The organism is Micromonospora sp. NPDC049275 (genome assembly GCF_043197115.1).
Classification (GTDB): domain Bacteria; phylum Actinomycetota; class Actinomycetes; order Mycobacteriales; family Micromonosporaceae; genus Micromonospora.
In genome coordinates this window covers 1-56,516 of the sequence record NZ_JBICSN010000019.1, presented here as the reverse complement: position 1 = coordinate 56,516, position 56,516 = coordinate 1, and the positions used below count along the sequence as shown (strand labels likewise).

Annotated in this window: 57 protein-coding genes (1 of these 57 running past the window's edge); 34 read left to right on the top strand and 23 right to left on the bottom strand. The window is 70.5% G+C overall.

The genetic code is table 11. The features are described from left to right. Positions 1-1,750: the 3' portion of a prolyl oligopeptidase family serine peptidase gene (locus ACGFIE_RS31410; RefSeq protein WP_393301588.1), read on the top strand. Its footprint begins 395 nt before the window's first position; 1,750 of the gene's 2,145 nt are visible here — the last part of the coding sequence; its start codon lies off the left edge, out of view; its stop codon occupies positions 1,748-1,750. A 36-nt stretch (positions 1,751-1,786) separates the two neighbouring features. Beyond that, positions 1,787-2,758 (top strand): alpha/beta fold hydrolase, encoded by a 972-nt coding sequence (locus tag ACGFIE_RS31405; protein ID WP_393301586.1) that lies wholly within the window; start codon positions 1,787-1,789, stop codon positions 2,756-2,758. Between the two features lie 88 nt (positions 2,759-2,846). On the opposite strand, the gene ACGFIE_RS31400 is transcribed toward ACGFIE_RS31405, so the two are convergent. After that, a complete protein-coding gene (locus ACGFIE_RS31400; RefSeq protein ID WP_393301687.1) occupies positions 2,847-3,215 on the bottom strand; it encodes a nuclear transport factor 2 family protein in 369 nt (122 codons plus the stop codon). A 104-nt stretch (positions 3,216-3,319) separates the two neighbouring features. On the opposite strand from ACGFIE_RS31400, the gene ACGFIE_RS31395 reads away from it, so the two are divergent. Further along, entirely contained in the window at positions 3,320-3,676 is a 357-nt protein-coding gene (locus tag ACGFIE_RS31395) for a nitroreductase family deazaflavin-dependent oxidoreductase (RefSeq protein WP_393301583.1), read from the top strand. A gap of 69 nt (positions 3,677-3,745) precedes the next feature. Here ACGFIE_RS31395 and ACGFIE_RS31390 read toward each other — a convergent pair whose 3' ends face one another. The 8 genes from ACGFIE_RS31390 to ACGFIE_RS31355 form a co-directional block, all read right to left on the bottom strand. After that, the gene (locus tag ACGFIE_RS31390) at positions 3,746-4,384 is read right to left on the bottom strand and encodes an ATP-binding protein (protein ID WP_393301581.1); all 639 of its coding nucleotides are present in this window, start codon (positions 4,382-4,384) and stop codon (positions 3,746-3,748) included. Between the two features lie 130 nt (positions 4,385-4,514). Then, positions 4,515-4,889 (bottom strand): DUF805 domain-containing protein, encoded by a 375-nt coding sequence (locus tag ACGFIE_RS31385; RefSeq protein ID WP_393301578.1) that lies wholly within the window; start codon positions 4,887-4,889, stop codon positions 4,515-4,517. A 633-nt stretch (positions 4,890-5,522) separates the two neighbouring features. Further along, positions 5,523-5,981 carry a hypothetical protein gene (locus ACGFIE_RS31380; protein ID WP_393301575.1) on the bottom strand — a complete coding sequence of 153 codons (459 nt, stop codon included), beginning with the start codon at positions 5,979-5,981 and terminating at the stop codon, positions 5,523-5,525. A 1,203-nt stretch (positions 5,982-7,184) separates the two neighbouring features. Beyond that, positions 7,185-8,927 carry an ABC transporter substrate-binding protein gene (locus tag ACGFIE_RS31375; RefSeq protein ID WP_393301572.1) on the bottom strand — a complete coding sequence of 581 codons (1,743 nt, stop codon included), beginning with the start codon at positions 8,925-8,927 and terminating at the stop codon, positions 7,185-7,187. Between the two features lie 146 nt (positions 8,928-9,073). Further along, a complete protein-coding gene (locus tag ACGFIE_RS31370; RefSeq protein ID WP_393301569.1) occupies positions 9,074-10,060 on the bottom strand; it encodes an ABC transporter permease in 987 nt (328 codons plus the stop codon). 10 nt (positions 10,061-10,070) lie between these two features. Next, positions 10,071-11,078 (bottom strand): ABC transporter permease, encoded by a 1,008-nt coding sequence (locus ACGFIE_RS31365; protein ID WP_393301566.1) that lies wholly within the window; start codon positions 11,076-11,078, stop codon positions 10,071-10,073. Then, positions 11,078-12,139 (bottom strand): ABC transporter ATP-binding protein, encoded by a 1,062-nt coding sequence (locus ACGFIE_RS31360; RefSeq protein WP_393301564.1) that lies wholly within the window; start codon positions 12,137-12,139, stop codon positions 11,078-11,080. Before ACGFIE_RS31360 ends, ACGFIE_RS31365 begins: the two co-directional genes overlap by 1 nt. After that, positions 12,136-13,179: an ABC transporter ATP-binding protein gene (locus ACGFIE_RS31355; protein ID WP_393301561.1), complete on the bottom strand. Its 1,044-nt coding sequence runs from the start codon at positions 13,177-13,179 to the stop codon at positions 12,136-12,138. Before ACGFIE_RS31355 ends, ACGFIE_RS31360 begins: the two co-directional genes overlap by 4 nt. A gap of 301 nt (positions 13,180-13,480) precedes the next feature. Between ACGFIE_RS31355 and ACGFIE_RS31350 the strand changes: the two genes are divergently transcribed. The 6 genes from ACGFIE_RS31350 to ACGFIE_RS31325 all read left to right on the top strand — a co-directional run bounded on the left by ACGFIE_RS31350 (position 13,481) and on the right by ACGFIE_RS31325 (position 20,606). Next, entirely contained in the window at positions 13,481-13,669 is a 189-nt protein-coding gene (locus ACGFIE_RS31350; RefSeq protein ID WP_393301558.1) for a hypothetical protein, read from the top strand. A gap of 32 nt (positions 13,670-13,701) precedes the next feature. After that, entirely contained in the window at positions 13,702-15,138 is a 1,437-nt protein-coding gene (locus ACGFIE_RS31345; RefSeq protein WP_393301555.1) for a TldD/PmbA family protein, read from the top strand. An 11-nt stretch (positions 15,139-15,149) separates the two neighbouring features. Then, a complete protein-coding gene (locus ACGFIE_RS31340; protein WP_393301684.1) occupies positions 15,150-16,547 on the top strand; it encodes a TldD/PmbA family protein in 1,398 nt (465 codons plus the stop codon). A 247-nt stretch (positions 16,548-16,794) separates the two neighbouring features. Further along, positions 16,795-17,601, top strand: coding sequence for a hypothetical protein (locus ACGFIE_RS31335; RefSeq protein ID WP_363680200.1), 807 nt, complete (start codon positions 16,795-16,797; stop codon positions 17,599-17,601). 12 nt (positions 17,602-17,613) lie between these two features. After that, positions 17,614-19,542: a fumarate reductase/succinate dehydrogenase flavoprotein subunit gene (locus ACGFIE_RS31330; RefSeq protein WP_363680202.1), complete on the top strand. Its 1,929-nt coding sequence runs from the start codon at positions 17,614-17,616 to the stop codon at positions 19,540-19,542. Then, entirely contained in the window at positions 19,539-20,606 is a 1,068-nt protein-coding gene (locus ACGFIE_RS31325) for a succinate dehydrogenase/fumarate reductase iron-sulfur subunit (protein ID WP_393301552.1), read from the top strand. Before ACGFIE_RS31330 ends, ACGFIE_RS31325 begins: the two co-directional genes overlap by 4 nt. Before the next feature lie 191 nt (positions 20,607-20,797). On the opposite strand, the gene ACGFIE_RS31320 is transcribed toward ACGFIE_RS31325, so the two are convergent. Next, positions 20,798-21,241 carry a (deoxy)nucleoside triphosphate pyrophosphohydrolase gene (locus tag ACGFIE_RS31320; protein ID WP_393301549.1) on the bottom strand — a complete coding sequence of 148 codons (444 nt, stop codon included), beginning with the start codon at positions 21,239-21,241 and terminating at the stop codon, positions 20,798-20,800. A gap of 183 nt (positions 21,242-21,424) precedes the next feature. Between ACGFIE_RS31320 and ACGFIE_RS31315 the strand changes: the two genes are divergently transcribed. The 4 genes from ACGFIE_RS31315 to ACGFIE_RS31300 all read left to right on the top strand — a co-directional run bounded on the left by ACGFIE_RS31315 (position 21,425) and on the right by ACGFIE_RS31300 (position 24,570). Beyond that, a complete protein-coding gene (locus ACGFIE_RS31315) occupies positions 21,425-21,733 on the top strand; it encodes a 4a-hydroxytetrahydrobiopterin dehydratase (protein WP_393301546.1) in 309 nt (102 codons plus the stop codon). A 45-nt stretch (positions 21,734-21,778) separates the two neighbouring features. Further along, on the top strand, positions 21,779-22,141 hold the full coding sequence (locus ACGFIE_RS31310) for a PH domain-containing protein (protein ID WP_007464929.1): 363 nt from the start codon (positions 21,779-21,781) through the stop codon (positions 22,139-22,141). A 236-nt stretch (positions 22,142-22,377) separates the two neighbouring features. Further along, complete coding sequence (locus tag ACGFIE_RS31305) at positions 22,378-23,109, top strand: class I SAM-dependent methyltransferase (protein WP_393301543.1); 732 nt, start codon at positions 22,378-22,380, stop codon at positions 23,107-23,109. A 189-nt stretch (positions 23,110-23,298) separates the two neighbouring features. Then, a complete protein-coding gene (locus ACGFIE_RS31300) occupies positions 23,299-24,570 on the top strand; it encodes an MFS transporter (RefSeq protein ID WP_393301540.1) in 1,272 nt (423 codons plus the stop codon). Here the strand turns inward: ACGFIE_RS31300 and ACGFIE_RS31295 are convergent. Then, a complete protein-coding gene (locus ACGFIE_RS31295) occupies positions 24,554-24,994 on the bottom strand; it encodes an SRPBCC domain-containing protein (protein WP_393301537.1) in 441 nt (146 codons plus the stop codon). The two genes, ACGFIE_RS31300 and ACGFIE_RS31295, sit on opposite strands and share 17 nt — an antisense overlap. 132 nt (positions 24,995-25,126) lie before the next feature. Here ACGFIE_RS31295 and ACGFIE_RS31290 point away from each other — a divergent pair, with 132 nt between their 5' ends. Then, positions 25,127-25,501 (top strand): VOC family protein, encoded by a 375-nt coding sequence (locus ACGFIE_RS31290; RefSeq protein ID WP_393301534.1) that lies wholly within the window; start codon positions 25,127-25,129, stop codon positions 25,499-25,501. 6 nt (positions 25,502-25,507) lie between these two features. Further along, a complete protein-coding gene (locus ACGFIE_RS31285; protein WP_393301531.1) occupies positions 25,508-25,912 on the top strand; it encodes a hypothetical protein in 405 nt (134 codons plus the stop codon). Positions 25,913-25,937: 25 nt separating this feature from the next. On the opposite strand, the gene ACGFIE_RS31280 is transcribed toward ACGFIE_RS31285, so the two are convergent. After that, entirely contained in the window at positions 25,938-26,414 is a 477-nt protein-coding gene (locus ACGFIE_RS31280) for an SRPBCC family protein (RefSeq protein WP_393301528.1), read from the bottom strand. 49 nt (positions 26,415-26,463) lie between these two features. Continuing rightward, positions 26,464-27,099 (bottom strand): hypothetical protein, encoded by a 636-nt coding sequence (locus ACGFIE_RS31275; protein ID WP_393301525.1) that lies wholly within the window; start codon positions 27,097-27,099, stop codon positions 26,464-26,466. A gap of 182 nt (positions 27,100-27,281) precedes the next feature. Here ACGFIE_RS31275 and ACGFIE_RS31270 point away from each other — a divergent pair, with 182 nt between their 5' ends. Beyond that, positions 27,282-27,908, top strand: coding sequence for a hypothetical protein (locus tag ACGFIE_RS31270; protein WP_393301522.1), 627 nt, complete (start codon positions 27,282-27,284; stop codon positions 27,906-27,908). A gap of 160 nt (positions 27,909-28,068) precedes the next feature. Here ACGFIE_RS31270 and ACGFIE_RS31265 read toward each other — a convergent pair whose 3' ends face one another. Next, positions 28,069-28,827, bottom strand: coding sequence for a class I SAM-dependent methyltransferase (locus ACGFIE_RS31265; protein ID WP_393301519.1), 759 nt, complete (start codon positions 28,825-28,827; stop codon positions 28,069-28,071). Between the two features lie 285 nt (positions 28,828-29,112). Here ACGFIE_RS31265 and ACGFIE_RS31260 point away from each other — a divergent pair, with 285 nt between their 5' ends. Beyond that, positions 29,113-29,778: a GAD-like domain-containing protein gene (locus tag ACGFIE_RS31260; protein ID WP_393301516.1), complete on the top strand. Its 666-nt coding sequence runs from the start codon at positions 29,113-29,115 to the stop codon at positions 29,776-29,778. Beyond that, positions 29,775-30,116, top strand: coding sequence for a hypothetical protein (locus ACGFIE_RS31255; RefSeq protein ID WP_393301513.1), 342 nt, complete (start codon positions 29,775-29,777; stop codon positions 30,114-30,116). The genes ACGFIE_RS31260 and ACGFIE_RS31255 overlap by 4 nt, the downstream gene beginning before the upstream one ends. A 204-nt stretch (positions 30,117-30,320) precedes the next feature. On the opposite strand, the gene ychF is transcribed toward ACGFIE_RS31255, so the two are convergent. Continuing rightward, complete coding sequence (gene ychF / locus ACGFIE_RS31250) at positions 30,321-31,406, bottom strand: redox-regulated ATPase YchF (RefSeq protein ID WP_393301510.1); 1,086 nt, start codon at positions 31,404-31,406, stop codon at positions 30,321-30,323. Positions 31,407-31,567: 161 nt separating this feature from the next. Here ychF and ACGFIE_RS31245 point away from each other — a divergent pair, with 161 nt between their 5' ends. From ACGFIE_RS31245 to ACGFIE_RS31220, 6 genes are read left to right on the top strand one after another with little or no spacing between them, the layout of a single operon-like run. Next, positions 31,568-31,981 (top strand): YbaB/EbfC family nucleoid-associated protein, encoded by a 414-nt coding sequence (locus tag ACGFIE_RS31245; protein ID WP_393301507.1) that lies wholly within the window; start codon positions 31,568-31,570, stop codon positions 31,979-31,981. 4 nt (positions 31,982-31,985) lie between these two features. Continuing rightward, positions 31,986-32,303, top strand: coding sequence for a hypothetical protein (locus tag ACGFIE_RS31240; protein WP_393301504.1), 318 nt, complete (start codon positions 31,986-31,988; stop codon positions 32,301-32,303). A gap of 8 nt (positions 32,304-32,311) precedes the next feature. Beyond that, positions 32,312-32,803 carry a hypothetical protein gene (locus ACGFIE_RS31235; protein ID WP_393301501.1) on the top strand — a complete coding sequence of 164 codons (492 nt, stop codon included), beginning with the start codon at positions 32,312-32,314 and terminating at the stop codon, positions 32,801-32,803. Continuing rightward, positions 32,800-33,369, top strand: a complete 570-nt coding sequence (locus ACGFIE_RS31230; RefSeq protein ID WP_393301498.1) for an exonuclease — start codon at positions 32,800-32,802, stop codon at positions 33,367-33,369. The genes ACGFIE_RS31235 and ACGFIE_RS31230 overlap by 4 nt, the downstream gene beginning before the upstream one ends. After that, on the top strand, positions 33,366-33,920 hold the full coding sequence (locus tag ACGFIE_RS31225; protein ID WP_393301495.1) for a nucleotidyltransferase domain-containing protein: 555 nt from the start codon (positions 33,366-33,368) through the stop codon (positions 33,918-33,920). Before ACGFIE_RS31230 ends, ACGFIE_RS31225 begins: the two co-directional genes overlap by 4 nt. A gap of 29 nt (positions 33,921-33,949) precedes the next feature. Beyond that, positions 33,950-34,297 carry a hypothetical protein gene (locus tag ACGFIE_RS31220; RefSeq protein ID WP_007464962.1) on the top strand — a complete coding sequence of 116 codons (348 nt, stop codon included), beginning with the start codon at positions 33,950-33,952 and terminating at the stop codon, positions 34,295-34,297. A 7-nt stretch (positions 34,298-34,304) separates the two neighbouring features. On the opposite strand, the gene ACGFIE_RS31215 is transcribed toward ACGFIE_RS31220, so the two are convergent. Together ACGFIE_RS31215 and ACGFIE_RS31210 are read right to left on the bottom strand one after the other, a co-directional pair. After that, the gene (locus tag ACGFIE_RS31215; RefSeq protein WP_393301492.1) at positions 34,305-35,039 is read right to left on the bottom strand and encodes a Type 1 glutamine amidotransferase-like domain-containing protein; all 735 of its coding nucleotides are present in this window, start codon (positions 35,037-35,039) and stop codon (positions 34,305-34,307) included. 131 nt (positions 35,040-35,170) lie between these two features. Beyond that, positions 35,171-35,674, bottom strand: a complete 504-nt coding sequence (locus ACGFIE_RS31210) for a hypothetical protein (RefSeq protein ID WP_393301489.1) — start codon at positions 35,672-35,674, stop codon at positions 35,171-35,173. 190 nt (positions 35,675-35,864) lie between these two features. Here ACGFIE_RS31210 and ACGFIE_RS31205 point away from each other — a divergent pair, with 190 nt between their 5' ends. The 6 genes from ACGFIE_RS31205 (at position 35,865) to valS (ending at position 45,811) form a co-directional block, all read left to right on the top strand. Next, positions 35,865-37,298, top strand: coding sequence for an FAD-dependent oxidoreductase (locus ACGFIE_RS31205; RefSeq protein WP_393301487.1), 1,434 nt, complete (start codon positions 35,865-35,867; stop codon positions 37,296-37,298). A 98-nt stretch (positions 37,299-37,396) separates the two neighbouring features. Beyond that, positions 37,397-38,869: a DNA-3-methyladenine glycosylase 2 family protein gene (locus ACGFIE_RS31200; protein WP_393301484.1), complete on the top strand. Its 1,473-nt coding sequence runs from the start codon at positions 37,397-37,399 to the stop codon at positions 38,867-38,869. Beyond that, complete coding sequence (locus ACGFIE_RS31195) at positions 38,866-39,375, top strand: methylated-DNA--[protein]-cysteine S-methyltransferase (protein WP_393301481.1); 510 nt, start codon at positions 38,866-38,868, stop codon at positions 39,373-39,375. Before ACGFIE_RS31200 ends, ACGFIE_RS31195 begins: the two co-directional genes overlap by 4 nt. 37 nt (positions 39,376-39,412) lie before the next feature. Next, complete coding sequence (locus ACGFIE_RS31190; RefSeq protein WP_393301478.1) at positions 39,413-41,314, top strand: ABC transporter ATP-binding protein; 1,902 nt, start codon at positions 39,413-39,415, stop codon at positions 41,312-41,314. Further along, positions 41,311-43,191, top strand: a complete 1,881-nt coding sequence (locus ACGFIE_RS31185) for an ABC transporter ATP-binding protein (protein ID WP_393301475.1) — start codon at positions 41,311-41,313, stop codon at positions 43,189-43,191. Before ACGFIE_RS31190 ends, ACGFIE_RS31185 begins: the two co-directional genes overlap by 4 nt. Positions 43,192-43,246: 55 nt before the next feature. Then, complete coding sequence (gene valS, locus ACGFIE_RS31180) at positions 43,247-45,811, top strand: valine--tRNA ligase (protein ID WP_393301472.1); 2,565 nt, start codon at positions 43,247-43,249, stop codon at positions 45,809-45,811. A 74-nt stretch (positions 45,812-45,885) separates the two neighbouring features. Here valS and ACGFIE_RS31175 read toward each other — a convergent pair whose 3' ends face one another. From ACGFIE_RS31175 to ACGFIE_RS31155, 5 genes are all read right to left on the bottom strand, one after another. After that, positions 45,886-46,530 carry a hypothetical protein gene (locus tag ACGFIE_RS31175; protein WP_393301470.1) on the bottom strand — a complete coding sequence of 215 codons (645 nt, stop codon included), beginning with the start codon at positions 46,528-46,530 and terminating at the stop codon, positions 45,886-45,888. 93 nt (positions 46,531-46,623) lie between these two features. Next, positions 46,624-47,334 (bottom strand): ABC transporter permease subunit, encoded by a 711-nt coding sequence (locus ACGFIE_RS31170; protein ID WP_393301467.1) that lies wholly within the window; start codon positions 47,332-47,334, stop codon positions 46,624-46,626. A 1-nt stretch (position 47,335) separates the two neighbouring features. After that, positions 47,336-48,247 carry an ABC transporter ATP-binding protein gene (locus ACGFIE_RS31165; RefSeq protein WP_393301464.1) on the bottom strand — a complete coding sequence of 304 codons (912 nt, stop codon included), beginning with the start codon at positions 48,245-48,247 and terminating at the stop codon, positions 47,336-47,338. Then, positions 48,247-49,152: an ABC transporter permease gene (locus ACGFIE_RS31160; RefSeq protein ID WP_393301461.1), complete on the bottom strand. Its 906-nt coding sequence runs from the start codon at positions 49,150-49,152 to the stop codon at positions 48,247-48,249. Before ACGFIE_RS31160 ends, ACGFIE_RS31165 begins: the two co-directional genes overlap by 1 nt. Then, positions 49,145-50,059 (bottom strand): ABC transporter ATP-binding protein, encoded by a 915-nt coding sequence (locus ACGFIE_RS31155; protein ID WP_393301458.1) that lies wholly within the window; start codon positions 50,057-50,059, stop codon positions 49,145-49,147. The genes ACGFIE_RS31160 and ACGFIE_RS31155 overlap by 8 nt, the downstream gene beginning before the upstream one ends. Before the next feature lie 248 nt (positions 50,060-50,307). On the opposite strand from ACGFIE_RS31155, the gene cysC reads away from it, so the two are divergent. From cysC to galT, 3 genes are all read left to right on the top strand, one after another. Then, the gene (gene cysC, locus ACGFIE_RS31150) at positions 50,308-51,837 is read left to right on the top strand and encodes an adenylyl-sulfate kinase (protein ID WP_393301455.1); all 1,530 of its coding nucleotides are present in this window, start codon (positions 50,308-50,310) and stop codon (positions 51,835-51,837) included. Between the two features lie 112 nt (positions 51,838-51,949). Beyond that, positions 51,950-52,774, top strand: a complete 825-nt coding sequence (locus ACGFIE_RS31145; protein ID WP_393301452.1) for a DeoR/GlpR family DNA-binding transcription regulator — start codon at positions 51,950-51,952, stop codon at positions 52,772-52,774. After that, on the top strand, positions 52,771-53,847 hold the full coding sequence (gene galT, locus ACGFIE_RS31140; RefSeq protein ID WP_393301449.1) for a galactose-1-phosphate uridylyltransferase: 1,077 nt from the start codon (positions 52,771-52,773) through the stop codon (positions 53,845-53,847). The genes ACGFIE_RS31145 and galT overlap by 4 nt, the downstream gene beginning before the upstream one ends. 305 nt (positions 53,848-54,152) lie before the next feature. On the opposite strand, the gene ACGFIE_RS31135 is transcribed toward galT, so the two are convergent. Further along, entirely contained in the window at positions 54,153-55,370 is a 1,218-nt protein-coding gene (locus tag ACGFIE_RS31135; protein WP_363680267.1) for an NADP-dependent isocitrate dehydrogenase, read from the bottom strand. A 171-nt stretch (positions 55,371-55,541) separates the two neighbouring features. Here ACGFIE_RS31135 and ACGFIE_RS31130 point away from each other — a divergent pair, with 171 nt between their 5' ends. Further along, entirely contained in the window at positions 55,542-56,315 is a 774-nt protein-coding gene (locus tag ACGFIE_RS31130; RefSeq protein WP_393301446.1) for an MBL fold metallo-hydrolase, read from the top strand. The last annotated feature ends 201 nt before the right edge of the window (positions 56,316-56,516 follow it).

Sequence of the window (56,516 nt, the reverse complement as noted above, 5' to 3'; positions counted from 1 at the left end):
GGATCCTCGACCGGATCCGACCGGGGAACGCCTGGCCTACGTGACCGACGCGGCCGGTGGTGTACGCCGGGGTGAACTGCGGATCATCGAGGCGGATGGCACGGACACCCTGCTGGCCGGCGAGGACGCCGGGGTGAGCTGGGGGTTGGCCGAGCACATCGCGGCCGAGGAGTTCGGCCGGTTCCGGGGCTACTGGTGGGCGCCGGACGGGCGGATGGTGCTCGCCGCCCGGGTGGACGAGTCCCGGCTGGACCGCTGGCACCTGCACGACCCGGCAGAGCCGGCCAGCCCTCCGACGGCCGTCGCGTACCCCCGGGCCGGCGGCCCGAACGCCGAGGTCAGCCTCCACCTGCTGGACCTGGACGACGGCTGGGTCGACGTGCACTGGGACCGGGAGACCTACCCGTACCTGACCGCGGTGAGCTGGGGCGAGGGCAGCCCGCTGATCACCGTGCTACGCCGCTCACAGCAGCACGGGCTGGTGCTCGCGGTGGACCCGCGAACCGGTGAGACGCAGGTGCACGCCGAGCTGGCCGACCCGCGGTGGGTGGAGCCGATCGCCGGCACCCCGGCGCACCTGCCCGACGGCCGCGTGCTGGTCGGCGGCGAACTGGCCCACGACGGGTACGACGCGCGGTGCTTGTTCGCCGACGGCACCCTGCTCACTCCCCCGTCGCTGTACGTGCGGCGGGTCGTGGGTCGGCTGCCGGCCGTCAGTGGCCCGGCCGACCTGCTCGTGGAGGCCAGCGACGGAGAGCCGAGCGAACGGCACCTGTTCCGGGTCCGTACGACAATCGGGGGCGGGGTGGACGCCCGGCGGCTCACCACCGACTCGGGCTGGCACACGGCGGCCGTCGGCGGGGATGTGCTGGTGGTCGGTACGGCGTCGCTGGACCACGCGGGCGTGCGGTGGACGGTGTCGCGCGGTGGCCAGGAGCTGGCCGAGCTGCGGTCGTTGGCCGCGAACCCGCCGTACTCTCCGCTGCCCCTGCTGGAGCGGGTGACCGACCGGCGGCTGCCGGCGGCGGTGCTCTACCCCGACAACCACGTGACGGGCCGGCGGCTGCCGGTGCTGCTGGACATCTACGGCGGCCCGGGGCACCAGGAGGTGGTGGCGGCCCGGGCCGCGTGGTTGGAGCGGCAGTGGTGGGCCGACGCCGGGTTCGCGGTGGTCACCATCGACAATCGGGGTACGCCGGGAGTCGCGCCGTCGTTCGAGAAGGCGATCCACCGGCGGTTGGCCGACGTGATCCTGACCGATCAGATCGACGCGCTCACCGCGCTGGCCGGAAAGCATCCGGACCTGGATCTGGAACGGGTGGCCGTGCGCGGCTGGTCGTTCGGTGGGTGGCTGGCCGGTCTGGCGGTGTTGCGCCATCCGGAGCTGTTCAAGTGCGGCATCGCCGGCGCCCCGGTGACCGACTGGGCGCTGTACGACACCGCGTACACCGAGCGTTATCTCGGCCTGCCGGAGGACGGCATGGACGTGTACGCGCACCACTCGCTCATCGAGCTGGCCGCGGAGCCGGTCATCGGCCCGGGCCAGGCCCGCCCGTTGCTGCTGGTGCACGGCCTGGCCGACGACAACGTGGTGGCGGCGCACACCCTGCGACTCTCGGCGGCGCTGCTGAGCACGGGCCGCCCGCACGCCGTGCTCCCGCTGACCGGTGCCACGCACATGGCCGCGAACGGCACCGCCGAGCGCCTGCTCCCGCTGGAACTGGATTTCCTCCGTACGCATTTGCGCTGAGCGGCATTCGGCGGACCGGGCCCTTCGCCGCGTGCCATGCTGACGGAAGCGGGACCCGGATTTTCCTTGTGCCGAAAGGATTCCAGCATGGTGGGCATTGCGCAAAAACCGTCGGTCGCCGCCGTTCAGGAAGGCGAGTTCCCGGTCACGCACTTTCGCACCGCGACGGTGAACGGGATCGACATCTTCTATCGCGAGGCGGGCCCGGCCGACGGCCCCGCCGTTCTGCTGCTACACGGATTTCCCACGGCGTCCTCGCAGTTCCGCCATCTGATTCCCCTGCTCGCGGACCGGTACCGGGTGATCGCGCCGGACTTCCCGGGTTTCGGCCACAGCGCCAGCCCGGACCGGTCGACGTTCGACTACACCTTCGCCAATTTCGCCGACCTCATGGACGGCCTGCTCGGCCAGCTCGGCGTGGATCGTTACGCGCTCTACTGCTTCGACTACGGGGCGCCGACCGCCTACCGGCTGGCCCTCAAGGCACCCGAGCGGGTCAGCGCGCTCATCGTGCAGAACGGCAACGCGTACGAGGAGGGCCTGAGCGAGTTCTGGGATCCGATCAAGGCGTACTGGGCCGAGAAGACCGACGAGCGCCGTCAGGCCATCGCGTTCATCCTCAGCTCGGACACGGTCAAGCAGCAGTACACGGCGGGTGTGCAGGACCTCAGTCGGCTCGATCCGGACAGGTGGCTCCACGATGACACGCAGCTCGCTCGGCCCGGCAACGCGGACATCCAACTGGATCTGTTCTACGACTACGGCAGCAACGTCACGCTGTACCCGGAATTCCATGCCTTCTTCCGCGACCACCAGCCACCGACGTTGATCGTCTGGGGCCAGAACGACCCGGTCTTCCCCGCCGCCGGCGCGCACCCCTATCGGCAGGACCTGCCGTCGGCCGAGTTCCATCTGCTCGACACCGGCCACTTCCTGCTGGAGGACAAGCTCGACGTCGCCGCGCCGATGATCCACGATTTCCTGGACCGCTCCATCGGTCGCTCCTGAGCGGCCACCCAGGTAGTGGTCGCTCCGGGCGTGAGGGATCACCAGGGGAGCGCCAGACAGAGACCACGCCGCTGGTGCCGAGGCCCGATCACCAACGCTCCACAAGGTGTTCCCGGCCCTGTGGTGGATCGTACGGCTCGGGCCAGTAGTCGATGATCTTGCTGATCAGGCCATGGTCGGACGTCTCGAGCCAGACGCACGCGTCCTGCTGCTCGTCGCCCACACGAACGTCGAGCAACAGTGCAGCGATGCGGCCGTCGGCGATCACCCGTCGCGGGCGCAGGTGCCAGTCGCCGGGATATTCGGTGTTGAACCGCAAGAACGCGTCCCTGCCGCGAATGCGCTCCCGAGTCTGCGGCATCTCGTAGACCACGTCATCGGTGAGCAGGGCGGCCAGTCTGGGCCAGTCGCGGCGCTCCAGAACGTCAACGTAGGCATGGGCGGTCTGCCGGACCATCGAGGTGTCGTCCACGACGCTGGACCCTAGCCTCCGCCACCGCCGCTCGACACCATCCGCCTCTGCCTTGACCTGAAGCTCACTTGAGGCCGGAGCATGAGTGCATGACGGCGACGGACGAGACGCGGCAGTTGCTGGATCGGCAGCGAACGATTGAGATCACCACGACCGGACGACGGAGCGGTCAGCCGAGGAGGACCGAGACGTGGCGCTATCGAGCCGGTGGCCGCTACTGGCTCACGGGACGCCCCGGCTCGCGTGACTGGTACGCCAACGTGCTCGCTCATCCCGAGTTCACGCTGCATCTGGCCGACCGGGATCTTCAGGCGCGGGCCCGTCCCGTAACCGATCCCGACGAGCGGGCACTCGTGTTCGGCGAGATCGTCCCCACGCTGGACTGGGCCGAAAGCCTGGAAAGCTGGATTGCCGCAAGCCCGCTGGTGGAGATCGAGCTGAGCTGACGGCCTCGGAAGTCGCGCTGACGGCCTCTGGGCTTGCCGTCCCCGATGTGCACGGCCACCGAGCAGAGGTCAGAAGACCGACGGGGGCCAGCGGTGGGTGCGCCACTCGTCCCATGTCGCGAATCCGGCCGGTGGGTGGTCAATGGGTTCGGTGCCGTCCAGTTCGCCCGACGTGGGGATTTCGAAGCTGGCAACCCACTCGGCGAGCTCCTCGTCGGACATGGGCCACGTCGTGTGCGGCGCTTCGGCCTGACGTCGATCGACTCGTTCGCGCTGGTCGGCCGGGGTGAGTTCGAAGTAGTGCATCTCCACCGTCGCGCCGACGTCCGCTGCCGCCTGCCGTAGCGCCGAGCGCTCGTCCCGGCTCCAGAGGCCGAAGTCGATCACGACGTTGTTGCCGAGTTCGAGGGCGCGCAGCCCGATCTGGATGAGCCGGCCCTCGATCACGTCCGTGGCCGAGGTCGGATTCTCGTGCCCATAGAGAGCCTTCACCCACTCGTCCTTGGTGAGACGAAGGGCTTTCTCCTCGCTCTCGATGCGCCGAGCAGCGGTGGTCTTCCCCGTGCAGGGGAGCCCCACAGTCAGGAACAGCTTTGGCTGCCTCATCATCACCCGCCTCCGGCCGAACGCTTCATCATCGCTGACATCCGCCCGGGCCGCCGGTGGCAGAACACTCACCCCGGCGAAGGTCAGCGGTCTGCGCTCCAAGGTGAGAAACCGTGAGCGGGAGGGTCCCCTCCCATCAGGAATGTCGGGAAGGGACCCCTGCCTGCGATCGAACTACCGCCACACGTACGCGTTCGGAATGTGCACGCGATGCTGGGCGCGCGGCCGGCGGTCAGCCCTTGGGGTTGGGGCCGAACCGGTTCGCTCCAGGCGTGCTGTCCGACACGTAGAACACGAGCAGGACGATGCCACCCACGATCGGCACCAGGCCGATCAGCAACCACCACCCTGCCCGGTCGGTGTCGTGCAGACGTCGCACCGCGACCGCCAGCGTCGGCAGCAGCAGCGCCAGGTAGGCGACGAGAGTGATGTAACCGGTCGACGAGTCCTCCCCGACGGTCAGCCCCAGCACGTTGTCCAGGATGGCAGCGGCAAGAATGACGAGGAAAGTGAACAGGACGAACCACCAGTACTCAGACCGGCGAGCCCGACCCTTGAAGCCGACATACTGACTAAAAGCCGACTTGATTGCATCACCGAAGGACACAGCTATCTCCCGTTATTTGAGGGGTTCTCAAGGTCATCGCGAAGGCAGCCAAACAGATCGATGTCACGGGGTCAACGGCTAATTGGCCCGATCTTCTCCGCACACATCTGCCGCTGTCCGCGGCTTGTCCGGAGCGGCAAGGCGGCTGTCGCGTCGATGTGTGCTCTGGCCATTGCCCGGCTACGGACTGCACGACGGGACCGACGAGGTTTCGCGCCGCGCGCCGGTGGCGAATCTCAGCGGGCGCGATGCTATCGGCCCGCAAACGGACCCGGGCCGCACTGATGGGGTCGCTCGTCCGAAGGTAGGCGCGCGCCGCGTCGATCAGATGCGTGGCGCGGTGCTCAACCGGCAGCCACCGCCAGCCGTCGCGCCCGATCGCCTTCTCGCGCCGGGCGACCGCCTGCGGCCCGTCGCCCAGCTCCACCGCAGCAACGACCCGCGCCAACTCGACGGCCGTCGGACCCGAATGCCGTCCGGTGATAATCCTGTCCGTCGTCAAGGTGACACGAGAGAAGGGTCAGCACACGTTTCGTGGCCAATAAATTGCCTCGATGATCGGCGTTGGCGGGGAGGGTATCAGCAGGACGTGGCGTGCAACGCGGCATTCCAGCCCACCGGATTTGGCAGGCTTCAATCTCGGTCGAGAGTGGACATCAGCCCCGGCCAAGCCCAGATCCGGAACGGCCACGCTTGGTGAATTCCGAGCAGAGCCAAGAACCAAACCCCGTGCCATGATCTGAACATCGTCAACCATGCACTACCGGCCACGAGCGGGACGAACAAGACGAAGAAGATGACCGACCTTATCGCAATCTGCCTCGCAGCTCGCTTCTTCAACTTCACCGCAAGCTTCGGGCCACCTCTCCAGGTCAGAACACCGGTATAGAACGGCAGGAGCTGCTCGCCTCCACCACGGGAAGCGTACGCCAGCACCGACACCTTGTTGCCGGTGCAGGAGAGCAGCGTGTCGCCTGGAATCCCGCGAAGCGCGATGTTCAGTTTACGCAGGAACAGCAAGGTCCTGATATTGCCGAACTTCAGCAGGAGAAGGACCGCATTGAGTACGAGCGCGACAACACCGAGCAGCACTGCCGCTATAATCCATCCAAGAATTCCGTGCAACACGGGACACCCATTCCATTCATGAGAAAAGGTCGTCGACAATTCCTAGAAGACCCGCAGAATGATGTGCGCCTCCTGACCCAGGCCCGAATGGATCGCTGTCGCTTCCGCTCGAGCCGGAGGACGTGCCCGGTGAACCACCACCACCAGAAGCGTTTTCCTCAATCCAGTTCCAGACGTCTACTGCCATCGCGTCGGTCCGATTTCCTACAACGCCGGCGGCCGCACCACCGAGCAGCCAGGTAACAAATAACAGACCCCCGCGCCTATCTGGTGGAGCGCCCAGCGAACTCGCTACGGCGACGGCCGTAAGCGCGGCGCCACCCCGTCTTGGATCAGACAAATCGGCGATCAGGTTTCGAACACCGAACGCGTATGAGGTCTGCGCGAGAGCCGCAGCGAACCCTTGCAAATCTGGACCGCCTGCGTCCGCCCCGGACAACCTTGCATGCGCGACGAGCCGGGCAATTCGCGGCGAAGTTATTTCTTGGAGATCATCGAACCATGAATCGGGAAGACGGGGAGCCAACACTACTGGCCACAACGCGAATGTTGCGATTTCCAGCGTCATTCGTGGCGGCGGCGGCTCCGTCTGCAAGGTTGCGAGCCCCGCACCGCACCTGACCACTCCGGCAGCGATCAGGCTGCGTAAGCGCTCCTTACCTCCGCTGGTTGAGGTCGCCGCGAGCGCAGCCTGCACTTCCGTGAGGCGTTTCCGATGGCGTCGAGAGGTTCGCTTCGGGGAGGAACGAGAGGTATCTGCGATCTGTTCATCGAGCGAGACCGCCAGCTCGTCGATCCACTGCCGAAGTCGAACCAGGTCAGGATGACTCACCGGCGGCGTCGAGTTGCTGCGACGAAATAGCACGCGCGCTACGTTGCTCGCGTGTGGCGCCACGCTGCAAGCGAGTGTCTAGTACCAGACACTCGACTTCACCCCAATAGATAGTCACCCCTTGAGAAAGGCGCGATTTATCAATGATTCGCTCCTCGCGATCATTTGCTCATCTGCCGCAATCCGCGCCGCATCGTGCTCGACCGCGTTGGCCTGCTCACGGCTGGACTATCGAGATCAAAATTGGCTCGCATCAGTGACGCCTCCTACAGAAACAGCAGGGTCCCCTCCCGACGACGCTGTCGGGAGGGGACCCTGCTGGCCTGCGGTACTACCTACTGCTTGACGTACGCGTTCACGAACGACGGGTAGCCGAAGACGCTGGAGATGAAGACTCCGCCGGCCTTGGACCCGTGCACGTTGTAGGCCACGTCCACGAAGAGCGGCACCACGGGCGCGTGCTCCTTCATGATCCGCTCGTCGAGCTTGGCCCACTCCGGTCCCTGGTCGGCGGCGGGCATGGCCTGGATGCGGTCCATCTCGGCGTTGATCGCCGGGTCGTTGAAGTAGGACTGGTTGCTGTTGCCCTCGGCCTTGATGGTCCGGCCGTCGTAGAGCACCGGCAGGATCGACGCCCCGCTCGGCCAGTCCGCCGCCCAGTTACCGATGTACAGGTCCCAGGGGTTGTTCTTCTTCTTGATCTCGTCGAGCTTCGCGTCGTCGGAGATGTTCCGCAGCGTGATCTTGAAGCCGGCCCGCTCCAGGTTGGCCTTGAGCTGGGCGCCCTGCTGCTGCTCGGTCGAGTTGTCGGCGACACCGAGGACCAGCTCCGGCGTCTTGCCGCCGAGCAGTTCCTTGGCCTTGTCGACGTTGCCGTTGGCGCCCGCCGGGTACGCGTCGTACGCCTTGTAGCCGATGGTGGCCGACGGCATCAGCGTGGTCAGCGGCGCGGCGACGGTCTGACCGCCCATCGCCTTGATGAAGCCCTCGCGGTCGATGGCGTAGTTCAGCGCCTGACGCACCTTCAGGTCGGTGACCCGCTGGTTGTTGATGACGAGCTGGTTGGCGCTCGGGGTCGGCGAGAGGATCGTCCGGGACTTGAGGGCGGCGTCCCCGGCGACCTTGGCGACCAGCGAGGCGGGCACGGTGTTGAAGGCGAGCGCGCTCTGGTCGGCGCCGTTGTCGGCGATCACCCGGTTGTTGGCGGCGTCCGCGGTCGGGCCGAAGCTCCACACGAACTGGTCCGGGTACTGGTGCCGGACCGGGTCGGTCTTCGGGTCCCAGTTGGGGTTGCGGTCCAGCGTGATCTGCACGCCGACCTGGTTCTTGGCGACCTTGTACGGTCCGGACGAGAAGGGCTGCTTGTCCATGTTGACGCCGGTGTCCTTGTCGGCCGGCAGCGGCGCGGTGGTCGGCAGCGAGACCGCGAACGGCAGGTCACAGCGCGGCTTGGCGAACTCGAAGCGCAGCGTCTTGGCGTCCGGCGTGGTCAGGCCGGGCGGCAGCGACGTCTTGTTCTTCTTGAAGTCCCACTTGGTGTCGAACTGCGGGGTGTCGGCCAGCCACTCCTGGAGGTAGGTCGGGCCGCCGGAGAGGTCCGGGTCGAAGGAGCGGGCGATGCCGTAAGCGATCTCCTTGGAGGTGATCGGCCGGCCGTCCTCGAACTTCACCCCGTCCTTGACGGTGAATTCCCAGACCTTGCAGTCGTTGTTGACGTTCTTGCCCGGCGTCTCGGCCAGGTCGCCGACGAGGACCAGGCCGCCCTTGCCGTCGTCCTTCCAGGTGGTCAGGTAGCGCGACCAGAGGGGGTTCGCCATCAGGCCGGCGAAGGAGTACGTCCGCTGCGGGTCGAGGTGGGAGATCGGCGACTCTCGGATGACGCTGAAGATGCCGCCCTTCGCGGCGCCGCTCACCTCGGCCGCCGGCCCCTGCGAGTCCTTCGGATCAGTAGCGATGACCCCGGTCTGCTGCCGTTCGCTTTCCACGGTGGTGCCCTCGCCCGTGTTCTTCGAGCACGCACCCAATGTCACCGCCAGAGCGATCGCGCTGCCTGCGGCAGCCGCCACGCGTAGTCGCATGAAGTACCCCCTTCACCCATGTGCCGTGCGGTTCGCCGGGGCGAGAACCGCCGACGTCCCGAGGATCGTAAGGAAGAAAACCTACGAGTTGTGTAACAGTTGTCGATAAATTTCGCCACCGGTCGGCGTGGCGGACACCGAAGCGCTCAGCGCAGCCGGACCCGCGGGTCGATGGCCGCGTAGAGCAGGTCCACCAGGACGTTCGCCAGCACCACGAAGACGGCCGCGATCAGCACGGTCGCCATGATGGTGGGCAGGTCACCCGAGCGCACAGCGTCCACCGCCGTACGCCCCAACCCCTGGATGCCGAACGTCGTCTCGGTGATCACCGTGCCGCCCAGCGCCCCGCCCACGTCCAGGCCGGCGATTGTCACCACCGGAGTGATCGCCGCGCGCAGCGCGTGCCGCCCGTACACCATGGGTTTGGCCAGGCCCTTCGCCCGCGCGGTCCGGACGAAGTCCTCGGAGAGCGTCTCCAGCATCTGCGCCCGCGACAGCCGGGCGTAGATGGCCGAGAACAGGAAGGCAAGCGCCACCCAGGCGAGCACCAGGCCACTTGCCCACTTCGCCGGATTGTCGAAGAGGGACGTGTAGCTGGGCACCGGCAGCAGCCGCAGGTTGTAGACGAACACCAGCAGCAGCACCGCGCCCACGAAGTAGAGCTGCAACGACGCGCCGGTCAGCGAGAAGCCGATGGCCAGGCGGTCCAGCCAGGTGCCCCGGCGCAGCGCCGAAACCATGCCCAGCCCCACCCCGAGCAGCAGCCAGAGGACCGCCGCCGGGATCACGATGCTCAGCGTCACCGGCAGCACCCGGCCGATGGTGTCCGAGACCGCCTCGTTGGAGACGTACGACCAGCCCAGGCAGGGCGCGTCACACCTGCCGCCCTGCGCGCTGCCCAGGTCCCGGCCGGTGACGATGCCCTTCATGTAACCGGCGTACTGGCTGACCAGCGGGTCGTTCAGGCCCAGGTCGTCGCGGACCCGCTCCAGGCGCTCCGGGTTGCAGTTCTTCGAGCAGATGCTGGTGACCGGGTCACGCGGCAGGGCGAAGAACATCAGGAAGGTCAGCACGCTCACTGCGAACAGGGTCAGCGTGGCGGAGAACAGCCGCTTGATCAGGAACCGGAACATGAGTCCACCCCTACCGGGACGACTTCGGGTCGAGCGCGTCCCGCAACGCGTCGCCGAAGAGGTTGAAGGCGAACACCAGCGCGAAGATCGTGATGCCCGGGAAGAAGACGTACGCCGGGTCGGTCTGGAGGAAGTCCAGACTGTCGTAGATCATCCGGCCGAAGCTCGGCGTCTCGTCGCTGAGCCCGACGCCGATGAACGACAGCGCGGCCTCGCTGGTGATGAACTGCGGCACGGCCAGCGAGAACGACACCAGGATCGGCGCCCAGATGTTCGGCAGCAGTTGCCGGAAGATGATGTGCCCCAACCCGGCCCCGCTGGCCTTGGCCGCCTCCACGAACTCCCGCTCGCGCAGCGCGATCACCTGCCCGCGGACCAGCCGTGCCGTGCTGGTCCAGCCGAAGATCGCGAACACGGCGATCAGCACGCCCACCCCGAAGGCGGACGACACCTGCCCCCGCTCCCCGTAGAAGCGCAGCGTGATCGTGGGGGTGAGCGCCAGCGCGATGATCAGGAACGGCATCGCCAGCGTCAGGTCGGTGATCCAGTTGACCACCGCGTCGAGCCAGCCGCCGAGGTAGCCGGCGAGCGCGCCGAGCACGATGCCGATCGTGGCGGTGATCAGCGCGGCGGCGAACGCGATGAACAGCGACGTCCGCAGTCCGTAGATCAACCGGATGAAGATGTCCCGACCCAGGTTCGGCTCCAGGCCGAACCAGTGGTCGCCGGCGACACCCCCGGCGTAACCCAGCGGCATACCGAAGCCGTCCAGCAAATTCTGGAACTGCTCGCGCGGCCCGATCCCGTAGACCATCTCGATCAGCGGGGCGGAGAGCCCCAACAGCAGGAAGAACACCAGGAGTACGCCGCTGACCACTGCCGTCCGGTCACGACGCAGCCGCAGCCAGGCGAGCTGACCGGGCGAACGGCCGACGACACCCTTCGCCGCGGGCGCGATCGCATCCGGGTCGGACTCGATCTCGGCCAGCGCCACGCCCTCCACAGGGGACAGGCTCACTACGACACCTCCTCGACGGTCTGGGTGATCGACCCCGCGACCTCCGGGCTCGTGCTGGTCGCTTCCCCTTCGGGGCTCGAGCTGGCCGCTTCCCTTTCCGGGAAGTGACACGCGGTGGCCTGGTTGCCGCCGTCGCGGGGGATCAGCGCCGGTTCCTCGGTGGCGCAGATGTCCTGCGCCTTCCAGCACCGGGTGCGGAACCGGCAGCCCGACGGCGGGTCCAGCGGAGTGGGCACGTCGCCGGTCAGCCGGATCCGGCCCGCCGGGCCGAGCTGCGTCACGTCCGGAATCGCCGAGAGCAGAGCCCGGGTGTACGGGTGCTGCGGGCGCTCGTAGATGTCGGCCCGATCGCCGATCTCCACGATCCGGCCCAGGTACATGACCGCGACCCGCTGGCAGAAGTGCCGGACCACCGCCAGGTCGTGCGCGATGAACACGAACGCCAGGCCCAACTCCCGTTGCAGGTCGCGCAGCAGGTTGACGACCTGCGCCTGGATCGAGACGTCCAGCGCGGACACCGGTTCGTCCGCGACGATCAGCTTCGGCCGTAGGGCCAGCGCGCGGGCGATGCCGATGCGCTGGCGCTGACCGCCGGAGAACTCGTGCGGATACCTGTTGTAGTGCTCCGGGTTCAGCCCGACCAGCTCCAGCAGCTCCTGCACCCGCGCCTTGATCCCGCCCGGCGGTTTGATCCCGTTGACCTGCAACGGCATCGCCACGATCCGACCCACTGTGTGCCGGGGGTTCAACGACGCGTACGGGTCCTGGAAGATGATCTGGAGTTCCTGCCGCAGCGGGCGCAGCTCCCGTCGACCGGCGTGGGTGATGTCCCGCCCGTCGAACTCGATGCTGCCGCTCGTCGGCTCCAACAGCCGCACCAGCATCCGGCCGGTGGTGGTCTTGCCGCAGCCCGACTCCCCCACCAGGCCGAGCGTCTCGCCGGGGCGCACGTCGAAGTCGAGCCCGTCGACCGCCCGCACCAGGCCGGTGCCGCGCAGGCCCTGGCGGACCGGGAAGTGCTTGGTCAGCCCGCGTACGCGCAGCAGTGGTTCGTCGCTCATCGGGCCACCCCCACGGATGCCACGTTCTCGGCATAGATCGACGCGCGCTCCTCGGCGCTCAGGTGGCAGGCCACCAGGTGGCCGTCCGCCCCGGCCGCGCGCAGCTCGGGCACCTCCGTGCGGGACCGGTCGCCGACGCGGTCGTCGTAGCGGCAGCGCGGGTGGAAGGCGCAGCCGGACGGCAGGTTGATCAGGCTGGGCGGGTTGCCGGGAATGGGCACCAGGTCCGCGTCCGCGTCGCCGTGCAACGACGGCACGCTGGAGAGCAACCCCCAGGTGTACGGATGCTGCGGCGAGCGGAGCACCTGCTCGACGCTGCCCTGCTCGACGGCCCGCCCGCCGTACATCACCAGCACCTCGTCGGCGACCTGGCCGACCACACCGAGGTCGTGGGTGATCAGAATGATCGCGGAGTGGAACTCGGCCTGCAGGTCGGCGAGCAGGTCCAGGATCTGCGCCTGCACGGTGACGTCCAGCGCGGTGGTCGGCTCGTCGGCGATCAGCAGCGCGGGGTCGTTGACCAGGGACATCGCGATCATCGCCCGTTGGCGCATGCCACCGGAGAACTCGTGCGGGTACTGGTCGAAGCGGCGGGCGGGCTGCGGAATGCCGACCCGATCCAGCATGTCCACAGCCCGTTGGCGAGCCTCGCGCCGATTGGCCTTCGGGTGGTGCACCCGGTACGCCTCGGCGATCTGCCGACCGACGCTGTAGTAGGGGTGCAGCGCGGACAGTGGGTCCTGGAAGATCATCGCCATGTCCCGGCCGCGCAGCCGGCGTACCTCCTCGTCGGGCAGGCCGACCAGCTGCCGACCGCCGACGGAGATCTCCCCGGTGATCGTGGCCCGCTTCGCGTCGTGCAGCCCGAGGATGGCCAGTGAGGTGACGCTCTTGCCGGAGCCGGACTCGCCGACGATCCCGAGGGTGCGGCCCCGCTCGACGGCGAACGACACCCCGTCGACCGCGCGCACCACGCCGTCCGAGGTGTCGAACCGGACCCGCAGGTCGCGCACCCGCAGGTAGGCATCCGAACTGTCCACGGCCGCCTCCCTCAGTGACGAAGAGAACTTACATCAAACTTTCGAGGGTGAAAATAAGCTACAAAGTCGGCACGTGTCAGCGGGCCCGAGCGTAACGAGTCGGCATCGACCCCGCACCCCCGTCACCTCGCCATCCACACCCGTTCATGGCCCGCGCCCCGCGCCCCGCGTCAAGATCTACGCTCGAGCGCGATCTTGGTGACTCAACCTCGGCGATCACCGCGCCCAGAGCGGGCGTTTCATCTCGTGCTCGCACGTCGGGTGCGACCGCAGCGACTCACCGCCAGTTGCAATGGGACGCGTGATTACCCCTGGCCTTCACAGCCGCGCGCTGCCGTGGACCGAGTCGGACTACCTCGCCCTGACCCTGCACCTCCATCAGCGACAGGGCGGCCACTATGTCGAGAGAGCAACGACGAAGCGCGGCGAGGTGCTGGAGTTGACCGAGCCGGTGAAGGCCACGATCCGGCCGGAGGAACTCGTCCCCTGACGGGTGTCGGTCGACTGGCCTAGGGTCGGTCCATGACCGAGTTCGACGCGGCCGCCGCCGCCGTCCAGGCCGCCCTCGACGCGGGAGCGCGGTACGCCGACGCGCGGGTGATGCACCGCCGCTACGAGTCGATGACCGCGCGCAACGGCGACGTGGAGGAGCTGACCCAGGACGAGAGCATCGGGCTGGGCGTCCGGGCGCTCGTCGGCGCGAGTTGGGGCTTCCACGCCGTACCCGATCTGTCGGACGCCGCTGCCCGCGACGCCGGCCGGCGCGCGACCCGGACGGCCATGGCGAGCGCGCGGGTGCCAGGCCCCCCGGTCGACCTGGTGGCTGTCGAGGCGGTCACGGCGAGCTGGGCCTCCGGCTGTCAGATCGACCCGCTCGGGGTGCCCCTGTCGGACAAGGGCGACCTGCTGGTCGGCGCGACCCGCACGATGGCCGAGCACGGCGCGGATCTGGCCGAGGGGCTCTACCAGATCTGGGACACCGCGAAGTGGTTCGTGTCCAGCGAGGGCCACCGCATCGACCAGCGGATCCGCGAGTGCGGCGGCGGCATCTCGGCCACCTCGATCGGTGACGGCGAGACGCAGCGGCGGTCCTGGCCGAGCTACCGGGGGCAGTACGGCACCACCGGCTGGGAGCTGGTCGAGTCACTCGACCTGGCCGCGCACGCCGCGCAGATCGCCGAGGAGTCCCGGGCGCTGCTCACCGCGCCGCCCTGCCCGGCCGGTGAGACGGATCTGATCCTCGGCGGTGAACAGCTCGCTTTGCAGATCCACGAGTCGGTCGGGCACGCCATCGAGCTGGACCGGATCCTCGGCTGGGAGGCAGCGTTCGCCGGCACGTCCTGGCTGGACCTGGCCCAGCTCGGCTCGCTGCGCTACGGCTCCGAGCTGATGAACATCACCATCGACCCGACGATCCCCGGCGCGCTGGGCAGCTTCGGCTTCGACGACGAGGGCTCCCCCGCGGTCAAGCGGGACGCGGTGCGCGACGGTCGCTGGGTGGGTGTGCTCGCCGGCCGGGACTCGGCGGCGATGGCCGGCCTCGACTACGGCGGGAGCGTACGGGCCGACGGGTGGGCCCGCCTGCCGATGGTCCGGATGACGAACGTGGGCCTGGAGCCCGGCCCGCACACCCTGGAAGAGATCATCGCGGCCACCGACGACGGCGTCCTGATGGACCTCAACCGGTCCTGGTCGATCGACGACAAGCGGCTCAACTTCCAGTTCGGCTGCGAGGTCGGCTGGGAGATCAAGAAGGGGCGGCGTGGGCGGATGCTGCGCAATCCCACGTACACCGGGATCGGCCCGCTCTTCTGGCGCTCGATGGACATGCTCTCCGGTGAGACGGTTTCCTGGGGAACGCCAAACTGCGGCAAGGGCCAGCCGGGCCAGATCGGGCACACCGGCCATCCGGCCGCGCCGGCCCGCTTCCGCAACGTCCGGGTGGGGGTTTCAGCGTGAGTACGGGCGGCATGACGGAGTTGGAGCTGGCCGGCCAGGTCATCGAGCTGGTTCGGCGTCTTGGCGGGCCGGCCGCGCAGGCCGAGGCGGTGGTGACCCGGGCCGACCTGGCGCTGACCCGGTTCGCCAACTCGGCCATCCACCAGAACGTCGCCGAGTCCACGGTAGGCGTCCGGCTGCGGCTGCACGTGGACGGGCGGACGGCTTCCGGCAGCGGCAGCGTGGTCACCACCGACGGATTGCGCGCGCTTGTCGAGCGCACCCTGGCGGCGGCGCGACTGTGCCCTCCCGACCCCGGCTGGCCGGGGCTCGCTCCGCCGGCCCCCGCGCCGGCCGCCCCGCCCGTCGACGAGGCAACCGCCCACGCCGAGCCGGACCAGCGGGCCGACCGGGTCGGCGCGTTCGTGGCCGCCGCCGGGGGCCTCACCACTGCGGGTTACTGCCGTACCGCGCACCGCTCGTCGGCGTTCGCCAACTCGGCCGGGCACAGCGCGTACGGCCGCTCCGCGGAGGCCGCGATGGACGGCATCGCCCGGCGCGACGGCGCGGACGGGGTGGCCCGACGCTGCACCGACCGGCTGTCCGACCTCGACGGTGCGGAGCTGGGCGCGCACGCCGCCGCGAAGGCGCAGGCGGCAGCCGACCCGGTCGAGCTGCCGCCGGGGCGCTACGAGGTGGTGTTCGAGCCGGCCGCCGTGGCGGACCTGTTGCAGAACCTCTCCTGGTTCGGCTTCAACGGCAAGCGCTACGCGGAGCGGCAGTCCTTCGCCGAGCCGGGCGCGGCCCAGTTCGATCGACAGGTGACCCTGGTGGACGACCCGCTTGGCGCGTCGGGTCTGCCGTTCGACGGCGAGGGCACCGGCCGGCGGGCGGTGACACTTGTCGAGGCGGGCACCACACGAGCGGTCGCGCACGACCGGCGGACCGCCGCCGAGGCGGGCGCGGAGTCCACCGGGCACGCGGTCGCGGGCGGCGCCACCTGGGGCCCGATGGCTCGCAACCTGCGGCTCGCTCCAGCGGTGGCGGGCCCGGCCAGCGCGACGGGCCGGAGCACCACCGGCGCCGCGGCCGGCGCGGTGGTCGACGCGGACACCGCAGCGCTGGTCGCTGGAGTACGACGCGGGCTGCTGGTCACCGACCTGTGGTACACGCGGGTGCTCGACCCAAAGAGCCTTGTCGTCACCGGGTTGACCCGCAACGGGGTCTGGCTGATCGAGGACGGCACTGTCGTCCGGGCGGTCCGGGACCTGCGGTTCACCGAGTCGTACCCGCGGGCGCTCGGGCCGGGCGCGGTGCTCGGGCTGGGCTCGCGGGCGATGCGTCAACCGGACCGGGTGGACGGCGCCTGGTGGGCGGCGCCGTCGGTGCGGCTCGCGTCCTGGCACTTCACCGGTGGCGCCTCCGGCTGACGATCTCGACGAGGCGCCGCAAACCGGCGCGTCGAGGGCTTTTCCGCAGGCCAGACACACGGGACACTCCCTTGCGGGGACGGCTCGCAGAGATCGGCGTAACGTGTGTCACTTAGCTGCGTCGGTCGATCCGGCGTGGTCGTTGGTGTGCGCATGACGTGGCAGCGGGTGCGGGTTCGCCGGTCCGCGTGCCGACCGGAGAGAGAGACCAGCCCGCCCGTACGGGCCCGTCGAGGAGACGACTCGAATGACTTCAACGGCAACGAGGCCGCGGGGAGCGCGGGCGCGCGCCGCCATCGCGGCGAAGACGTTGCGTACCGACCGCTGGTGGTTCGCCCCGCTGATCACCGTGATCGGGCTCAGCGCCTGGGTGGCGTACGCGACGGTCCGGGTCTTCATGCACAAGTGGTACTGGGTGGACCAGTTCCACTACCTGACCCCGTTCTACTCCCCGTGCGTGACGGATCGGTGTGTCGAGGAGGCCTCGCACTTCGGCCGGTTCCTGCCCGGCTGGTGGATCATCCCGGACGCGGCGCTGACCCTGCCGTTCCTGCTGCTGTTCCGGCTCACCTGCTACTACTACCGCAAGGCGTACTACAGGTCGTTCTGGCTGTCGCCGCCGGCCTGCGCCGTCCCCGACGGCCACAAGGAGTACGGCGGTGAGACCCGCTTCCCGCTGCTCGGCCAGAACCTGCACCGCTACTTCTTCTACGCCGCCGCGATCATCTCGCTGATCAACACCTGGGACGCGATTCTCGCCTTCCACTCGCCGAAGGGCTTCGGCTTCGGGCTGGGCAACATCATCCTGCTGGTCAACGTGGTGGCGCTCTGGGCGTACACGATCTCCTGCCACTCCTGCCGGCACATCATCGGCGGGCGGCTCAAGCACTTCTCCAAGCACCCGGTGCGGTACAGGGCCTGGACGTTCGTCTCGGCGTTGAACGTCCGGCACATGCAGCTCGCCTGGATCACCCTCGGCACCCTCGCGCTGGCCGACTTCTACATCATGGCGCTCGCGGCCGAGTGGTTCTCCGACCTGCGGTTCATCAACTAAAGGGCCCCTGACATGACCACTACCACTCGCATCGAACGACACCACTACGACGTCGTCGTCATCGGGGCCGGCGGCGCCGGTCTGCGCGCGGCCATCGAGGCCCGGCTCGCCGGCAAGAAGACCGCGATCATCTCCAAGTCGCTGTTCGGCAAGGCGCACACGGTGATGGCCGAGGGCGGCGCGGCCGCCGCGATGGGCAACGTGAACAGCCGGGACAACTGGCAGGTGCACTTCCGCGACACCATGCGCGGCGGCAAGTTCCTCAACAACTTCCGGATGGCCGAGCTGCACGCGAAGGAGTCGCCGCAGCGAATCTGGGAGCTGGAGACGTACGGCGCGCTCTTCGACCGTACGAAGGACGGCAAGATCTCCCAGCGCAACTTCGGCGGGCACGAGTACCCCCGCCTGGCGCACGTGGGCGACCGGACCGGCTTGGAGCTGATCCGTACCCTCCAGCAGAAGATCGTCTCGCTCCAGCAGGAGGACAAGCGCGAGTTCGGCTCGTACGACGCCCGGATCCGGGTTTTCTCCGAGACGACGATCACCGAGCTGCTGCTCGACGGCGACCGGGTCGCTGGCGCCTTCGGCTACTACCGCGAGTCCGGCGAGTTCATCCTCTTCGAGGCCCCGGCCGTGGTGCTGGCCACCGGCGGCGTCGGGCGCTCCTACAAGGTCACGTCGAACTCCTGGGAGTACACCGGGGACGGGCACGCGTTGGCGCTGCGCGCCGGGGCGACGCTGATCAACATGGAGTTCCTCCAGTTCCACCCGACCGGCATGGTCTGGCCGCCCTCGGTGAAGGGCATCCTGGTCACCGAGTCGGTTCGTGGCGACGGCGGCGTGCTCAAGAACTCCGAGGGCAAGCGGTTCATGTTCGACTACGTCCCCGACGTCTTCCGCAAGCAGTACGCGGAGACCGAGGAGGAGGCGGACCGCTGGTACACCGACCCGGACAACAACAGGCGTCCACCGGAGCTGCTGCCCCGCGACGAGGTGGCCCGCGCGATCAACAGTGAGGTCAAGGCCGGCCGGGGCTCCCCCGCCGGTGGCGTCTTCCTGGACATCGCGAGCCGACGTTCCGCCGAGGAGATCCGCCGCCGGCTGCCCTCGATGTACCACCAGTTCAAGGAACTGGCCGACGTCGACATCACGGCCGAGCCGATGGAGGTCGGGCCGACCTGTCACTACGTGATGGGCGGCGTCGAGGTTGACCCGGACTCGGGCGCCGCCTTCGGCCACGTCCGTGGGCTGTTCGCCGCCGGTGAGGTCTCCGGCGGTATGCACGGCTCCAACCGCCTCGGCGGCAACTCCCTGTCCGACCTGCTGGTCTTCGGCAAGCGGGCGGGTGGGCACGCGGCCAGCTACGCCGACGGGCTGACCGCCCGGCCGAAGGTGGCAGTGGACGCGGTCGAGGCCGCCGTGGAGACCGCCCTGGCTCCGCTGCAACGGGACACCGGCGAGAGCCCGTACACCCTGCAGCAGGACCTCCAGGTGGTCATGGGGGATCTGGTCGGAATCATCCGGCGCGAGGGTGAGCTGGCCGACGCCCTGGTGCGGCTCGCGGAGCTGCGCGAGCGCGTCGCCAAGGTGAGCGCGGCCGGCGGTCGGCGCTACAACCCGGGCTGGCACCTGGCCCTGGACCTGCGCAACATGCTTGTGGTCTCGGAGTGCACCGCGAAGGCGGCGCTGGAGCGGCAGGAGTCGCGCGGCGGGCACACCCGGGAGGACTATCCGGCGATGGAGCCGAAGTGGCGGCAGGTCAACCTGGTCTGCTCGCTGGACGGCGACAGCGTACGGCTGACCCGGAAGCCGCTGCCGAAGATGCGGCCGGAGCTGATCGGCCTCTTCGACCGGGCCGAGCTGGCCAAGTACCTCACCGACGAGGAGCTCGCCGACTTCGACGCTCTCGTCGCCGACGCTGGAGAGGCGGACAACCGATGAGCGCGAAGCGTCAGTTCCGGATCTGGCGGGGCGACGAGACCGGCGGCGACCTGCAGGACTACATGGTCGAGGTGAACGAGGGCGAGGTCGTCCTCGACGTCATCCACCGCCTGCAGGCCACCGACGCGCCCGACCTGGCCTGCCGGTGGAACTGCAAGGCCGGCAAGTGCGGCTCCTGCTCGATGGAGATCAACGGCAAGCCCCGGCTGGGCTGCATGACCCGAATGTCGACCTTCGGCGACGAGGAGACCGTCACGGTCACCCCGCTGCGTACGTTCCCGGTCATCCGGGACCTGGTCACCGACGTCTCGTTCAACTACGAGAAGGCGCGAGAGACCCCGGCGTTCGCCCCTCCGGCGGATGTCGCCCCGGGCGACTACCGGATGCAGCAGGTCGACGTCGAGCGCTCGCAGGAGTTCCGCAAGTGCATCGAGTGCTTCCTGTGCCAGAACGTCTGCCACGTGATCCGCGACCACGAGGAGAACAAGCAGGCGTTCTCCGGCCCGCGGTACTTCATCCGGGCGGCCGAGCTGGACATGCACCCGTTGGACGCCCGGACCGACCGCAAGGAGTACGCGCAGGCCGAACAGGGCCTCGGTTTCTGCAACATCACCAAGTGCTGCACCGAGGTTTGCCCCGAGCACATCAAGATCACTGACAACGGGATCATCCCCATGAAGGAACGGGTCGTCGACCGCAGGTACGATCCCCTTGTGTGGCTTGGTAGCAAGATCTTCCGTCGGGGCGAGACGCCCCAGACCAGCGTGACCACCGCCCGTCAGGGCTCGGCGACGTCGTCGGGCGCGACCCGGGGCGGGGTCCACTCGCACGCGGGTGGCTCGCACGACCCGCGGGCCGAGGCGCAGGCGCAGAGCGGCGTCAACTGGGACCGGGAGGTGCCGCACCCGACCGCGCCCGCGGTCGACGACCGGGGTCGGCTGCCGCTGACCGAGCTCACCTTCGACCGGGCCGCCGCGCCGTCGCCGTTCGGCGACGACGTGACCTTCCCGCTGCCTCCGGAGCACCTCAACTTCGCGCACCCGGACCAGGACGACAAGCACTGAGCAAGACCGCCCGAACGGGGGCCGCGGCTGACGCCGCGGCCCCCGTCTCCATTCCCACCCCCGTCCCGGCCCCAGGCTCGTCCCGGCCCCAGGCTCGCCCCGGCCCCCGGCTCGCGCCGGCCCCCGGCTCGCGCCGGTGATCATGAAGTTATTGCCCTGCCGACCGGCGTGTCGCGGCAATAACTTCATGATCAACGGGCTCGGAGGAGGTGGGGGCGGAGGGCTGCCACTATTGGGGCGTCGGCGGGGAGCCAGGTGACCTCGTTCAGCTCGTCGGCCGCCAGCCAGCGCAGCGCCTGGTGCTCCAACGCCTGCGGCTCGTCGCCGTGCAGGAGGCGGGCCGCGTACACCTTGAGCACCGAGCGGCCGTGCGCCATCCGGACGTTGCGGCCGACCCGGTCGCCGATCTCCACGCGTACGGCCAGCTCCTCGGCGCACTCCCGGACCAGCGCCTCGGTCTCCCCCTCCCCCGGCTCGACCTTCCCGCCGGGGAACTCCCACATGCCAGCCACCTCCGGCGGCGCGGAGCGCGCACAGGCGAGCACCCGTCCGTCCCGGATGATCGCCGCCCCCACGATCACCTTCAGGTCCCGTCGTTCGGCCTGCCCACCACCATTAGCCCGTTCGGTCTGCACGGGCGTCCAGGGTGCCAGATCAATCGGCGGTTTGGGTACCGACGCCATCCGCTAGGCCAATAGAACACGGAAGTGTGGGCGTGGACACCCCTACCGAGCGACGACAGACTAGAAGGCACCGACAAGACACGGGATGGCGACGATTTGGCCACAAGCCGGCAACGGCGCTTGGGGGGTGCGGTGATGCGCGTGCTGTTCAACAGCCGAGCCAAGCACGACTACCTGTCCGACGCGTTGACCTTGCTAACCGGTTGGACGCGGGAAGGTGAACAGATCCGGCGAACGCTCGTGATCGACGATACCCAACACGCGGCGCTGACTGAACGGGTCAAGGTCGTCGCCGACGCTCTGCACCTGCGTCCCGAGATCAGTCGCCGGTCCGACAGCACCCAGATCCGGGTCGGGCACGGCAGCGACGAGCCGCTGACCGAGGGCGAGGTCCTGCTGGCCGCCCGCATCGAGGACGCGTACCGCGCGGTCACCGAATCCTGACCAGCGACCCGGGGACGTTGGCACCGGTTTTCTAGCCTGGGTGGCATGGCGAACATCGCGTACGACCGCAAGGAGCAGGTCCAGCAGATCGAGAGTGGGCTGCTCGACGGCGAGCAGATCATCGCCGTCTACGACGCCGTCGGCACCGGCACCGGGTTCATCGGGTTGACCGACCGGCGCGTGATCATCCAGGACCGCTCCTTCGTCGGCAAGCGGCATGCGATCACCAGCATCCCGTACTCGAAGATCACCAGCGTGAGCGTGGTCAGCAACAAGTCGTGGGGCGGCACGTTCTTCTCCACCGGCGCGATCGCGATCCACGTCGGCACGCACACCTACGAGGTGGAGTTCCGCGGCGCGCAGAAGAGTCACCACGTACACAACGTGATCCTGCATCACATCTCCTGATCACCCCCACGACCGTGGGCCCGGTGGGCGTTTATTGCCTTGCCGGGCCCACGGCGTCTCTGGTGTGCTCAGGCCACAGCCGCGCGGAAGGAGCAGCCACCATGCCGTACTCGACGAAGTCCCCCCGACCGAATGTCATCCGACCTGAGGAAACGAGGCTTCGTGAGCAGCTCTGCTCCGACCATCGCGGCGCGGGAGTGCGCCGCTGACCCCCTGACCAACCCCGGAGGCCGCTGATGTCGGTCTTCGACGATCCCGGCCTCTTCGGCCGGCTGTGGGCCGCCGGCTACGACAGCCCCGGCAACCCCGACCCGGCACCGGCCGTGGACTTCCTTGCGGATCTGGCCGACGGCGGCCCGGTCCTCGAACTGGCGATCGGCACCGGCCGGGTCGCGCTGCCACTCGCCGAGCGCGGTCTCAGCATGCACGGCATCGAGGCGTCCGAGGAGATGGTGGCGCAGATGCGGGCCAAGCCCGGCGGCGACCAGATTCCCGTGGTCGTCGGCGACATGGCCGACGTGCAGGTGGCCGGCCCGTTCCGCCTGGCGTACCTGGTCTTCAACACACTGTTCAACCTGGTGGACGCCGAGCGGCAGGCGGACTGTTTCCGCAACGTCGCCCGGGTGCTGTCGCCGGGCGGAGCGTTCGTCATCGAGACGTTCGTGCCCGACCCGCGCAGCTTCGACGCCGATGAGCAGGTGCAGGTCCGCGAGGTGACCGAGGACTCCGCGACGATCCGGCTGCACCGGTACGACCGGCCGGCGCAGCGGTTCATCCGGCAGACCATCACCTTCGACGGTGACGGTGTGCACCTGAAGCCGTTCGCCATGCGCTACGCCTGGCCGCACCAGATCGACGAGATGGCGCGGCAGGCGGGGCTCCGGCTCACCGAGCGGTACGCCGACTGGCACCGACGGCCGTTCACTGCGGACAGCCCGTCCCACATCTCCGTCTACCGGGCGGAGTAGCGGCGGCCGATCGACTCGGGTTCCGGAAAATCGGGGTGTCATCGCCACGCCGACACCCCGACTTCAAGGAACCCGAGTCGATCTCCCGACGACCGTCCGGACCGGTAGGCCGAGCCTTGCGCTCTCGGCTGATTCTGCTGGCAGCAGCAATCGTTGATTCGTAGGTTCCGCGCCGGGTGTGCTGACAGCATGTCACCGGACGTCGCCCGTTTCCCGCGTACCTCGCCCTACTGGCCGGTGGTGAGTCATCCCCTGCTGCGGCACGTGCTGCCCGGGTTGGCGGTGTCCGCCCTGGGCGACGGCATGGCCGTGGTCGCGGTGACCTGGCTGGCCATCCAGCTCGCGCCGCAGGACCAGCGCGGCCTGTGGATCGCGCTCGCGGTGGCCGCGTACGCCCTGCCCAGCGCGGCCGGGACGGTCATCTTCGGTAGGTGGCTGCGCGGGCGCGGCGGCGCCCAGCTCGCCGGCTGGGACGCGATCCTGCGGGCCACCGCGCTCGCGGCGATCCCGATCGCCCACCTCGCCGGCATGCTCACCATCGGGCTGTACGTCGTCCTGCTCGCCGCTTCCGCGTTGCTGCACTCGTGGGGCTCGGCCGGGCGGTTCACCCTGATCGCCGAGCTGCTGCCCGAGCGCCACCACCTGCCGGCCAACGCGGTGCTGACCACCATCTCCGGGTTCGCCACCATCGTCGGCCCGCCGCTGGCGGGCATCCTGATCGGCTGGGCGGGGCCGGTATGGGTCATCGCCATCGACGCCGCGACGTTCGCCGTGCTGGCGCTCACCTATCGCCTCGCCCTACCCGCCACCGGGACAATCCAGCGGTACGAGCGCACTGCCTCGCGTACCGCGGGCTTCGCGGTCATCCGCCGTCAGCCCGCGCTGCTGGGCCTGCTGGTGTTGAGCCTCTGGTTCTTCTTTTTCTTCGGCCCGGTGTACGTCGCCATGCCGATTCACATCACCGACGACAGGCACGCGTCCGCGACGCTGCTCGGCGTCTACTACACCGCCTTCGGCGTCGGCGGCCTCGTCGGCGGCGTGGTGGCCGGGCATCTCCGCCGCTGGCCGCTACGCGCCACCACCATCGGCATCGTCATCGGGTTCGGCGTCGCCATGCTGCCTCTCGGCCTGGGCGCACCTGTCGGCCTGTCCCTGCCGGGGTTCGCCCTGGCGGGCCTGATCTGGGCGCCGTACATGTCCGTGTCGATGGCGCTGTTCCAACGCACCGCGTCCACCGAGCAGCTCCCCGCGGTGCTCGCCGCGAACGGCGCAGTCCTCGTGCTCGCGGTGCCGCTCGGGACGATGGTCGGCGGCCCACTGGTCGGCGCCATCGGCGCACGCCCGACGCTGCTGCTCTGCGCCGTGGCGATCGTGACCCTCGGCCTGGTCGCCGCCGGGGTCAGGGTGGCCCGGCGGAACGCGCAGGGCTCGGGCGCCACAGAGGTCAGTGCCCGTCACTGATCTGGACGTCGTCCGGCGCCGGCCTGCCGCGCCCGGTCTCCACGAGCTCCTTGAGGCTCATCAGGAAGATCGCCCACTTGGTGCTGCACTCGCGCATGAGGGCGGTCGGCTCGCGCCAACCCGCGTGCGTGAAATCAACGATCGTGTACGTCCCACACGTGTCGAAGTGCCAGTCGACCTCGGTGCCGATCCACTCGTCGGGACCACCGACGACACGCCACCACACACGCCCAACCGGATCCAGCTCCAGGATCTCCAGGTCGAACCCACCGTCGGCACCGAACCGCACGGCCAACCGCCCGCCGGCCTCGCTCTCTCCGGTCGTGTCGATCGACCACCAGCCCGCGACGCCCTCGGGAGTCGCCACCGCTCGGTAGACCTCGGCGAGCGGGGCGACGACGCCGACCTGATGCAGAATGTCCACCACTTCAAACTCCTTCTTCGCCTGCACCAACGTGCAACCTTTGGTTGCTCGACCGTACGGCGATCACCTTCGCGGCGCAACCTTTAGTTGCGTATCGCGATTGCGTCGTACCCGAGGCCCACAATGCGGTGCATGTCTGAGTCAGCTCCCCCGCGACACCACACCATCGACTACATCGAGCTCACGGTGACCGACCTCGGCGCGGCCAAGAGCTTCTACGCCGACGCGTTCGGCTGGCAGTTCACCGACTACGGGCCGGGGTACGCGGGCATCCGCAGCCCACACGGTGAAGGCGCACCCGAGGTGGGTGGCCTCCGGCAGGACGAGGCGGTGCGAGTGGGCGGCCCGCTGGTGCTGCTCTACTCGAACGACCTGGACCAGTCCGTGCAGGCCGTGCAGGAGGCGGGAGGTCAGGTGATCGAGGGGCCGTACGAGTTCCCCGGGGGCCGCCGGTTCCACTTCACCGACCCCAGCGGCAACGAGCTGGGCGTCTGGGCCGAGCAGTAGCCACCAGTGAACGAGGACGAGAGCCTTCGCCGCTACGGCCTACGGCCGTCCTCTGCGGACCTACCGCAGATCGGCCAGGTCCTGCTGGCCGAAGCCGAGCGTGACCAGCAGGACCAGGACACCGAACTCATGAAGCTGTGCTGCCTGCAACTGTTCAACGCCGGCCAGCTGAGCGACGCGCTCGTGATCTGGCGAGCCAAGGAGTCGAGCTTCGACGCGCACTGCTCCATCGACGTCCAACTGCTGTGCGGCGCCGGACTGGCCGCCACGAAGGCGCACCTGGAGGCCGACGGCTCCGCGGACGCCGCAGACGCCCTTCGGTACCTGCTGGAGTGCGAGGCCACCGGTGATTTCGACGGCTTCTCCGCAGCCGAGCAGTCCCGCTGGAGAGCCGACTACTACCTGACCTGACGGACCGCTGCCCGCGGCGACGTCGTCACACCCGGGGCGGCGGCGTCGCGCCCAGGGTGAGGGCGAGGTAGGCGTTGCGACGTGTGATGAGTCCTCGCAGGTACGGCCGCAGGACGAGGCCGGCCACGAGACGGCCGACGAGGCCCATCGGCGCGGCGAAGTCGATGACATCGCGCATGACCGTCGTCGAGGGGTTGGCCGGGTCCGGCGTGAACCTGTGCTCGTGACGCCAATGGCGGAACGGGCCGTGGATCTGCTCGTCCGTGAAGCCGTCGGGCCGCCGATAGTCGGTGATCCGAACGGTCATCCGCCACGGCAGGCCGAAATGCCTCGCTTCCCACGTGACGACATCGCCGACCCCCAAGCGGCCGGTGGTTACGCCGCCGACCGCCCGTTCGGCGCTCGTACCCATGGATTCGGTGTGCGTGCCGACGTCAAGGGAGGCGTCGAAGACGGCCTCCGGAACGGCCTGCACGGTCGTACTGAGCTCGATGCGCGGCACCCGGCCACAGTAGGCCGGGCCGAGTGCCACAGGAAGGATGCTGTCGTGCTCAGACCACACCGAGGCTGATGCCGAGTTGGGCGAGCGTCGCCGGGGCGTATGGGTCGCGGGCCACCTGCGCGACCACGCTCCGGGCCGCCGGCCGATGTCGTACCTCGGCGGGCGCGATCCCGTGGGCCTGCACCAGGACCCGAGCCGCGTTGGTGGGGCCGCCGGTCTGGAGGTAGGCGCGAGCCGCATCGAGCAGGTGTGCGGCCCGGTGTTCGACGGGCAACCACCGCCACCCTTCGCGTGCGGTAGCCGTCTCGTGGTGGGCCACCGCGTCACCTCCGTTGCCCAGGCGGACGGCGGCGGCGACCCGGGCCAGCTCGACGGCCGTCGGCCCGAAGCTGGTCCGGTGATGATCGTGTCCATCACCCACCTGAGCAGCCATCCCGGCGGCCTCGTCGAGCAGACCGGCGGCGGCGCGATCGTCGCCGGACCTGGCCGCCATCAACGCGGCCTGCACCAGCAGCGACCCACAGAGCGACAGTTCCGGCGGCGTGCCCTCATGACCAACGGCAGGAGCGATCCGGTACGCGGCCGTCAGCATCACCGTTCTCGCCCGCGCCGACGCCCGCAGCACCTGACCGAGCTGGACCGCCGCAGCGGCAACCAGCGCCTGGTCCCCCGTCGCGGCGGACATCGCCCGGTCGGCGGCCAGCCAGGCGAGTAGCGGGCGCTCATATTGACGGATTTCGGTCTTTAGACCACTCGTGGTGATTGATGGCCATAACGTACGCCTAGCCGGACACCCGTCCCTCCACACCGGCCCAAGCCGGCGAACGCCGGCGAGACGAGTGGTCAACCCGGCGGATGGAGGTTGTCATGAGATTCCGTACCAAGACCGCCGGGGCGTTTCTCGCGGTGGCCGCGGCGAGCACGCTCGTTGCTTCGGGCATCGCGAGGGCACCCGCGAGCGCCGATGGGCAGAGCTTCGCGTTCACGATGGTTCGTTCGCAGGGCGCCGAGGCCGCGGGCTGCCTTCCGGATGCCCGTGCTGTTGTGCGGGTTCACCCGGCAGGCGTCAACGAGATACTCAGCATCCGTGCCGTCGGCCTGCCACCGCGTACCAACTTCGATCTTTTCGTCCTGCAGCAGCCGGACGCGCCGTTCGGAGTGTCGTGGTACCAGAGTGACCTGCGGTCCAACCAGAACGGCGTGGCCCGGGTGACTGTGGTCGGACGGTTCAACGTCGAAACCTTCGCCCTCGCGCCCGGCAGCCGGCCCGCGCCGGACACCCACCCCGGCGTCGACGCGACAACCAACCCGGCGTTCGGCCCGGTCCACACGTACCACCTGGGTTTCTGGTTCAACTCGCCGGAAGAGGCGGTCGCCGCCGGATGCCCCGGGGCCACCACCCCGTTCAACGGTGAACACACTGCCGGGGTTCAGGCCATGAGCACCCGCAACTACCCCAACCTGGCCGGTCCCCTCAGCCAGCTCGGCTCCTGATCGAGACAGCGGTGCCACGGACGAACGTGGCACCGCTGCTCGTGCTGATCCGTAGGGCAACAGCCCGCCCTCAGCCCGCGAGGATCACCCGACGGATGGTCCCGCGATCCGGAGCCGGGCGCGGCTCGTACTGGCAGCCGACGACACAAGCTCCTCAGGGTCAGCGCCGGGCGCGCAGCACGCCGGTCAGCATCGGCAGGGTGAACTCACCCTCGGCGGTCTCGGGCCTGCTCCCCAGAAAGTCGCGGATCCGGGCGAGCGTGGCCTCCCGGTCCGGCTCCGGCATGATCAGCATCCCGGCCCGGGTGGCGAGTGTCGCGATGAGGGAGTCAGCGGTGCGGCGCTGGCCGTGCGGAAACTCGGCCTGCTCCGCCGAACCGAACCGGACCGCCACGCCATTGCTCGGAATGAGCATGCCGGCGGTCGCCGCGCGCCACCTGGTGAGGATGTCCCGCGGGCCGATCGCCGCACTCCCGCTGACCCGTTCGAGGTCGGCGACCCAGCCGATCCGGTCGTCCATGATGTTCCACAGGCCTGCCAGGACACCTCCGGGCGCAAGGACCCGGGCGATTTCCGGTCCCGCGACGGCCATGTCGAACCAGTGCAGGGCGTTGCCGGCAACCACGGCGTCGACGGACGCGTCGGGCAACGGGATCGCCTCGGCGCTCCCCGGCAGGGCACGAACGGCCGGCATCGCGCGGCGCAGCTCGGAGAGCATCGCCGGGTCGGGTTCCACCGCGACGACGTCCGCGCCAACGGCGACCAACGTGGCGGCCAGCTTGCCGGTGCCGGCACCAAGGTCGAGCACTCGCAAGCCGGGCGCAAACTCAAGCGCCCACCGCACCGCGGCCTGCGCGTAATCCGGGCGATGCTCGGCGTACGCGGACGCCGCCGAGCCGAACGACGAACTGAGCGACATCCGTTCCTCCACGGCGCACATCCTCTCGGATTTCTGGATGTCGGGGTGTCCCGGCCGCCCCGACACCCCGCTTTCCAGGAATCCGAGTTGATCAGGCCCGGCTACGATGCCAGGTTCGTCTCCCGCACCACCGCCTCGTCGCGGGAGACCGGCAACTGGTCGCGTACCTCGGCCCTCGCCGGCTGGGCTCGCCGAGTGCTGCATCATCCCGCACACTCGGCGAGTGGGCTGCGGTGCTCTGATCCGGCAGGAAGTTGATTCGTGACACGAGGGGAGGGTGCGGAGATGGAGCACGACGACGTAGCGGAATTGGCCGAGAGGTGGGGGCCTCCAACCTATTCCACTCCGGTCCACGCCAGCCGGCTGGCTCAGTTCGCAGGTGTGGTGCCCGATCTGCTGCTGGCGTACTGGCGTAGGTACGGCTTCGCCGGCTTTGGTAACGGATTGTTCTGGTTGTGCGATCCCGAGGTGTGGCAGCCGGCGGTCGACGCCTGGACGAACGGCCTTGCCCTGCCGAGAGAGGAACGATGGATCGCGGTGAGCCGCAGCGCGTTCGGCGATCTGCAGGTGTGGGGGCAGCAGACGGCTTCACGGTTGACGATCAGCGCGCAGTACGGGTGGGTGATCCACACGGATCGGTCGGATCGCGTGCTGACGGACGACGGCCGCAGTGACCGGCTCTACGCGATGCTGATGTGCCAGGACCGCCGCAGTGTCGACCTGCACGGCGCCGACAAGAAGCCGTTGTTCGATCGGGTCCTCGCACTGCGTGGCCCGGTGGGCCCCGACACCATCTACGGCTTCGTCCCGGCCCTGGGTCTCGGCGGGGCGCTGCGTCCCGACCGGGCGGAGATCGTCGACGGACCCGTCCACCTGGAGCTGCTCGCCGAACTCTCCGAGCGTCGCATCGTGGACGAAGAAGACCTCCTGCACATGTGGATCGGCAAGTGACCGGCCCGAGCGCTGCCGACGACCGGACGGCGAGCGAGCACCACCGGCGCCTGCCCGTCGAACAGCCGGCAACGCCGACGTCGACGGCGTGGCGGCCGGTGCGGGCTTCCGAAACGGGCCTGAATGGACGTGCCGCGCGCCTCCTGACCAGCGATCCGACCGACGACGCGGGGTGGCCGGCCGACCTGCCCGCCGGTACGACGGAAGTGGTCATCGTCGAGGAGACTGTCAGCCCGACAGCCACTCTGAAGGTACGGACCAATGGGGACGCCGCGCCCAAGACTGCCCGGGTCAGGTTTGACCAGCTCGCCGTACGCGATGAGTCCGCACGAGGGTGACGGCAGTGTCGATGGGACTTGTTCAGATCACGGTCGTCGGACCGGCTTTGCTTCTGCGACTGGCAGCCTTCGCTCATCATGCTCATGGCGGGCCATATCGCTCGGCGCCGTTTCCGCGATCGTGCTGGGGCCACTGATCTAGACGGGTTGCCCGGATCTGAACGATCAACAGTTAGGGCCTGTTTCGGGCAAAGCGGGCCGGAGTCAGACGTTGAAGCGGAACTCCACCACATCGCCGTCCTGCATGACGTACTCCTTGCCCTCGATGCGGACCTTGCCCGCCGCCTTGGCCGCCGCCATCGATCCGTGCTCGACCAGGTCGTGGTAGGAGACCACCTCGGCCTTGATGAAGCCACGCTGGAAGTCCGAGTGGATGACACCCGCGGCCTCCGGCGCGGTCGCGCCGACCGGGACGGTCCAGGCGCGCGCTTCCTTGGGGCCGGCCGTGAGGTACGTCTGGAGGCCGAGCGTACGGAAGCCGACGCGGACGAGCTGGTTGAGGCCGGGCTCGTTCTGCCCGATCGACTCCAGCAGCTCGCGGGCCTCCTCCTCGGGCAGGTCCACCAGCTCGGATTCGATCTTGGCGTCCATGAAGACGGCCTCGGCGGGGGCGACCAGGGCGCGCAGCTCGTCGAGGAACGTCTCGTTGGCCAGTTCGGCCTCGTCGACGTTGAAGACGTACAGGAAGGGCTTGGTGGTGAGCAGGTGCAGCTCGCGCAGGTGCTCCAGCTCGATCTTGGCGGCGGCGGCCCCGGAGTACAGGGTGGTGCCGCCGTCGAGCACCTCGATGGCGGCCTTCGCGGCGGCGACCGCGGCCGAGCGGTCCTTGCGGAGCTTGGCCTCCTTCTCCAACCGGGGCAGCGCCTTGTCCAGGGTCTGCAGGTCGGCGAGGATCAGCTCGGTGTTGATCGTCTCGATGTCGTCGGCCGGGGACACCTTGCCGTCGACGTGCACCACGTTCGGGTCGGAGAAGGCGCGGACCACCTGGCAGATCGCCGAGGCGTCGCGGATGTTCGCCAGGAAGGCGTTGCCCCGGCCCTGCCCCTTCGACGCGCCGCGCACCAGGCCGGCGATGTCGACGAACGACACCGGCGCCGGCAGCACCTTCTGCGAGGAGAAGATCTCGGCCAGCTTGCCGAGCCGGTCGTCGGGCAGCCCGACCACGCCGACGTTGGGCTCGATGGTGGCGAACGGGTAGTTCGCCGCCAGCACGTCGTTCTTGGTCAACGCGTTGAAAAGCGTGCTCTTGCCGACGTTGGGCAGGCCGACGATGCCGATGGTGAGACTCACGACGGGCCAGCTTACGCCGGTGCCGGCCGGGCCGGTCCACGCGGCTCCGATTCGGCCGGCCCCGGCGCCGGCCGTGGTCGCGCCTCGGCGGGTCCCGACGGTGGTTCGCCGTTGCTACCCTCTCGATGTCGCATACGACGTTAGGGGGCGATGTGGACCAGGTGACGGATTTCGACCGACTGTTCCAACAGACCCGACAGGCACTGGCGTCGATGCGGTCGACAGGTGGGGTGCCCGACGACCCGGACGTCCGGCCGGCGCGGGGCACCGGGTCGGCGGCGGGCGGTCAGGTCGAGGCCGTTGCGGTGGGCCAACGCGTCGAGTCGGTGACGGTGGACCCGCGAGCCCTGCGGATGGGCGCCGAGATGCTCGGCGAGCAGATCACCCTGGCGGTCAACGCCGCGCTGGACGACCTGCGGCTCCAGGCCGGCGAGGCCGCGGACGCGCCTGCTGTGGACCCGGTCGCCCTGGGCCGGCAGCTCGACGAGTTGCAGAACGAGTCGGTGCGCAGCATGGCGGCGATGAGCGATGCGCTCACCGACGCGGTACGGCGCATCCAGCGGGTAGCGAGGTGATGGCGTGCGCGAGGACCTTCAGGTGCATCCGCCCGCGTTACGCCAGGGCGGCAGCCACCTGACGACGGTGGCCGAGCAACTGGCCGCGCAGTGGGAGGCGCTGCGCGCGCGGACGGCCGCGATGGGTGACATCTTCGGCGACGACGACGTGGGTGGTCTGATCGGCATGTCGTACCAGGTGGCGGAGGAGATCGCGGCGGAGTGCCTCGGGTCGGTGGTCGACGGGCTGCGCGGCTTCGGTGACGGGTTGAGCCTGATGGCCGACCAGTACGACCTGGTCGAGCAGGACAACGACGCCCAGTTCACGGCGATGAGCTGGTAGGCGGGTCGATGGGCATCATGCTGCCCGGCGAACTCGCCGGCCTGCTCAACGAGCTGGGATACACCTGGCCCAAGTCGGACGAGACGAGGATGTTCGAGCTCGGCCAGATGTGGATGGAGATGGCCGACTCGTTGAACAATGCGGCGGCGGAGGGCACGGCCGCCGCTCAGCGCGTGCTGACCGGCAACCAGGGCGACGCGCTGGCCGCGTTCCAGGAGCGCTGGGAGGCGGACGGCTCGGCGATGTCGGTGCTCCGCGACGGTGGCACCGGTGCGCAGATGGTCGCCGCGACGCTCTTCGTGTGCGCGCTGATCGTCCTCGCCCTGAAGATCAACGTGATTGTCCAGCTGGTCATCCTGCTGGTGCAGATCATCCAGGCGCTGGCGACGGCCGCGCCGACGTTCGGTGCCTCGCTGCTGGAGATCCCCGTCTTCAAGAAGCTCACCGACATCGTCCTCAACATGCTGATCGACCAGGCCATCGGCGTGGTGCTGGGATGACCGCTCCCCTGCCCGAGCTGTACATCGGCGTCGACGTGGAGGCGGACGGACCGATTCCCGGGCCGTACAGCATGATCTCGCTGGGTATGGCCGTGGCCGGCCGTCCGGATCTGACGTTCTACACCGAGCTGCGGCCCATCTCCGACGAGTTCGTTCCGGCCGCGCTCGCCGTGTCGGGCCTGGACCGGGACCGCCTGCTCCGCGAGGCGCCCACCGCCGAGGAGGCGATGTCGGCGGCGGCGGCCTGGGTCAATGGGTTGCGTCGGATCGGTCGGCCGGTCTTCCTCGCCGCGCCCGCGGTCTGGGACGGCATGTTCGTGCACTGGTACTTCGTACGCTTCGTCGGCCACAGCCCGTTCGGTGCCACCGGCTCGGGCGTCGACCTGCGCAGCTACTGGATGGGGTTGACCGGCAGCGAGTGGGTCCAGACCCGCAAAGGCAAGATCAAACACGAGCTGGGTCTGCACGACGTGCCGCACACCCACCACGCCGGCGAGGACGCCGCCGAACTGGCGCAGGTCTTCGACGCAGTGCTGCGTCGCCGGCGGTCCGGCGAGCCGACATGACCGGGCATCGGCGCGACCTGCCGGACGGCGCCACCGGCGCTGCCCGGGGCATCGTGGCGCAGGCCGCCCGCAGCATGATGCGGCGGGCCGACGATGTGGCCGGCGAGGCCGCCGAGACGGCCACCACCCGGGCCGCCCGCCGGGTCCCGCAGGGCTTCACCGAACGCCAGTGGACCCGCTTCGCCCGGGGCGCCCGGCAGACGCAACGGCAGGCCGGGCTGCCCGACGGGGACCTGGTCGCCCACGGCAGCCGGGTACGCGGCACCGCACGCCCGGACTCCGACATCGACGTGGCGCTCATCGTCGACGACAAGACGTTCTTCGACCTGGCCGAACGGTCCCTGTCCAGGGCACCGGACGGCACCCGGCTGCGCAAGACGATGCTGCGCCGGATCAACGAGAACGGTCAGCTCGCCAGCTTCGACCTGGGCACCGACTTCACCCACCTGCGCCGCGAGTTGATGGACTCGCACGTACCGCACAAGGTGCAGTTCTCGGTTCTGCGCCGGGGCGGCAAGTTCGACAACGGCCCGTTCCTCCCGCTCGATTGAGCGGTTCCGCATCTGGCAAGGTGGCAGACGTGCAGACGACGTTGCAGTTCCTCATCATGGTCGACGGCCCGCTCACGGCGGCGGAGCTGCTCGACCTGATCCGCACCCGGCTGCCCGACGCGGTGCCCTACCGCCGGGACTCGGTGGACGTCCGCGGCAACCTGCTGGAGATCAACCCCAACGAGGCCGCCGACCCGCGGCTCGCCGCGACCGACGAGGACGACTACCTCTACTTCAGGTGGCGCGTGGAGCTGACCCCGATGGACAGGGCGGTCGACGAGGGGCACCAGATCGCCCTCGCCCGGGAGCTGCTGCGGGCGATCGAGGGGCCGCAGACGCGGGCGACCGTGTGCGCCGCGTTCGAGGACCGGGTGTGACCCGTGCTCAGCCGAGCAGGCGCGGGGTGATGACCGTCTCCGCGACGGTGCCGTCGGCGGCGCGGCTGACCTCGTACGCCGAGGCGCCCTCGCGGTCGGCGACCGCCTCGACCAGCCGGGTCCCCCGGTAGATCAGGCCGACGCCGTCGTCGGTGCAGTGGCTGGTGGGTAGCGTCCCGTCGCCGACCAGCTCGTGCATCAGCGGTCGGCGCTGGGTCTCGCTGTCGTAGTGCACACCGTTGCCGTACGGCAGCCAGCCCAACACCTCGGTGAAACCGCGCAGGCGGCGGCCGAAGCTGTCGGTGGCGCCGCCCACGTGCCAGCAGATCGAGCCGGCCGACACGCCGGCCAGCACCACGCCTGCCTGCCAGCACTCGTGCAGGATTTCGTCGAGCCCGTGTACGCGCCAGACCGCGACGAGGTTGGCGACGCTGCCGCCGTCGACCCAGATCACGTCCTGGGCGAGCAGGTGGGCGCGGACGTCGTCGACGTTCGGCATCGGGAACAGCGCGAGGTGCGACAGGCGGAACCGGGTGTCGGCGAACGCGCCGTAGACGGCGGCCAACGAGGTGGGCTGGTCACCGACTGCCTGCCCGAGGTAGCAGATCCGCGGTTGCGGGCCGGTCTCGGCCAGTTCGGCCGCCAGCTCGAAGATCGGGCTGGGGCGCAGGTCGAGCGGCCCTCGACCACCGCGAAAGAAGCCCATGCTGGTGGCGAGGATGGTCGGTTCGCTGGCGGGCATCGGGTTCCTCCTCGGTGCTGTTCCGGCACCCATCCTGCCGCAACCACCCGGACACGACCCCGTCGCCCTCCGCGCGGCGATCATGAGGTTGGCGACGCTCGTGGAGATCAACGAACCCGCCAACCTCATGATCAACCCGATCGGTCGGGTCGGCGCTGGCGGGGCACCTGGGCCTCCGGGGGCAGCTCGTCGAACGGACGGTCGGTCGCGGGCAGTTGCGCCGAGGCGGCACGAGGCAGGGTGAACCGTTCGGCGGCGCCCGGCCCGGCCCAGACCGACTCGCGCAGCATCCAGCGGACCTCGTCGGCCGTCCAGCCCAGCCCCGGCCGGGCGGCGATCTCGCGGACCAACCGCCTGGCGGCCCGGGTGTCGTCGTCGTAGAAGCGCATGCACCAGTGGTGCGTCCACATGCCGAGCGCCCGCAGACCGGCGTCGTCGAGCGAGCGGGCGAGCCGGCCGCAGGCGGTGTCGGCGAACGCCCGCTCGGGGTCACCCGCCCGGTCCCGCTCGATGGCGCCGACGGCAGCCGGCGCGACGGCCCGCATCCGGCGGTAGAAGGACTGCACCACGGCGCGGGGCAGCGGCGGGAACGCGCCAGGTGTCGATGCCGTCGCCCGACCCGCCACGCTCGCCATCGCCGCACCCCTTCTTGAGTTGGTGGCCGGACGTTACCCGCCACGACCGACACTTCCGGGCGGAAACCCCCCACCCGGCCCCCTTTCCCCTGGTGATCAAGAGGTCTTCGTCACCGGGCACGGGGTGTCGTGACGCAGACCTCTTGATCACCGTGCGGGGAGCGAGGGGGTGGGGTGGGAGGGTTGGGGAATGGGTTTGGGCCGGGTGCCGCAGTCGCTGACCGGGCAGATCGTCACGCCCGGCGACCGTCGGTACGCGCAGCTGCGCTCCACGTACACGACGACGGCCTCGCCGGCCGCCGTCCTGCTGCCCAAGACCACCGCTCAGGTGATCGACGCGATCCGGTACGCGCGGGAGCAGCGGCTCCCGATCGCCGTACGCAGTGGTGGACACGGCTTCTCCGGAGCCTCCTCGAACAACGGCGGGATCGTCATCGACCTGTCGATGCTCAACCGGGTGCGAGTGCTCGACGAGCGCGCCGGGCTGGTCCGGGTCGAGGCCGGCGCCCGCTGGGCGAACGTCGCGAAGACGCTGGCCCCGTACGGCCTGGTGGTCAGCTCGGGCGATTACGGCGGTGTCGGCGTCGGCGGGTTGGCCACCGGCGGCGGCGTCGGCTGGCTGGTACGCGCCCACGGCCTCACCATCGACCGCGTCCGCGCGGTGGAGATCGTGCTCGCCGACGGAACGTTGGTACGCGCGGACGCGGCGCACGAACCCGAGCTGTTCTGGCTGGTCCGGGGTGCCGGCGCGGGGGCCGGTGTGGTGGTGGCGTTCGAGATCGAGGCCGCCGAGCAGCGCAACGTCGGCGTGGCGCAGCTGGTGGTGGAGGCCCACCCGGACGGCCGTACCGTCCACGAGTGGGCGAGCTACCTGGCACGGGCCCCCCGGGAGCTGTCCGCCGCCGCCGTGCTGTTCGCCGAGGGCCGCTCGACGCTCATGTCCGTCACCGCAGTGGTGGCCGCGGAGAGCCTGCGGCGCGTCCGGCCCGTCGTGGAGCCGCTGCTGGCCATCGGGAAGGTGCTCGAACACCGCAGTGACCTGCTGCCCTACCCGACGCTGGTGCCGACGGCGCACCTGCACCCGAACGTCGGGCAGCAACGGGGTACGACCACCAACGGGCTGTTCACCGAGCTGGACCCTGGCGTCGCCCGGGCGGTCATGCGGGCGACCACCGGGACGGGGCGGGCGGTGATCCAACTGCGCTCGGTCGGCGGAGCGGTGAACGACGTCGCCGCGGACGCGACGGCCTACCGGCACCGGCATCAGAACACCCTGGTCATCGCCTCGACGTTCCCACCGCAGGGCCACGGCGCGTTGGACACCGCCTGGCGGGCCGTCGGCGCACGGGCCGACGGCGAGTACGTCAACTTCGAGAGCCGACCGGACCCTGCCGCGTTCGCGCGGATCTACCCGGGCGAGACCGGCGTCCGGGTGCGCCGGCTGTGGAAGCGGTACGACCCGGACGGCGTCTTCCGCTCACCCCTGCTCGACGGCCAGACCAACCGGTCGGGGCAGACGGGCCGGTCGAAGCAGACGACGCGGTCCAGCCAGTCCGCCCGGTCCAGCCAGTCCACCCAGGCCGGGCAGCGGTCCGGTCAGCCGCACCGGCGCCGCCGCCGCTGAACAGCGCCGACCTCGCGAACCACCAGGCGGTCGGCCGCGCACGCCCAGGTCCGATTCCCGCCAGCCGAGGGCCCGACCAGCGGGGCACCATAGGTGACGTGGAGATGGACTTCGAACGGTGCTACCGAGCGGTGGACAGCCGTGACCAGCGGTTCGACGGCTGGTTCTACACCGGCGTGACGTCGACCGGGATCTACTGCCGGCCGTCCTGCCCGGCGACCACGCCCAAGCGGCGCAACGTCCGGTTCTTTCCGTCGGCCGCCGCCGCACAGGGCGCGGGGTTGCGCGCCTGCCGCCGCTGCCGGCCGGACGCCGCACCCGGCTCGCCGCAGTGGGACGTCCGCGCCGACGTGGTCGGCCGAGCGATGCGACTGATCGCCGACGGGGTGGTCGACCGGGACGGCGTACCGGGACTGGCCGCCCGCCTCGGCTACACCGAACGGCACCTGCACCGGATGCTGCGCGCCGAGATGGGCGCCGGGCCGCTCGCGCTGGCCCGGGCCCAGCGGGCGCAGACCGCCCGGATCCTGATCGAGACGACAGGCCTCGGCATGGCCGAGATCGCGTTCGCCGCCGGCTTCGGCAGCGTGCGGCAGTTCAACGACACGGTCCGCGAGGTGTACGCGAGCGCACCGTCGGAGCTGCGTACGGCCCGTGGTCGGCACCTGGCGGCGGTCGGGGCGGGAACGATCACGCTCCGGCTGGCGTACCGTCCGCCGCTGCACGCCCGGGCGCTCCTGGACTTCCTCGCGCTGCGCGCGCTGCCCGGGGTGGAGGAGGTGCGCGACGGGACGTACCACCGGGGGTTGCGGTTGCCACACGGTGTCGGCCAGGTGGCGCTGACCCCGGCGGACGGGCACGTGGCGGCGACGCTGCGCCTGGCCGACCTGCGCGACCTCGCGCCGGCGGTGGCCCGCTGCCGACGCCTGCTCGATCTGGACGCGGACCCGGTCGCGGTCGACGCCACGCTCGCGGCGGACCCGGCGCTGGCCCCGGTGGTGGCCGCCGAGCCCGGCATCCGGGTTCCCCGCGCGGTAGACGGCTTCGAAATGGCGGTACGAGCCGTCATAGGCCAACAGGTCTCGGTAACGTCCGCGAGAACCACCCTCACCCGCCTCCTGACCCACCCCGTTGATCATGAGGTTGACGAGGTCGACGGAGATCGAGCCCCAGGTCAACCTCATGATCAACGCGATGGTCTGCGGGGGTTTCTCAGCCCGGAGGAGGTTCTGGGGTTGCCGGACTCCGCGTTCGGGATGCCGGTTCGGCGGCGGGAGACCATTCGGGGGCTTGCCCTCGCCGTGGCGGACGGGACAGTCGACCTGGCGCCGGGTGGTGACCGGGAGGAGACCGTACGGCGGCTGCTCGCGCTGCCCGGCATCGGCCCGTGGACCGCCAGGTACCTCGCCATGCGCGCCCTCGGCGACCCGGACGTCCTCCTCGACACCGACCTCGCGATCCGCCGCGGCGCAGCAGCGCTCGGCCTGCCCGACACGACCCTCACGGCGCACGCCGAACGGTGGCGCCCCTGGCGTTCCTACGCCACGATCAGACTCTGGAGAGCGGCATGAGCATCGACAGCACCGTGCTGACCACCCCGACCGGCCCGCTGAGCATCCTCGCCGGCGCCGACGGCGAGGTCCTGGCGGCCGGTTTCACCCCGGACCCGGCGGCGCTGCTGCCCCTGATCCACCCGACCCTGCAGGCGCCGCTGCGGCAACGCGCCGACCTCGGACCGGCGACCGTGGCCGTCCGGTCCTACCTGGACGGCGACCTCACCGCCATCGACTCGGTGCCGGTACGGCAGCACACCGGCGGCGAGTTCATGGCGCACGCCTGGCAGGTGCTGCGGGAGGTTCCGCCGGGGACCCCGGTGACCTACACCGGGTACGCGGCGCTGGCCGGCCGGCCACCGGCGGTGCGCGCCGCTGCGGCGGCCTGCGCCCGCAACGCGGCGGCGCTCTTCGTACCCTGCCACCGGGTGCTGCGCACCGACGGCACGCTCGGCGGCTACCGCTGGGGGCTCGACGTGAAGAAGTGGCTTCTCGGTCACGAGCGGCGGGTGACGGCAAGCTGACAGGAGCATCGACACCTATTGACGCTACCGTCGGGTAGTGCCTGTGGAGAGCGACGGCGACCGGGCCGCCCCGGTCGCCGCGGGCCGCCACCCCGTGCACAACCTCTGGCGGCTGCGCCGCTACCTGCGCCCGTACGCCGCCGAATTCGCCTGGCTGCTGGTCGCGGGCCTCGCCGGCACGGCCGCCGGGATCGCCGTACCGCTCGTGGTGCAGCGGGTGGTGGACGGGCCGGTGGCCCGGCACGAGCCCGCCGGCCTGCTCCAGCTCGGTGGCCTGGCGTTGCTGCTCGGCGTGGTCGAGGCGGTGCTCATCTTCATCAGGCGGTGGGTGCAGTCCTCCTCGGCGGTGGGCATGGAGGCGGCGCTGCGCGCCGACGTCTACGCGCACCTGCAACGGCTCCCGGCCAGCTTCCACGACCGCTGGCAGTCCGGCCAACTGCTCTCCCGGATCACCAGCGACCTGTCGGTGATCCGCCGGTTCCTCTCGTTCGGTGTCTTCTTCCTGGTGCTCAACCTGACCACCTACGTGGTGGTGGTGCTGCTGCTGATCCACCTGCACGCGGCGCTCGGGCTGCTGGTCGCCGCCAGCGCGGTGCCACTGCTGCTGATCACCCGTCGTTTCGGCCGGCACTACCACACCGCGTCCCGCCGGATGCAGGACCAGCAGGGCGACGTGGCGACCCTGGTCGAGGAGACCGCGCAGGGTCTGCGCACCATGAAGGCGTACGGCCGGGGGCCCGAACTGGCGGCCCGCTTCGCCGCCGGGACCCGGACGCTGCACGACACCGGCGTGGGCAAGGGCCGGCTGCTGGCGAACACCGCGGCGCTGCTCGACCTGGTGCCCAACGTGACCCTGGGCGTGGTGCTGGTGGCCGGGGCCGCCGCCGCCGCGCGGGGCGTGCTCACCATCGGCGAGCTGGTGGCGTTCGCCAGCCTCCAGCTGATGCTCATCTGGCCGGTGCAGTCGCTGGGCTGGATCATCGCCAACGGTCAGGAGGCGGCGACCGCCGCGGACCGTATCCAGGAGGTGCTGGACACTCCGCCGCAGATCGTGGACGCTCCGGACGCGCGCACGCTGGCCCGCGACGCCGTCCACGGCCGGCTCCGCTTCGAACTGGTCGACTTCCGCTACCCGGGCGCCACCACCGCCGTACTGCACGGGATCGACCTGACCATCGAGCCGGGCGAGACGGTGGCCCTGGTCGGGGCCACCGGCTGCGGCAAGAGCACGCTGCTGTCCCTGGTGCCCCGGCTGCACGAGGTGACCGGCGGCCGGATCACCCTGGACGGGCACGACCTGCGCGAGCTGCGGCTCGCCTCGCTGCGCCGACTGGTCGGGGTGGCGTTCGAGGAGCCCACGCTCTTTTCCATGTCGGTGCGGGAGAACCTCACCCTCGGTCGCCCGGACGCCGACGACGACGAGGTCCACGCGGCCCTCGCGCTGGCCCAGGCCGACTTCGCGTACGACCTGCCGTGGGGTCTGGCGACCCGCGTGGGTGAGCAGGGGTTGTCCCTCTCCGGTGGTCAGCGGCAGCGGTTGGCGTTGGCGCGGGCGGTGCTCGGCCGCCCGGCGCTGCTGGTGCTCGACGACCCGCTGTCCGCCCTCGACGTGCACACCGAGGCGCTGGTCGAGGCGGCACTGCGGCAGGTCCTGCGGGCCAGCACCGCGTTGCTGGTGGTGCACCGGCCGTCGACGATCGCGCTGGCCGACCGCGTCGCCCTGCTCGACGGTGGACGGATCGTCGCGATCGGCCGGCACTCGGAACTGCTGGCCAGCGTGCCCGCCTATCGAGCGTTGCTCGCCGCCGAGCCGCCCGCGCATTCAGCCGGAGCCGCCGGGCCGCCACCTGCCGGAGCCGCCGGGCCGGAACCGGGGCGCACCGGGACGGCGGGGCCCGGCGCGTCCACCCCGGACGACTGGGGACTGGTGCGCTCGTGAACTCCGCCGAGCAGGCCGACCCACCTGGCGCAGAGGAGCCGGAGCTGACCCGCTGGCGGGGAACGGCCACCGATCCGGAGGCCGACCGGAGTCGGGCCGAGGAGACCACGCCGGAGGCGGTGGCCCGGCTACGCCGGCACAGCCGGGCCCTGCTGGCCGATCTGCTGCGCCCGCACCGGCGTCGGCTCGCCGCGGCCGTCGGCCTGCTGCTGGCGCAGAACGCCGCCGCGATGGCCGGCCCGTACCTGGTCATGGTCGGCATCGACCGGGCCATCCCGCCGCTGCGCGCCGGGAACGCCACCCCGCTGGTCGCCGTCGCCGGGGCGTTCGCCGTGGCCGCCCTGACCGAGTACGCGGCCCGCCGCGGCTTCCTCGCCCTCTCCGCCCGGATCGGCCAGGCCGTCCTCCTGGACCTGCGGCAGCGGGTGTTCGGGCACTTCCTGCGGCTGTCGGTCGGCTTCCACGAGCGGTACACGTCCGGCCGGATGGTGTCCCGGCTCACCAGCGACCTGGACTCGATCGCCGAGCTTGCCGACGGTGGGATCGACAGCCTGGTTCTGGCCGCGCTGTCGATCCTGTCGGTGGCCGGCATCCTGCTCTGGCTGGACCTGCCGCTGGCCGCGGTGACGCTGTTCGCGTTCCCGTTCCTATTCTGGCTCTCCCGCTGGTTCGCGCGGGCGTCGGCGAGCGCGTACCGGCGGACCCGGGAGGCCGTCGCGCTTGTCATCGTGCACTTCGTCGAGTCGATGCGCGGCATCCGGGCCGTGCAGACGTTCCGCCGGGAACCCCGCAACCAGCGGATCTTCGTGGCGCTCGGGGACGACTACCGGCAGAGCAGCCTGCACGCGTTCCGGCTGATCGCCACGTACTCGCCGGCGATCAAGCTGATCGGCAACGTCACGGTCGCGGTCGTGCTCTGCTACGGCGGCTGGCGGGTGCTCGGCGGGCGGACCGAGATCGGGGTGCTCGCCGCGTTCCTGCTCTACCTGCGCCGCTTCTTCGAACCGATGCAGGAGCTGAGCCAGTTCTACAACTCGTTGCAGTCGGCGACGGCGGCGCTGGAGAAGCTGGCCGGGGTGCTCGACGAGCGGCCCGCGGTGGCCGAGCCCGCCCGGCCGACGCCGCTGCCGACCGGCTCCGGTCACGGTGAGCTGACCTTCCGGGGCGTCTCCTTCGGCTATCGCGCCGACACGCCCATCCTCGCCGAACTGGACCTTGAGGTGCCGGCCGGGCAGACGGTGGCGCTGATCGGGCCGACCGGCGCGGGCAAGTCGACGATCGCCAAGCTGGTCGCCCGGTTCCACGACCCGGACGCCGGCAGCGTCCTGCTGGACGGAATCGACCTACGCGAGGTGGCCGACGCCGACCTGCGCCGCGCGGTGGTGCTTGTGACGCAGGAGAACCACCTGTTCAGCGGCACGGTGGCGGAGAACATCAGGTTCGGCCGACCGGACGCCGACGACGCCGAGGTGCGGGCCGCCGCCCAGGCGATCGGCGCGCACGAGTTCATCGCCGCGCTGCCCGACGGGTACGCGACGCAGGTGCACAGGCGCGGTGGCCGGCTCTCCGCCGGGCAGCGGCAACTGGTCGCGTTCGCCCGGGCGTTCCTGGCCGACCCGACAGTGCTGATCCTCGACGAGGCGACGTCGTCACTGGACGTCCCGACGGAACGGCTGGTGCAGCGGGCGCTCGGCACCATCCTGCGGGACCGTACCGCGCTGGTGATCGCACACCGGCTGTCCACCGTGGAGACCGCCGACCGGGTGCTCGTCCTCGACGGCGGGCAGGTCGTCGAGGACGGACCACCCGCAGTCCTGGCCGCCACCGACGGTCGCTACGCGGCCCTGCACCGGCAGTGGCGCGACTCGCTCGTGTAGGCCGGCGATGCGCAACTCCGTGGCTCGACCCCCTGGTGGTGCCTACGATCGGCAGATGACCGATACGGCGAGGACGGCCCGCGCCGGCGTTCCCGAGCGTCCGAGTCTGGACGGGCTCGAGGAGCGCTGGGCGCGCCGCTGGCAGGAGGACGGCACGTACGCGTTCGACCGGGCGAGACAGCGGGGCGACGTGTACTCCATCGACACCCCGCCGCCGACCGTATCGGGCGAGCTGCACATGGGGCACGTCTTCTCGTACACGCACACCGACACCATCGCCCGCTATCAGCGGACGCGCGGCAAGGCCGTCTTCTACCCGATCGGCTGGGACGACAACGGCCTGCCCACCGAGCGTCGGGTGCAGAACGTGTACGGGGTGCGCTGCGATCCGGCGCTGGCGTACGACCCGGTGTGGCGGCCACCGGCCACCCCCGTCGACGAGACCGCGCGCCGGGACCCGACGCCGATCTCGCGGCGCAACTTCATCGAGCTGTGCGAGCTGCTGACGGTCGCCGACGAGCAGGTCTTCGAGGCCCTCTGGCGGCGGCTCGGGCTCTCGGTGGACTGGTCCCTGACGTACACGACCATCGGTCGGGTGGCCCGCGCCACCAGCCAGCGGGCGTTCGTGCGCAACCTGCGCCGCGGTGAGGCGTACCAGGCGGAGGCGCCGACGCTGTGGGACGTCGGCTTCGCCACCGCCGTCGCCCAGGCCGAGCTGGAGGACCGGGAACGTCCCGGCGCCTACCACCGGCTGCGGTTCGCCGGGCCGGGCGGGCGCGAGGTGCTGATCGACACCACCCGACCGGAGCTGTTGCCGGCCTGTGTCGCGCTGGTCTGTCACCCCGACGACGAGCGGTACGCCGACCTGGTGGGCACGACTGTGCGCAGCCCGCTGTTCGGCGTCGAGGTGCCGGTGCGCGCCCATCCGCTCGCCGATCCCGGGAAGGGCACCGGCATCGCGATGGTCTGCACGTTCGGCGACCTGAGCGACGTGACCTGGTGGCGGGATCTCGACCTCGACACCCGGGTGGTCGTCGGCCGCGACGGCCGGCTGCTGCCCGAGCCGCCGGCCGGGGTGCCGGCAGCGCCGTACGCGGCGCTGGCCGGGCAGAGCGTCAACGGCGCGCGCCGGGAGATCGTCGGGATGCTCGCCGACGCGGGTGACCTGATCGGTGAGCCACGCCCGATCACCCATCCGGTGAAGTTCTACGAACGCGGCGATCGCCCACTGGAGATCGTCTCGACCCGACAGTGGTATCTGCGCAACGGCGGGCGGGACGCCGACCTGCGGGCGACGCTGCTGGCCCGGGGCGCGGAGCTGCACTGGGTGCCGGCGCACATGAAGCACCGCTACGACAACTGGGTGGGCGGCCTGACCGGCGACTGGCTGGTCAGTCGGCAGCGCTTCTTCGGGGTGCCGGTGCCTGTGTGGTACCGGCTCGACGACGCTGGCGAGCCGGACTGGACCCACCCTCTCACGCCCGACGAGTCCGCGCTGCCAGTCGATCCATCGAGTGATCCGGCGCCCGGTTTCGACGAGTCGCAGCGCGGCCGGCCGGGCGGTTTCGTCGGAGACCCGGACGTGCTGGACACCTGGGCGACCTCGTCGTTGACTCCGCAGATCGTCGGCGGCTGGGAGACCGACCCGGACCTGTTCGCACGGGTCTTCCCGATGGACCTGCGCCCGCAGGGGCAGGAGATCATCCGGACCTGGCTGTTCGACACCGTGGTCCGGTCGCACTTCGAGCACGGGGTGCTGCCCTGGCGGGACACCGTGCTCTCGGGTTGGATCCTCGACCCGGACCACAAGAAGATGGCCAAGTCCAAGGGCAACGTGGTCACCCCGTTGGCGCTGCTGGAGCAGCACGGCTCGGACGCGGTGCGCTACTGGGCGGCCAGCGGCAAGCCCGGCATGGACCTGGCCTTCGACCCGGCGCAGATAAAGGTCGGCCGGCGGCTGGCCACCAAGCTGCTCAACGCGACGAAGTTCGCCCTCGGCCTGGGCGCCGGGGACGCGTTGCGCGCGGTGGCGACCGCCCCTCTGGACCGGGCCATGCTCGCCGAGCTGGGCACCGTGGTCAGCGCCGCGAGCACCGCCTTCGACTCCTACGACCACACGGCCGCGTTGCAGGCCACCGAGGCGTTCTTCTGGCGCTTCTGCGACGACTACATCGAGTTGGTCAAGGAACGGGCGTACGGCACCGGAGCGGCGGCCGACTCGGCGCGGGCCGCGCTGGCCAGCGCGCTGTCGGTGCAGCTGCGGCTGTTCGCCCCGGTGCTGCCGTACGTCACCGAGGAGATCTGGTCGTGGTGGCGGTACGGGTCGGTGCACAGGGCGCCCTGGCCCACCACCTACGAGGTGGCCCGGACGATCGAGGGGACGGGCGAGCCGGCGCTGCTGCGGCTCGCGGGTGACGCGCTGGGCCAGGTGCGGCGGGCCAAGTCGGAGCGGAAGCTGTCCATGAAGGCGGAGGTGCCGCTCGCCGAGGCGCTGGGCCCGGCGGCGCTGCTGGAGCAGCTCACCCTGGTCGCCGACGACCTGCGCGCGGCCGGCCGGATCGGCAAGCTCGACCTGCTCCCGGACCGCACCCCGGAACTCGTCATCGCCTGCGCCTTCTGACAGGCGCCCGTGCGGCCGAGGGCGGGACAGGTCCGCCGCCGCCCACCCCCCGGGGGCGGCGGCGGACCAGTCGCTCACCAGCCGCGCAGGAAGCGCAGGCCGAGCAGGATGGCCGCCACGGCCGGGCCGACCAGCAGGGTGATCGCCTGGAGCCGGTACGGCATCCGGTGCCGGGTCAGCTCGCCCGCGTTGCCCAGCACGATCGCGCCGGCCAGCATCAGGAACACGCCCCACCAGCCCGTCTCCAGGTGGATCAGACGGATGTGGATCAGTTGCAGGGTCGCGCCGAGCAGCGCGCCGGTGAGCGCGAGCAGCGCCACCGCGCGGTGCAGGCCACGAGCCAGCGGGTGGGCGGCCCGCCAGCCGTACGTGCCGGCGACCGCCAGGCACGGCAGACCCACGAGCAGCGGCCAGCCCTTGCCCATCGCCCCGAACATCAGCAGGGCACCCACCACGAACACAAGCGTGCCGACGCAGGCGATGACGTACCCGGCGAAGGCCCGACTGCCGCCGCGGGCCAGTAACGGCCCGCCGCTGGCCGCGATCAACGCGGCCGGGATCAGGATGAAACCGGCCCACCAGTGGAACCGGCCGCTGCCCTGGGCTGCCGTCGCGACAGTCGCGCACGCCAGCCCGGCGACCGCCAGGCTCGTGAGCCACGGCCGGCTACTCCGGGAGTACGGCTCAGCCAACGACGTCCACTCCGCTTCGACACTCACACCCACGAGCGTGTCCCCTGGCACCCCGTCCGGTCCATCCGGCCAGCCCTACCCGTCGCCGGAGGCTGGCCGGACCCCTACCCCGCACCGGCGTCAGCTCGTCTCGCCGGCCACGCTGAACGAGCGCAGGCGGTCGATCGCCAGCACTGTGAAGCCGACACTGATCAGCACGGTCATCACGGACGCCACAGGCACCGAGACGGTGGTCTCCAGCAGCCCGCTGGGGGCGAGCCGGTCGGCGAGGGCGATGACGTACTGCTGGATGGAGAGCACCTTCGTGCCGCTGACGAAGTTGCCCAGCAGCCCCTCCCAGATCAGCACGTAGACCAGGCCGAGCAGTACCGGCCGCCTGGTGACCAGGCTGAGCGCGAGGAACAGCGCCGAGTACGCCAGCGCGCCGAGCGCCGCCGCGAACGCCAGCGCCAGACCGAGGCGTACCGAATCGGCAAGCACGCCCGCGACGTAGAGCGGCACCGCCACGGTGGCCGCGGTGACCCCGGCGGCGACCGCGAGCTTGGGCAGGATGATCTGCCAGCGCGGCAGCGGCTTGGTCAGGATGTGCACCACCGTGCCGTCGTCGATCTCCGCGCCCAGCACACCGGTGCCGATGATCAACGCCACCACCGGCAGCACCACCGCCAGGCCGAGGCCGACAAGCACCGGCGGCCCCCACTGGCCCGGGTCCACGTCCAGCGACCGGCAGAGGATGGCCAGCCCGAGCAGCACCAACGGCAGCGGAAGCAGCAGCAGGAACCGGCGCCGGCCGAACAGCCCGCGCGCGGTGATCCAGGTAATGGTCGACATCTCAGGCCTCCACCAGGTAGGAGAAGACGCTCTCCAGGGACTCGTCGGACGGCACCAGCTGGCGCACCCGGATGCCCTGACCCAGGGCGATCCGGGGCAGCGCCCGGGTGAAGGCGCCGTAATCGCCGGCGCGCACGGTCAGGCCGGTGCGGTCCAGCTCGACGCCGCTCACCGACGCCTCGGCGATCAGGGCGACGGCCAGCGCCCGGTCGTCGGTGGAGCGCACCGCGAAGACGTGCGGGCGGTTGGTCATCAGCCGGCGGATGGTCCGGAAGTCACCGGAGGCCGCCAGTCGACCGGCCACCATCACCTGCACCGTGCCGGAGACCTGCTCGACCTCCTCCAGGATGTGCGAGCTGAACAGGATCGTCCGGCCGTCGTCGCCGAGGGAGTGCAGCAGATCCATCATGTGCAGCCGCTGACGTGGGTCCATCCCGTTGAACGGCTCGTCGAGCAGCAGCACCTGCGGGTCGTGCACGAGTGCGGCCGCGACCCGGGCGCGCTGACGCATGCCCTTGGAGTACGTGCCGATCCGGCGGTCCTGCGCCGACTCCAACTCCACCAGGTCGATGGCCCGTCGGGCCGCCGCAGCCGGGTCGGCCAGCCGGTGCAGCTTCGCGCTGGCGAGCACGAACTCGTACGCGGTGAGGAAGCTCTGCACCGCCTCCCGCTCGCTGACCAGCCCCAGCCGGCGGTAGACGTCGGGGTTGCGCCAGGTCGGCTCGTCGTCGAGGGTCACCGTGCCGCGCGACGGGGCGAGGAACCCGGCCATCATGTGCAGCAGCGTGGTCTTGCCGGCGCCGTTCGGGCCGAGCAGACCTGTCACGCCCGGCCCGAGGGCCATGCTGATGTCGTTGACGGCGACCACGTTGCCGTACCACCGGGACACCCCGGTCAGGCTCAGCGTGCTCATCAGGAGGCGACCTTCCGGTAGCGGGCCAGCAGGAGGGCGGTCGCGCCGGCGACCAGCAGCACCGCGACCAGGGCGTAGACCGGGCCGAACCCGCCGATCATCATCTCGCCCGGATCGCCCTCGACCAGCAGGTCACCAAGCGACCAGATGCCCACTCCCTGCACCAGCGTGCTGGGTGAGGCCAGCCCGGCCAGCTCGTTGGCCGTACGCGACGGCAGGATGCTCAGCACGCCCACGATCGGGGTGGTCATCAGGAAGACCGCAACCACGCCGCCGGCGGCGAACGCGCGCTTGCCGGTCAGCGACGCGACGAGCAGCCCCACCGAGGCGAAGACCACCGCCCACAGCCCGGCGTAGAGCAGACCGGGAAGCAGGTCGAGCAGCTCGTTCCAGACCCCGTGCAGCCCGTCCTTGGTGGTGAACGCGGCGCCCAGGAACATCACCAACTGCGGCCCACCGAGCAGCAACCAGAGGCCGGTGACAAGCGCCAGCAGCTTGGCGAGCGCGTAGTCGGCGCGGGGCAGCGGTCGGGAGAAGTACAGCGGCAGCACACCGCTGCGCAGGTCCCGGGAGACCAGCTCCGGCGCGGCCACCGCGACGAAGAACAGCACCAGCCAGCTCATCGCGTCGGCGAACTGGGCGTACGTGGCGACCGGCTCGCCGAGCTGGCTGCGTACTGCCGCCAGGGCCGCCGCGACCAGTGTCACGATGCCGACCACCAGCCACGGGAAGATCTTGGCCTTGGCACTGCGTCCGAACCCGAAGATCGTACGCAGCCCGTGCAGGTAGAGCGCGCCGAAGACGTGCCGGCGGCCCAACCGTGGGCCCTCGTAGCGCTGGTAGCCGATGTCGTGGATGACGCCTGTCGGCGCGGGCCGCACGGCGGCGGATGACAGCTCAGGCATGGGTGAGCTCCCTTGCGGCGAAGAGTTCGGCCACCCGGTGCCGGCGCTGGTCCAGCCGATGCAGAGGCAGGTTCAGTTCGGCGACCGCGCCGAGGATCAGGTCGTAGGTGCTGTCGTCGGCGAGCGGTACGAGCAGCAGCCGCCCGTCCCGCGCGACCGGCAGCTTCAGCTCTGCGAGCCGGGCGGCCAGCTCCTCGGTGCCCTCGCTGACCTCGACGGCCAGCACGTCGGTGGCCTCGGTCATCGCGGAGATGTGGTCGGCGCGCAGCAGTTTGCCGCCGTCGATGGCGATCAGTGTGTCGCAGATCCGCTCGACCTCGCCCAGCAGGTGTGAGCACACCAGCACGGAGATGCCGAACTCGGTGCCGATCCGGTGCACAAGTGCCAGCATGGCGTCCCGGCCGGCCGGGTCCAGCCCGTTGGTCGGCTCGTCGAGCAGCAGCAGGTCGGGGTCGTGCACGAGCGCCTGGGCCAGCTTGACCCGCTGCTTCATGCCCGTGGAGTAGCCGCCGACCGGGCGGTAGCGCTCCTCGTAGAGCCCGACGTGACGCAGCGCCTCCGAGGCGCGCTCACGGGCCGCGGTGCGCGGCAGACCGCTCATCCGACCGAGGTGGGTGACCAGCTCGGCGGCGGACAGGTCCGGTGGGAGGCAGTCGTGCTCGGGCATGTAGCCGACGCGCGCACGGACCGCTGCCGGTTCGGCGGTCGGGTCGATGCCGAGCACCGAGACCTGGCCACTTGTCGGGGGGATCAGGCCGAGCAGGATCTTGATCAAGGTGGATTTACCGGCGCCGTTCGCGCCCACCAGGCCGATGATCCCGGGCTCGACGGCGACGGTGAGGTCGGTGAGCGCGGTGACTCGACCTCCGTACGTCTTGGTGAGCGACTGGGTCGCGATCAGTGTCACGACGCCAGCGTAGGGAGTCGATGCCCGGTGGCGACACCGGCGCGCCCCCGGCGCTCCCCTGATCCTCGTGGCGACCCACCCCTAAGGTCCACCGACGGCAACGACGAACGTTTGCGCCGGTCGCGCGCTCGCCCAGCCCTCGCCCGCGGGTCCGGCATGATCCGGCCACGCTCGTCGTGGAGTGGCGGCCTCGACCGATCGGCGGTCGGCTGCGAAACTGTGTGCCGGTCAGCGAGTGGGGGGTGTGGATGAGCAACGGCTGGGTGCTGCCCGACGAGGTGCTCCGGGACGCGCCGGCGTACACGCCGCGTCCCGGTGAGCTCGCGGATCTGGAGCTGCTGCTGACCGGCGCGTACGCCCCCCTTACCGGCTTCATGACCCGCGCCGACCTGGTGTCGGTGAGCCGACGTGGCCGGCTGGCCGACGGCACGCCGTGGCAGGTTGCGGTGACCCTGCAGGTGCCGGCCGCGCTGGCGCAGAACCTCGACCCGCGCGACCCGGCCCGCCGGGCCCTGGTGCTGACAGACGGCGAGGGCGCGCCGGCCGCCGCCCTGGACGTCGCGGACGTCTGGCCTGTGCACGAGGGCGTGGCGGGTCTGGGCGGTCAGCTCCATCGGCTCGGCGACGGCGGTCACGGCCTGTTCCAGCGGTTGCGTCGCAGCCCGGAGGAGGTCCGCGCGCTGCTGCCCCCGGGTCGGGTGCTCGGGGTGATCGCCGACCGTCCGCTGCACCGGCCGCAGCTCGCCCAGATCGCGCACGCCGCCCGCACCCTGGCCGCGCACCTGCTGGTCATGATCCCGGTCGGCGAGGGCGGTGTCGGCGGGCTCGCCCCGGAGGCGCTGGTGCGGACGATCTTCGCCGCCCGGGACCGGATGCCTCCGGCCACCCTGGTGGCCGTGCCGCTGTCGCACCGCCGGGAGGAGATCAGCGACGCCCTGCTGCGTGCGCGCGTCTCCGCCGCGTACGGGGTCACCCACCTGCTCTCCACCGGGGAGATGCTCTCCGGCGCCGGGTTGCGGGTGCTGGTGCCGCGCGAGCTGGCGTACGACAATCGGGACGGGCAGTGGCGCTGGCGGGAGGACATTCCGCCGCGTAACCGCCGCCTCGCCCTCACCCAGGCCGAGATCGACGACCTGCTCGACAGGGGTTTCCCGCTGCCGGAGTGGCACACGCCTCCGGCTGTGGCGAAGGAGTTGGCCCGGGCCCGGCCGCCACGCCGGCACCGGGGGCTGGTGGTCTTCCTGACCGGCCTCTCCGGCTCCGGCAAGTCCACAATCGCCCGCGGGCTGGCCGACGCGCTGCGGGAGAGCGGCGACCGGACGGTGACCCTGCTCGACGGGGACGTGGTACGCCGGGAACTCTCCGCCGGGCTGGGCTTCAGCAAGGCCGACCGGGATCTCAACGTCCGGCGGATCGGCTGGGTGGCGGCCGAGATCGCCCGGCACCACGGGGTGGGCATCTGCTGCCCGATCGCCCCGTACGCGGCGGCCCGCGCGACGGCGCGGGAGATGGCCATGACCGCCGGGGCGGGCTTCGTGCTGGTGCACGTCGCGACGCCGCTGGAGGTGTGCGAACAGCGGGACCGCAAGGGCCTGTACGCGCGGGCGCGCGCCGGCCTGCTCACCGGCATGACCGGGATCGACGACCCGTACGAGGAGCCGACAGATGCGGACCTGGTGCTCGACACCACCCATCTGAGCGTCGCCGACGCGGTGCAGGCCGTGCTGCACCACCTGTCGGAGAGCGGCTGGGTGGAGTTGAAGATCCAGTCGGCCTGAGGCGTCGCTGTACCCCTTTCCTTCCGCCGGTTCCGGGCACGCGCTAGTGTTCATCTTTGTTGGAACACGTTCGACCGCGTGAGAGTACGTGGAACCCGGGGAGGCACGGCGGATGCTCGCTCAGCAGCGGCAGTCGGCCATCCTGGATCGGGTCCGCGCCTCCGGTGGCGTTCGGGTGACCGACCTCGCGACCGAGTTCGGCGTGTCCGACATGACCATCCGGCGCGACCTGGAGGCCCTGCACGAGCGCGGCCTGCTGGCCAAGGTGCACGGCGGCGCAACCGCGGCCGGCCCCAGCTCGACCGACGAGCCGGGCTTCCACGCCAAGTCGGTCCGGCAACTGCCGGAGAAGGCAGCCATCGCGGACCGGGCGGCGCAGCTCGTCCGGCCCGGTTCGGCGGTCGCCCTCTCCGCCGGCACCACCACCGCCGAACTGGCCCGACGGCTGGTGGACGTCCCCGGCCTGACAGTGGTGACCAACTCGCTGCCGGTGGCCGAGATCCTGCACGGCGGAGGCCGGCCGGACCAGACTGTGGTGCTCACCGGCGGCGTGCGGACGCCGTCCGACGCGCTGGTCGGCCCGCTCGCGGTCGGCGCCGTCCGGCGGCTGCACCTGGACCAGCTCTTCCTCGGCGTCCACGGCATCACCGAGCGGGCGGGCTTCACCACCCCGAACCTCATGGAGGCGGAGATCGATCGGGCGCTGGTGGCCGCGGCGGACCGACTGGTGGTGCTCGCCGACCACACGAAGTGGGGCACGGTGGGCATCTCCTCGATAGTCGAGCTGGCGGCGGCACACGTACTGGTCAGCGACGAGGCGTTGCCTCCGCCCGCACGACGGGTACTCGGCGAACAGGTGGGCGAATTGATCATGGCAAAGGCGACAGGGGCGGGCCGCGCGACGCGCACGCCGACGAGTGAGGAGACGGCGAAGTGAAGCGCACCGCGATCGACCTGGCCGACGGCCGGGAGCTGATCTACTTCGACGAGAACGACGACGCCGTTCGCGACCAGCCGGACCGCAGGGACCTGCCGCCACCGCCGCCCGCCTCGCAACTGCGCTACGACCCGCTGACCGACGAGTGGGTGGCCGTGGCCGTGCACCGGCAGACCCGCACCTTCCTTCCGCCCGCGAACGAGTGCCCGCTCGACCCCTCGCAGGGCGACCGACTGACCGAGATCCCCGCTCCGGACTACGACGTGGTGGTCTTCGAGAACCGGTTCCCGTCGCTGAGCGGCCGTGTCGCCGACGAGCCCGGGGAGATCACCCCGTTCACGCCGGTCCGGCCGGGCGTGGGCAGGTGCGAGGTGGTCTGCTTCACCTCCGACCACAACGCCTCCTTCGCCAGCCTCCCGCCGCGTCGCGTCCGCACCGTGTTGGACGCGCTCGCCGACCGGACCGAGGTGCTCGGCGAACTGCCCGGCGTCGAGCAGGTGTTCTGCTTCGAGAACCGGGGCGTCGAGATCGGTGTCACGCTGCACCACCCGCACGGGCAGATCTACGCGTACCCCTTCGTGACGCCGCGCACCCGGGCGCTGCTGGCCGCGGCACGCCGGCACGCCGAGCGGACCGGCGGGGGGAACCTGTACGCGGACGTGCTGGCCGCCGAGCGCGCGACCGGCGACCGGGTGGTCACCGAGAACGACCACTGGACGGCGTTCGTGCCGGCGGCGGCCCGCTGGCCGTTCGAGGTGCATGTCGCGCCGCGCCGCGTGGTGCCGGACATCCCGGCGCTGACCGACGGCGAGCGGGACGCCTTCGGACCGCTCTACCTGGACCTGCTGCGCCGATTCGACGGACTGTTCGACATGCCGATGCCCTACATCGCGGCGTGGCACCAGGCGCCGGTGCGGATCGACCGCGAGCTGGGCCACCTGCACCTTCAGCTGTTCAGCATCCGGCGGGCCAAGGACAAGTTGAAGTACCTGGCCGGCTCCGAGTCGGGGATGGGCGTCTTCATCAACGACATCTCCCCCGAGCGCGCCGCCGAACTGCTCCGCGCCGCCTGAACGGCCCCTCGCCGCGCGTCCACAACGTGGGCGCGGGCCGGGCGGGAACAGGGCGCGGGGGGCCCGGGACAGGGCCCCCCGCAGGGAAGGGACGGCTGGCTGTGCTCGACACAGCCGGGAAGGCTGCCTGATCGGCACGCACACCGCGGTCGACCGCGGTCAACCTTCCGTGGACGCGACTGGCATCTCGTCCACCCTGGTCAACGAGGCGCGCTGGGCCCGGTGACGCCGCGGACGTGTCACCCGGCGGACACGCCGGAGCCCGCCGGCGGGTGCCGACGGGCTCCGGTGCTGATGCGGTCGAATCAGGCGGCGAGCCTGCGGGCCAGGTTCTCGTCGAGCGCGTTCATGAACTCGTCGGTGGTCAGCCACGGGGCGTCGCGCGAGATGAGCAGCGCGAGGTCCTTGGTCATCTGGCCGCCCTCGACGGTGTCGACGATGACCTGCTCCAGGGTGTTGGCGAACTCGGTCACCGCCGGCGTGCCGTCCAGCTTGCCCCGGTGGGCCAGGCCACGGGTCCAGGCGTAGATCGACGCGATCGGGTTGGTCGAGGTCTTCTCGCCCTTCTGGTACTGCCGGTAGTGCCGGGTGACAGTGCCGTGCGCGGCCTCGGCCTCGACGGTACGGCCGTCCGGGGAGAGCAGGACCGAGGTCATCAGACCCAGCGAGCCGAAGCCCTGCGCGACGGTGTCGGACTGCACGTCACCGTCGTAGTTCTTGCAGGCCCAGACGTAGCCGCCCTCCCACTTGAGCGCGGCGGCGACCATGTCGTCGATGAGCCGGTGCTCGTAGGTGATGCCGGCGGCGTCGAACTCGGCCTTGAACTCGGTCTCGAACACCTCGGCGAAGATGTCCTTGAACCGGCCGTCGTACGCCTTGAGGATGGTGTTCTTGGTGGACAGGTAGACCGGGTAGTTGCGGTCCAGCCCGTACCGGAACGACGCCCGGGCGAAGTCGCGGATCGAGTCGTCGAAGTTGTACATGCCCATGGCGATGCCGCCGCCGGAGAAGTTGGCGACCTCCATCTCCATCGGCGCGCCGCCGTCGGCCGGGGTGTAGGTGATGGTCACCGTGCCCGGACCGGGGACGACGAAGTCGGTGGCCTTGTACTGGTCACCGTGGGCGTGCCGGCCGATGATGATCGGCTTGGTCCAGCCGGGGACCAGCCGCGGCACGTTGGACATGATGATCGGCTCGCGGAAGACGACGCCGCCGAGGATGTTGCGGATGGTGCCGTTGGGCGACCGCCACATCTTCTTCAGGCCGAACTCCTCCACCCGGGCCTCGTCCGGGGTGATGGTGGCGCACTTGACGCCGACGCCGTGCTCCTTGATGGCGTTGGCGGCGTCAATGGTGACCTGGTCGTCGGTCTCGTCGCGGTACTGGATCGACAGGTCGTAGTAGTGCAGGTCGACGTCGAGGTAGGGCAGGATCAGCTGCTCCCGGATCTGCTTCCAGATGATCCGGGTCATCTCGTCGCCGTCGAGCTCCACGACCGGGTTGTTTACCTTGATCTTCGCCATCGGCCGGCGCTCCTCTCGGGGGACACGTGCTCAAGCAGTACGAGCGTACTGCAATTGGGCCGGCAGCCCCCAGCCGGCCTCGACCGACCGGCGGAATCCGGGCTGCGCGGAACAGGAATGCCCTGGAATCATGGCCCGATGCCACTGAGCCGCACCCTCGGGTCTATCACGGTGACCGCACTCACGGACGCCGAGGGTGCCTTCTTCCAGCCCCGCGCGGAGGCATTTCCGCAGGCCACGGCGGCCCAGTGGCGGGAGGCCGATCGCCGCGATCCCGCCTCGGTCACCGCCGACGGGCAGTGGTGGCTGCCGTTTCGCAGTTTCGCGATCCGCTCCGGGGACGGGCCGGTCCTCCTGGTCGACGCCGGGGTCGGCCCGGCCGACTCCCCGGCCGCCAGCTGGGCGCCGGTGCCCGGCCGGCTGCCCGCCGAGCTGGCCGCCGCCGGCATCGACCCGGCCGACGTCGACACGGTCGTGCTGACCCACCTGCACAGCGACCACATCGGCTGGGCGGTCACCGGCACGCCGGGCCGGCCGCACTTCCCGAACGCGAGCTACCTGCTCCAGCGCACCGAGCTGGAGGCGGCCGAGGCGATCAACCCGGGACTGCCGGCCGGGCTGATCGCGCCGTTGCGCGCCGCCGGCCAGCTCCGGGTGGTCGACGGTGAGACAACCCTGACCCCCGCGGTACGACTGCTGCCCACTCCCGGGCACACCCCCGGCCACCAGTCGGTGCTGCTGAGCGCGGCCGACGAGCGGATGCTGCTCACCGGCGACCTCCTGGTGCACCTGGTGCAACTGATCGACCCCACCCTGGCGTACGCCCACGAGGAGGACCCGGACGAAGCAAGCGCCTCCCGCCAGTTCGCCCTAAAAACTCACAACCCCACCGTCCTGGCGACCCCCCACCTCTCCACCCCGTTCACCCCTCTCCGAGCGGGTTGATCATGAAGTTATTGCCACGACACGCCGGACGGGAGGGCAATAACTTCATGATCACCGGGGTGGGTGGGGGTGGGGTGGGGTGGGACGTGGGGGGGGGGGGCCGGGGGGGCGGGGGCCCCCCCCCCCCCCGGCCGGTCGGGGGTCAAAAAGTTGCCGGGTGCCCAACGTGGAGCGGGCCGACAGCCGCCGCGCGCCGGAGGC

Coding starts and splice junctions, on each gene's coding strand:
- ACGFIE_RS31405 (WP_393301586.1), top strand. CDS start 1,787: ATGCTGACGGAAGCGGGACCCGGATTTTCCTTGTGCCGAAAGGATTCC.
- ACGFIE_RS31400 (WP_393301687.1), bottom strand. CDS start 3,215: ATGGTCCGGCAGACCGCCCATGCCTACGTTGACGTTCTGGAGCGCCGC.
- ACGFIE_RS31395 (WP_393301583.1), top strand. CDS start 3,320: ATGACGGCGACGGACGAGACGCGGCAGTTGCTGGATCGGCAGCGAACG.
- ACGFIE_RS31375 (WP_393301572.1), bottom strand. CDS start 8,927: ATGCGACTACGCGTGGCGGCTGCCGCAGGCAGCGCGATCGCTCTGGCG.
- ACGFIE_RS31370 (WP_393301569.1), bottom strand. CDS start 10,060: ATGTTCCGGTTCCTGATCAAGCGGCTGTTCTCCGCCACGCTGACCCTG.
- ACGFIE_RS31360 (WP_393301564.1), bottom strand. CDS start 12,139: ATGAGCGACGAACCACTGCTGCGCGTACGCGGGCTGACCAAGCACTTC.
- ACGFIE_RS31345 (WP_393301555.1), top strand. CDS start 13,702: ATGACCGAGTTCGACGCGGCCGCCGCCGCCGTCCAGGCCGCCCTCGAC.
- ACGFIE_RS31340 (WP_393301684.1), top strand. CDS start 15,150: ATGACGGAGTTGGAGCTGGCCGGCCAGGTCATCGAGCTGGTTCGGCGT.
- ACGFIE_RS31335 (WP_363680200.1), top strand. CDS start 16,795: ATGACTTCAACGGCAACGAGGCCGCGGGGAGCGCGGGCGCGCGCCGCC.
- ACGFIE_RS31330 (WP_363680202.1), top strand. CDS start 17,614: ATGACCACTACCACTCGCATCGAACGACACCACTACGACGTCGTCGTC.
- ACGFIE_RS31325 (WP_393301552.1), top strand. CDS start 19,539: ATGAGCGCGAAGCGTCAGTTCCGGATCTGGCGGGGCGACGAGACCGGC.
- ACGFIE_RS31315 (WP_393301546.1), top strand. CDS start 21,425: ATGCGCGTGCTGTTCAACAGCCGAGCCAAGCACGACTACCTGTCCGAC.
- ACGFIE_RS31310 (WP_007464929.1), top strand. CDS start 21,779: ATGGCGAACATCGCGTACGACCGCAAGGAGCAGGTCCAGCAGATCGAG.
- ACGFIE_RS31305 (WP_393301543.1), top strand. CDS start 22,378: ATGTCGGTCTTCGACGATCCCGGCCTCTTCGGCCGGCTGTGGGCCGCC.
- ACGFIE_RS31300 (WP_393301540.1), top strand. CDS start 23,299: ATGTCACCGGACGTCGCCCGTTTCCCGCGTACCTCGCCCTACTGGCCG.
- ACGFIE_RS31290 (WP_393301534.1), top strand. CDS start 25,127: ATGTCTGAGTCAGCTCCCCCGCGACACCACACCATCGACTACATCGAG.
- ACGFIE_RS31275 (WP_393301525.1), bottom strand. CDS start 27,099: ATGTCCGCCGCGACGGGGGACCAGGCGCTGGTTGCCGCTGCGGCGGTC.
- ACGFIE_RS31270 (WP_393301522.1), top strand. CDS start 27,282: ATGAGATTCCGTACCAAGACCGCCGGGGCGTTTCTCGCGGTGGCCGCG.
- ACGFIE_RS31265 (WP_393301519.1), bottom strand. CDS start 28,827: ATGTCGCTCAGTTCGTCGTTCGGCTCGGCGGCGTCCGCGTACGCCGAG.
- ACGFIE_RS31260 (WP_393301516.1), top strand. CDS start 29,113: ATGGAGCACGACGACGTAGCGGAATTGGCCGAGAGGTGGGGGCCTCCA.
- ACGFIE_RS31235 (WP_393301501.1), top strand. CDS start 32,312: ATGGGCATCATGCTGCCCGGCGAACTCGCCGGCCTGCTCAACGAGCTG.
- ACGFIE_RS31230 (WP_393301498.1), top strand. CDS start 32,800: ATGACCGCTCCCCTGCCCGAGCTGTACATCGGCGTCGACGTGGAGGCG.
- ACGFIE_RS31225 (WP_393301495.1), top strand. CDS start 33,366: ATGACCGGGCATCGGCGCGACCTGCCGGACGGCGCCACCGGCGCTGCC.
- ACGFIE_RS31215 (WP_393301492.1), bottom strand. CDS start 35,039: ATGCCCGCCAGCGAACCGACCATCCTCGCCACCAGCATGGGCTTCTTT.
- ACGFIE_RS31210 (WP_393301489.1), bottom strand. CDS start 35,674: ATGGCGAGCGTGGCGGGTCGGGCGACGGCATCGACACCTGGCGCGTTC.
- ACGFIE_RS31205 (WP_393301487.1), top strand. CDS start 35,865: ATGGGTTTGGGCCGGGTGCCGCAGTCGCTGACCGGGCAGATCGTCACG.
- ACGFIE_RS31195 (WP_393301481.1), top strand. CDS start 38,866: ATGAGCATCGACAGCACCGTGCTGACCACCCCGACCGGCCCGCTGAGC.
- valS (WP_393301472.1), top strand. CDS start 43,247: ATGACCGATACGGCGAGGACGGCCCGCGCCGGCGTTCCCGAGCGTCCG.
- ACGFIE_RS31170 (WP_393301467.1), bottom strand. CDS start 47,334: ATGTCGACCATTACCTGGATCACCGCGCGCGGGCTGTTCGGCCGGCGC.
- ACGFIE_RS31165 (WP_393301464.1), bottom strand. CDS start 48,247: ATGAGCACGCTGAGCCTGACCGGGGTGTCCCGGTGGTACGGCAACGTG.
- ACGFIE_RS31160 (WP_393301461.1), bottom strand. CDS start 49,152: ATGCCTGAGCTGTCATCCGCCGCCGTGCGGCCCGCGCCGACAGGCGTC.
- cysC (WP_393301455.1), top strand. CDS start 50,308: ATGAGCAACGGCTGGGTGCTGCCCGACGAGGTGCTCCGGGACGCGCCG.
- ACGFIE_RS31145 (WP_393301452.1), top strand. CDS start 51,950: ATGCTCGCTCAGCAGCGGCAGTCGGCCATCCTGGATCGGGTCCGCGCC.
- ACGFIE_RS31135 (WP_363680267.1), bottom strand. CDS start 55,370: ATGGCGAAGATCAAGGTAAACAACCCGGTCGTGGAGCTCGACGGCGAC.